The following is a 56,379-nucleotide window of genomic DNA, read 5'->3' on the forward strand; positions in this document are numbered from 1 at the left end:
CTGCGAATCGGTGCCAGACAAGGAATCACGGTCGATTCCCGCGATGCAATAGTTGGTGCGCTCCCTCAGCCCTCTCGGCTAAATGTGGGTAATTGAAAGCTTGACCGGACCCTGACGGCGTCCGGCGCCACACATGTGGCACCCAAGAGCTAGAACGGTGCGGGTCGTTTTCAAGGGCGCCATGCGCGCTCGAATTGTATTTTTGCCGTCCCGACCCCGGCTTCGGTAGATTGTGTGCTTCGCATCAACCGCCGCTGCGGACGGCCACCTTCGCCCTGCGCAATCAGCCCCATGCTCGGCCGGCCCACACCTTTTGAGCCGCCACGGGAGCTCCCTAAATCGAGGCCGTCAAGGCCATTGTCGGATTCACCGCCTGCACTTCGCTGCTCACATGGGCCCGGCCGCAGCTCTTATTTCTCGAAGGAACAATTCGGAAGATACGACATTTTGTGAGCGCCGCCGGCATGACGCGCTTGGGCGCCGCTTCTGGGCCCAGGCGCATGCTGGGGGAGCTCACCCACTTTGCTCTGAGGAGGAATTGGAAAATGAGCATCCTGTCCGTCCGATCGAATCTGCCCGCGACCTGTCGCCGGAGCAGGCCGAATATATCACCGACAAACTGAAAGTAGCCTCGCCTGAGGTCGTCGAGATGAACGGCTGGATACGGGGTGATACTTCGCTCAACCTGCCCACGAGGCGGGAGGACGGGGCCGAGGAAATCGAGGACCGGCTGATCGATCCGGCGCCCGACCCGGAGACGCTGCTGTCGGAGGCGGAGGATCGTAACCGGGTAAGAAGCGCAGTGGGGGACGCGCTCGCTCTCCTTGACCTCCGTGAGCGCCATATCGTCGGGGCGCGATTCCTGGCCGAACAGCCGAAGACCCTGGAGGAGCTTGCCGGCACTTCCGGCGTATCGCGCGAGCGCGCACTGCAAAAGATCCGGAGCGCGATGCGCTCCCGTTTGCATGGAGCTGCGCGCCGTCCCGATCGTCCCGATCGGGGCTGGCGCAGCGGTTAATCGCGGAGGGAAGAAGATGAAGATTGCGCAGATTGCCCCGCTGTTCGAGAGCGTCCCGCCCCGGCTTTATGGGGGAACGGAGCGGGTGGTTTCGTGGCTGACCGAGGAGCTGGTGCGACAGGGTCACCAAGTGACGCTGTTCGCCAGCCAGGACTCCATTACCTCGGCCGAGCTCGTTCCCTGCACCACTCGTGCGCTGCGCCTCGATCACGACGTGCAAGATGCTATTCCCCATCCGATGGTCATGCTCGACAAGGTGCGCGAGCGCGCGGATGAGTTCGACATCCTGCACTTCCACACCGACTATCTGCATTTTCCGCTGTTCCGGTCCGAGCGCGGCCGGACGCTGACAACGTTGCACGGCCGGCAGGATCTGCTGGACCATATGCCGTTCTACCGCCGATTTTCCGACATGCCGCTGGTTTCGATTTCGAACGCGCAACGGGCGCCGCTCTCAGGCGCGAACTTCGTGGCGACGGTGTACCACGGCCTTCCGCTCGATCTGCACACCCCAAGCTTCAGCCCGACAGGCGGCTATCTAGCGTTTCTCGGCCGCATCTCACCGGAGAAACGTCCCGACCGCGCTATTGCAATTGCGCGGGCGGCGGGGCTTCCGCTCAAGATAGCTGCCAAGGTCGACAAGGCCGATGAAGCCTATTTTCGCGGTGTTATCGCGCCGATGCTGAACGAGCCGGGAATCGAGTTCATCGGCGAGATCAATGAGAGCGCCAAAAGCGAATTTCTCGGCAATGCGGCAGCGCTGCTCTTCCCGATCGACTGGCCGGAGCCTTTCGGCCTGGTCATGATCGAAGCCATGGCCTGCGCCACGCCGGTGCTCGCCTTCCGTTGCGGATCGGTCCCGGAAATCGTCGACGACGGACTAACCGGCCGTATCGTGTCCGACGTCGATGAGGCGGCGCGGGCCATTCCCGGATTGCTGGCGCTCGACCGCAAAGCCATCCGCGCCCGGTTCGAGGGACGTTTCTCGTCCGCGCGCATGGCGACGGAGTATACCCGGATCTACCAGAGGATGCTTCGCAGCCTTACCGCCAGCTCCGGCTATCGGCACTCGCTGCGCGTCCGGCCGACCTCCACGGACACCGCTCCGGGAGCGCCGCCCACGGCCGCGTAAAAAGATATTTGAAGGGACGGACCTGCGGCACTGCGGAAAGCCGGCAAGGGCGCCGCTCCGTCCCGCCGTGTCACGACACGTCGTCGCGGAAACTTCTGCCGGCGGTGTCGAAAAATTTTTCATAGCCCCTCTTGACCTCATCTTTGCCGCGCCTAGGTCGATTTTGCCGGACGGCCGGTTGCGGCCCCGATTTTTATGACATCGCTGAATTGTAGGGGAGGATGTGCATGCATTTCCGTCCATTGCATGATCGCGTGCTGGTGCGACGCATCGATGCCGAGGAGAAGACTGCCGGCGGCATCATCATTCCGGACACGGCGAAGGAAAAGCCGCAGGAAGGCGAGGTGATCGCCGCCGGGCCGGGTGGCCGCAACGAACAGGGCCAGCTGGTGCCGCTCGACGTGAAGGTCGGCGACCGGGTGCTGTTCGGCAAATGGTCCGGCACGGAGGTGAAGATCGACGGCAAAGAGCTTCTCATCATGAAGGAGAGCGATCTGCTGGGCGTGGTCGAGAAGGCCGCCGCGACGAAGAAGGCCGCGTGAAGCGCTGACACTCATTGAACGGCAAAGGAGAGAACGTCATGGCTGCCAAGGACGTCAAATTCTCGACGGAAGCCCGCGACCGCATGCTGCGCGGCGTCGATACGCTGGCAAACGCCGTCAAGGTGACGCTCGGACCGAAAGGCCGCAACGTGGTGCTGGAGAAATCGTTCGGGGCGCCGCGCATCACCAAGGACGGTGTCACCGTGGCCAAGGAGATCGAGCTCGAAGACAAGTTCGAGAACATGGGCGCGCAGATGGTGCGCGAGGTGGCGTCGAAGACCAGCGATGTCGCTGGCGACGGAACGACGACTGCGACCGTGCTGGCGCAATCGATCGTCAAGGAAGGCGCTAAGTCGGTTGCAGCGGGCATGAACCCGATGGACCTCAAGCGCGGCATCGACCTCGCAGTCGAGGCGATCGTCAAGGACCTCAAATCGCACGCCAAGAAGGTCACGGCGAACGACGAGATCGCCCAGGTCGCGACGATCTCCGCGAATGGCGACACTGAGATCGGTCGCTTCCTCGCCGAGGCCATGAAGAAGGTCGGCAACGAAGGCGTCATCACCGTGGAGGAGGCTAAGAGCCTCAACACGGAGTTGGAGGTGGTAGAGGGCATGCAGTTCGATCGCGGCTATGTGTCGCCCTATTTCGTCACCAATGCCGAAAAGATGCGGGCGGAGCTCGAAGACCCGTACATCCTGATCCACGAGAAGAAGCTGTCCGCACTGCAATCGATGCTGCCGCTGCTCGAGTCGGTGGCGCAGTCGAGCAAGCCCCTGCTGATCATCGCCGAAGACATCGAAGGCGAAGCGCTGGCGACGCTGGTCGTCAACAGGCTGCGCGGCGGGCTGAAGATCGCAGCCGTCAAGGCGCCGGGCTTCGGCGATCGCCGCAAGGCGATGCTCGAGGACATCGCGATCCTCACCGGCGGCACGATGATCGCCGAAGATCTCGGCATCAAGCTCGAGAACGTCACGCTCAACATGCTCGGCCGGGCCAAGAAGGTGGTAATTGACAAGGAGAACACGACCATCGTCAATGGCGCCGGCGCCAAGAAGGACATTGAGGCGCGCGTGGCCCAGATCAAGCTGCAGATCGAGCAGACCACCTCGGACTACGATCGCGAGAAGTTGCAGGAGCGGCTTGCCAAGCTCGCGGGCGGCGTGGCCGTAATCCGGGTCGGCGGTGCCACTGAAGTCGAGGTCAAGGAGCGCAAGGATCGCGTCGACGACGCGATGCATGCGACCCGCGCCGCGGTGGAAGAAGGCATCCTGCCGGGCGGCGGAGTGGCGCTGTTGCGGGCGCTCAAGGCGCTTGAACGCATCAAGACCGCCAACGCCGACCAAAAGGCCGGCGTCGACATCGTGCGCCGGGCAATCCAGATGCCAGCCCGCCAGATTGTCGAGAATGCCGGCGAGGACGGTTCGCTGGTGGTCGGCAGGCTGATCGAGAACGGCGACTACAATTGGGGCTTCAACGCCGCGACTGGCGAGTACCAGGATCTGGTGCGGGCCGGCGTGATCGACCCGGCCAAGGTGGTTCGCACAGCCTTGCAGGATGCTGCGTCTATCGCCGCCCTTCTGATCACCACCGAAGCGCTCGTCGCCGAGAAACCGAAGAAGGCGGAAGCCCCAGCCGCGCCGCAGATGGACTTCTAACTTAGCAGTAACGGACCCACGTCTCGATCAGGAAAGGAGACATCGACGTACGAGGAGCGGTCAGATGAGCAGAGATCGTCAGCAAAGGCTGCGTAGAAACGGAGCGGCGGCCGTGCACTGGCTGATGTTCACCCTCAGCTGCGCCACGATCGCCTGGATCAGTCTTTTTCGAACGATAGGAGGATGACATGGTCAGCGATCACATCATTATATCTCCGCTCGGGCGGAGAAACCCCGGGTAGTGCTCGCGCAACCCCTAGCCCGCCGGATACTCGCGGCGTCGATCGCTGCGATCCTCCTGCTGCCGTCGCTGGCGGCTTGGGGAATGGATCGTATGCCGGGCAAACCCGTTCCAGCCGACGCGTTCGAAAAGAAGATCGCGCTCCCACCGATTCCTCATCTTGAGTCGATGCCATGGATGAAGTGGAACGCTGGCGTGAATACCAAGGTCGATAGCTTGATGCCGGCGGATACGCCTTCATCCTTCATGCTGGCGCCGCGCGAGCGCCCGGCGCCATCGTTCGGCTCTTGAACCCGAACATCCCCGGCGTCGGTGAACTCCGCGCCTGAGTTTGCTTGCAGCCTCGATGCTAAGATCACTGGCTGCAGCGGCCCTGAAATTCCCCCTGCGGGACGGGAGCCTCGTGCTTGCCTTCCCCCCGAGAATCCTCGGGGTATTGTCGCCTTATCCTCGAAGCCGGCCTTCTCGGGCTCGATTGGCTCATGCCGAGCGCAGAGGACGCGGCAGGCGTTGTTCACTAAGGCATTGAACCCTTGCCTCGCTTGGCGTGATGTTCCTGAAATGCTGTTCTGAGTTCCGCTAGTTCGTCGTTTGTTGCACCAAGCTCCGCTTCCGCACGACTTGCCAGCAAATCCAGGTAAACGATCGGCCGATCGAACTGGCTCGCCGTGAAGTCGTACCTCACGCCTTCGATCCGGTTGTAAAAATGGTCCGCGGCAGGCAGCGGTGTCTTCAGCAACTGGCCGCCGAACAGTTCATGAATGAGCAGCGCAGTGACATTGCATTGCCCGGCCGCCGGATTGTCCGCGCTCCATTGGCTGGCCGTCGACGACGACCATGCTTTTCGCAGTGCGTCTTGAATTTCATCGGGATCAAAGCTCATGGGTCATTTCCGCAGATCGGCGCGACCCCAAATTTCGGATTATACGATTGTCGCTTTTTGCCACTGTTTTGCCCGACGAGTCAAACGGGCTCCGTAATCCACAGAATCGGAACAGCGAAGCCGGATCCGTCGCTCGGCGTCCCTAACGCTAGTTTCGCTCCCAAAATCGCGGCGCGGACCCAGCTGCCCGCCGATCGTCTCATCCCGCTAATTAGCTCGACATATCAGCGTATTGGCAGCACCGACAGGCAATCCCGCTATCACCCCTCGTCTACTGTGCATGGGGTTGTTTTCGCTGTTTTTGTTTGGACGTGCTTCGGAACGCCGCAACGACAACGCCCCGGAGCCTTCGCTCCGAGGCGTTGCAGGCAACACGCAGCGTGATCAGCTCTGGGAGCGCCGGGCCATGAAGATGTCGTAGCCGACCTCGGCGACCTGGAACCAGGCGTAGCCGTCGCTTGTGAACTTGGCGAGGGAATCGTGGACCTTCTTGAAGTTGGCGTTGGTCGCGCCGACCTCGGCGTGCAGCTCCTTGGCCGCCTTGTAGCAGGCATCCATGATCGACGGCGAGAAGGCGTGCAGCTTGGTGCCGCCTGCGAGCAGCTTCTTCAGCGCCAGCGGATTGGCGTTGTCGTAGCGCGCCATCATGTAATTGTTGGCGTAGTGGCCGGCCTGCTCCAACACGCTCTGGTAATATTTCGGCAGCGCGTTCCACTTGTCGAGGTTGACGAAGGCCAGCAGCATCGGCCCGCCTTCCCACCAACCGGGATAGTAGTAGTGCGGCGCGATCTTGTAGAAGCCGAGCTTCTCGTCGTCATAGGGACCGACCCATTCGGCGGCGTCGATGGTGCCCTTCTCCAGCGCCGGATAGATGTCGCCGCCGGCGAGTTGCTGCGGCACGACGCCGAGCTTCTGGAGCACACGGCCGGCGAAGCCGCCAACGCGGAATTTCATGCCCTTGAGATCGTCGGGCGTGTTGACCTCTTTCCTGAACCAGCCGCCCATCTGGCAGCCGGTGTTGCCCGCGAGCAGCGAGACGACGTTGTAGCCCTTGTAGAACTCGTTGAGCACGTCGCGCCCGCCGCCCAGCATGTACCAGGCCTGGTTGATGCGCATGTTGGGACCGAACGGCACGGCTGAGCCGAAGGTGAAGGTCGGGTCCTTGCCGAAATAGTAGTAGGACGCGGTGTGGCCGATCTCGCAGGTGCCATTCTGCACGGCATCGAGCACCTGGAGACCCGGCACGATCTCGCCGGCGGCGAAGATCTGGATCTGGAATTTGTTGTCGGTCGCTTCAGCGACCATCTTGCACATCATCTCGGCGCCGCCAAACAGCGTGTCGAGCGATTTCGGCCAGCTCGTCGGCATGCGCCATTTGATTTCCGGCATGGACTGCGCGATCGCAGGCGCGGCGAGCGTGGCGGCACCGGCCGCACCAAGTCCCGTGACCTTGATGAAGTCTCTTCTCTTCATGATTTCCTACCCTGATGGATCTGATTGTGGGCCTTCTTGTCGAGGCTTGGGGACAGCATGGAACATCGCCGGGCCGAATGCCATCCCGATCGCACTGCGGCAAAGAAAAAGCCCGGCCTCGCGAGCGAGGCCGGGCGATCCGTCTTACGACTTAAGCCGTAGATCAGCCGCGGGTGCGGGAGCGGATCATGAAGCTGTCGTAGGTATATTCGGCGACCTGCCACCACAGATATTCGTCGGAGCGATAGGCCTGCATGGCGTCGATCGACTTCTTGAAGTCGGGGTTCTTGGCCGAGACTTCCGCCCAAAGCTCGTTGGTCGCCTTGAGGCAGGCTTCCAGCACCTCGTTGGTGAAGGGACGAAGCTGGGTGCCGCCGGCGACGAGACGCTTCAGCGCCGCCGGGTTCTGCATGTCGTAACGCGCGGCCATCCAGGTGTTGGCGTTGGCCGTCGCGTTGGTGAGGATCGCCTGATAGTTTTTCGGCAGCGCATTCCACTTTTCCAGATTGGCGAAGGCGTGGACGGTCGGACCGCCTTCCCAGAAGCCTGGATAATAGTAGTACTTGGCGACCTTGGCGAAGCCGAGCTTCTCGTCATCGTAGGGACCGACCCACTCGGCCGCGTCGATGGTGCCCTTCTCCAATGCCGGGTAGATGTCGCCGCCAGCGAGCTGCTGCGGCACCACGCCCACCTTCTGGAGCACCTGCCCGGCAATGCCGCCGATGCGCATCTTCAGGCCGGAGAGGTCGGCAACGGTCTTGATCTCCTTGCGGAACCAGCCGCCCATCTGGGTGCCGGTGTTGCCGCAGGGGAAGCCGACCACGTTCGACTTCTTGAAGAACTCGTTGGCGAGTTCGTTGCCGCCGCCCTGATAGAGCCACGAATTCTGCTGGCGCGCATTGAGGCCGAACGGCACCGAGGCGAAAATCGCGAAGGTCGGATCCTTGCCGACATAGTAGTAGGACACCGTATGGCACATCTCCACCGTGCCGCTGGAGGTCGCATCGAGCGCCTGCAGGCCGGGGACGAGTTCGCCGGCCGCAAACACCTGGATCTGGAATTTGTTGTCGGTCATCTCGGCGACATACTTGGCCACCTGCTCGGCGCCGCCATAGATGGTGTCGAGCGACTTCGGGAAGCTCGAAGTCAGGCGCCACTTCACCTCAGGCGAGGATTGCGCGATCGCCGGCGAGGCCACCGCGGTTGCCGCCGCGCCCGCTGCCGACACTTTAAGAAATTCACGACGCTTCATCTTCATCTCTCTCCTTGCTGGGGCGTTTCCCCTCAACTTCTCTTTTGCCGCCGCTCATTCCGGCGACGCGTGAAGGCCGCGTCGAACCGAAGGGGCTTGACTGCCGTGGGCGTTTAACACGGAAGCCCCGCTTGCGGAACGCGACAATGGCATGACGGGACTCTACGAAAGTCGCATGTCCCAGGAGCTTGCCGACGACCGGTTCAGGCCGCGGCGATGACACCCTTGAGCTGGTCCCGGACCTGGCCTGCAATGGCGCGGTAGATCGCCGCATGAGGTCCGTCCGGCTCGCTGTCGACGACAGGATTGCCGGCATCCGAGGTGGCGCGAATCGCCATGTGCAAGGGGATCTCGCCCAGGAACGGTACTCCGAGCTTCTCCGCCTCGTGCCGCGCCCCGCCATGGCCGAATATGTCCGACTTGGTGCCGCAATGCGGGCACTGGAAGTAGCTCATGTTCTCGACGATGCCGAGCACGGGCACGTTGACCTTCTTGAACATGGCAAGCCCCCGCCGTGCATCGATCAGAGACAGGTCCTGCGGGGTCGAGACGATCACGGCGCCCTTAAGCGGCACGTTCTGAGCCAGCGTGAGCTGGGCATCGCCGGTGCCAGGCGGCATGTCGACCACCAGCACGTCGAGCTTGCCCCATTCGACGTCGCGCAGCATCTGCGTCACCGCCGACATCACCATGGGGCCGCGCCAGATCATCGCGGTCTCCTCCTCCACCAAAAAGCCGATCGACATGATGGCGAGGCCGAAGCGCCGGAGCGGAATCATCTTGCGCTCGTCGTTCAGCTCCGGCTTGTCGCGCAGGCCGGTCAGCCGCGGCACCGAGGGGCCGTAGATGTCGGCGTCGAGCAGCCCGACCTTGAGGCCGAGGTCGCGCAGGCCGAGCGCCAGATTGAGCGCGGTGGTCGATTTTCCCACCCCGCCCTTGCCGGAGGCCACCGCGATCACGGCGGCAACGCCCGGGATCTCAGACTGCCGCGCCATCGGCGATTGGCCGGCCTGCGGCGGCTTATGGGCGTGGGCCGGCTGCACGCCGGGCGTGCCGCGGCTCGGCTGCGGTGGTGGCGGCGGCGCGGAGCCCGGCTTGCGCTCCGCGGTCAGCGCCACCATCACGGTGGTGACGCCGGGAATGGCGCGCACAGCGGCTTCCGCTTCGGCCCGGATGGACTCCCAGGCGCGCGCCTCGGCGGCATCGACATTGATCGAGAAGAACACCTTGCCGTCCGAGGCGCTGATTGCGCTCAGCACATTGGCGTTGGTGAGCGCGACCCCGCGCGGCGACTTGATCCGGCCAAGGCTGTCGAGAACCTGTTGCTGCGTCACGCTCAAAGCGCATCTCCTGATTTCAAGATGCCCCATTAGAGCGGAAACGCCCAAAAGGCTACTGCCTGCCGATATCGTCAGCCATCTCCGCGGGCGCGGCTCCCTGCTCCCGGGCCGCCTCGTAGTTCAGCTCGATCATGACCCCGTTGGGATCGTGGACGAAGATCTGCCAGAGGTCGCCGCCGGGCACCTGGCGGGACTCGAACTTCATCCCCTTGGATGCGAGCCGCTGCTTCATAGCGTCGAAGCCGCGGCTGACGAAGGCGACATGGTGGACAACGCCGGAATCCGGCTTTTGTGGCTCGGCGGTCGGAGAAATATCGACGAGGTGCACCACCGGCTTGCCCTCGCTGTACATCCAGGCGCCCGGAAAGGCGAAATTCGGCCGGGCACCATTTTCCAGGCCCAGCACGTCTTCGTAGAAGCGGACCGTCTCGGCCAGTTTCCGGGTTCGGATGTTGAAATGATCGAGCACGCCCACGCTCACGCCGCCCAAACCCATGTCCATGCCTTCGCTCCCTTTTTTGAAGTCCTTGAGGTCCGCCATCCTAGCACAGGGGACCGCCAAACGAAGCCGTTGCCCTCAGGCCTCAAGGGTTTATGGTGCGCCCCAATCCGCCCTCACGGCGGAACCAGGCTCCTGCTCGCCCGGCAAGAACCGTAAAACCCAAACTACGGACAAGGTCTCATACATGGCAAAAGTCGCTTTCCTCGGTCTTGGCGTCATGGGCTTCCCCATGGCCGGACACCTCGTGAAAAAAGGGGGCCATGAGGTCACCGTCTATAACCGCACCGCGGCCAAGGCGAAGGAGTGGGCGGACAAGTTCGGCGGCAAGACCGCAGCGAGTCCGAAGGCCGCCGCTGAAGGCCAGGATTTCGTGATGTGCTGCGTCGGCAACGACAACGATCTGCGCGCGGTCACAACCGGCCCCGACGGCGCGTTTGCCGGCATCAAGAAGGGTGCGACCTTCGTCGACCACACCACCGCCTCGGCGGAAGTCGCGCGCGAACTCGATGCGGCCGCGACCAAGGCCGGTTTCAGGTTCATCGATGCACCGGTCTCCGGCGGCCAGGCGGGCGCCGAGAATGGCGTGCTGACGGTGATGTGCGGCGGCGCTCAGGACGCCTATGCCGGCGCCGAGCCGATCATCACGGGGGCCTATGCGCGGATGTGCAAACTGCTCGGGCCCGCCGGTTCCGGCCAACTGACGAAGATGGTCAACCAGATCTGCATCGCCGGCCTCGTGCAGGGTCTCTCCGAGGGTATCCACTTCGCCAAGAAGAGTGGCCTCGACGTCGCCGCAGTGATCGAGACCATCTCGAAAGGGGCCGCGCAGTCCTGGCAGATGGAAAATCGCTACAAGACCATGAACGAGGGCAAGTACGATTTCGGGTTCGCGGTGGAATGGATGCGCAAGGACCTCTCGATCTCGCTGGCTGAAGCTCGCCGCAACGGCGCCAACCTGCCTGTCACGGCGCTGGTCGACCAATTCTACTCCGAGGTGGAGAAAATGGGCGGCAAGCGCTGGGACACGTCGAGCCTGCTCGCGCGTCTGCAACGCTGAGGATCATCTTGACGGCTTGCTGCCGGGCGGCACTGCGACCGTCCCAGACCTCGACGCCGCCGGCACTGCGACGAGGTCTGGCAAGCACATTGAGCTGAAGTACAAAGTTCGGGGGGACTGACTTGCTGAGCGTGATAGCCGCCGTTTTCATCGTTGCGTATGCTGCCATCGCGCTCGAACACCCGCTCGGCATCAACAAGAGCGCTTCGGCTCTCCTGGGAGCGGGCCTGCTCTGGACCATCTATGCGCTGTCCGTCGGCGATGCATCCCTTGTCAACCGCCAGCTCGACGAATCCGTCTCCGCGACCGCCCAAATCGTCTTCTTCCTGATCGGCGCCATGACGATCGTCGAGGTGATCGACGCCCACAACGGCTTCGAGGTCATCACGTCCGTGATCCGCACCACGAAGCAGACCACGTTGATGTGGATCATCGGCTTCGTGACGTTCTTCCTGAGCGCGATCCTCGACAATCTCACGACAACCATCGTGATGATCTCGCTGATCCAGAAGCTGATCGGCCACAAGAACGACCGCCTGCTCTTCGCCTCCCTCATCGTCATCGCCGCCAATGCGGGCGGCGCCTGGACCGTCATCGGCGACGTCACGACGACGATGCTCTGGATCGGAGGGCAGATCACCCCCGTCAGCATCATGCAATCGGTGTTCCTGCCGTCCCTGCTCAATCTGCTGGTCCCGCTGCTCATCGTTGGCTACTCCGTCAAGGGGAAGGACATCATCCCGCCGCCGCAGCGGGAAGCGCAGGCTCTCAAGGTCGAGGTGTTCGAGCGCAATCTGATGTTCTATCTCGGCCTCGGTACGCTGGTCGCCGTTCCTGTGTTCAAGGCCGTGACGCACCTCGCACCCTTCATGGGGATCCTGTTCGGGCTGGGCATTCTCTGGCTGGTGGGCGAGATCGTTCACCGCCACAAGGACGAGGATGCGCGTCGCCCCCTCACCCTCGTCCATGCGCTAACGCGCATCGACATGAGCTCCATCGTGTTCTTCGTCGGCATTCTCATAGCCGTCGCGTGCCTGGAGCACGCCCACGTCCTGGAGGTGCTGGCTAAATGGCTCGACACAACAGTCGGCCGTCTCGACATCATCGTCATCCTACTCGGCCTATTGAGCGCCATCATCGACAACGTGCCGCTCGTCGCGGCGACGATGGGCATGTACAATCTGGCGCAATATCCGCCCGACAGCTTCATCTGGGAATTCATCGCCTATTGCGCCGGCACCGGCGGCTCGATCCTGATCATCGGCTCGGCCGCAGGGGTCGCGGCGATGGGGCTCGAGAAGATCGAGTTCTTCTGGTACGCCCGCCGCATCGCGGGTCCCGCGCTCGTGGGCTACCTCGCGGGTGCACTGGTCTACATCGCGCAGCACTCGCTGCTGCATTGATCTGCCCGTCATGACGCCCGTCGCCAGCGCCGGTTCCCATCACGGAAGGCGTTTCTTAATCAGGCGTTAACGTAATTCTTTAGCTCCTTAAGGCACCTCTTAAGGATTTCTTGCCAGAGATAGACAATGCAGAAGGCCCGCGTCCGGCGTGGGCAGGAATCGTGTTGCTTGATGAGTAACCCCGCTGAAAAGCCCGAGGTTGTGCAGCTTCCGGCCGAGCCGGTGAGCGCTCCATCGGCGAGCAGCCGCAGGGCTGCGGCGCAGCGGGTACGCGAGGCACGCGACAAGTTAACGTCGACCAGCGGAACCCGGCCGGCGTTCGACGCCGAGATGTTGCGTCAATATGCCCAGACGCGGCTGTCGGCTTCCTATGTCGTGATGCTGCTGGTGGTCGCCACCGGCGTGCTGTTCGGGCTCTGGATGCAGCCGATCCCGGCGGCGGCCTGGACCGCGGGCATGCTCTGCATCCACAGTGCGATGATCCGCAGTTGCCGGCGGTTCCTGACAGAGGCCACCTCTCCGGCCGCGACGCGCGCATGGCGAACGCGTTTCGTCGTGCTCGACCTGCTCTATGGCCTGTGCTGGATGGCGATCCTGATCCACCCCGTGCTCGACATGGTCACGGAAACGCTGATGATGTTCCTGATGCTGCTGGTGATCGCAGTATCGAGCATGCTGGCCGCCAATCTGCCGATCGCTGCCCTTGCCGCCACCGCGCCGGTCGCGGTCGCAATGGCGCTGAGTTTCGTGATGACCGGCTCACTGGACAATTACGTCCTGGCGGCACTCGCGCTGGCGGCCGAAGGCTATTTCGTCCTGCTGGCTCACCGCCTGCACTCCTCGACCTTCGCCACGCTCGAGGCGCGCGCCGAGAAGGACGCGCTGATCGGCGAACTCGAACAGGCCAAGGCCATCTCGGACGAAGCGCGCCACCGCGCCGAATCCGCCAACGTCGCCAAGTCGCGCTTCCTTGCGCAGATGAGCCACGAACTGCGCACGCCCCTGAACGCCATCCTCGGCTTCTCCGAGGTGATGAAGAGTGAGATTTTTGGCGCACACGCGGTGCCCGTCTACAAGGAGTACTCGGCGGACATCCATAATTCCGGCGTGCACCTGCTCAACCTTATCAACGAGATCCTCGATCTATCGCGGATCGAAGCCGGCCGCTACGAGCTGAACGAGGAAGCAGTGTCGTTGGTCGGCATCGTCGCCGACTGCCATCATTTGATGAAGCTGCGCGCCTCGAGCCGTGGCATCACGATCCACGAAGTGTTCGAGCAGGCCATGCCGCGGCTCTGGGCCGACGAGCGCGCGATCCGCCAAGTCGTGCTCAACCTGCTCTCTAACTCGATCAAGTTTACGCCGCAGGGTGGCGAGATCTGGCTCAAGGCGGGATGGACCGCTTCGGGCGGACAATATCTCTCGGTGAGGGATTCCGGCTCCGGAATTCCCGAGGACGAGATCCCGGTCGTGCTCGCCTCGTTCGGCCAGGGCTCCAACTCGATCAAGTCGGCCGAACAGGGCGCAGGCCTCGGCCTGCCCATCGCCAAGAATCTGATTGACCTGCATGGCGGCACGTTCACTCTGAAATCGAAGCTGCGCATCGGCACCGAGGTGATCGTCACCTTCCCGCCGGAGCGCGTGATGAGCGCGCTGGCGCCGCTGTCGGATGATTCTCCGCCGCTTCAGCCCGAGAATTCGCTCGTTCCCGACGAGAAGCGCCGGCCGCGCCACAAGCCGATCATGAGCGCAGGCACGGGCTCTTAACGAGATGCTTGCAGAAATGCCCGACGATCCCTCACAATATCCGCATGAGCAAAGAAACGCCGTGCGTCGCCGTCTGCATGATCGATCCCAAGACCAAGCTTTGCTTCGGCTGCGGCCGGACCTTGCCGGAGATCGCGCGCTGGCACGCCATGCACAGCGCGGAACGGCTGGCGATCATGGCGCTGTTGCCCGCGCGCATGAATCAGGCAGGACTCGCGCCGATCGCAGCATTGCCGAAGCGTACCTGATCGGCACGAACGCCTCTGGAGGCGCGCCATGATCCGCTTCCTGCTCGTTCTCCTCATGCTCGCCGGCACCGCAGGCGCCGTCGTCGCCTATGGCGATCCCGATCAGATCGTGCGTGCCAGTCACAAGGTTTCCCACATCTTCCGGGCGCAGACCGCCGCCCCGGCCCCCGCCGTGCATATCCCGCGCGGCCAGGGTGGCGAATTTGCGCTGCGAGCGAAGATCAACGGCGTCACTGCGCCGATGGTAATCGATACAGGTGCAACCTCCGTGGTGCTGACCTGGGAAACCGCGAAAGCGATCGGACTGCCGCTCGAGATGCTCGAATACGACGTCGACCTGGAGACCGCGGGCGGCCACACCAAGGCGGCACGGCTCACGCTAGACCGTCTCGCCGTCGGCAAGCTGGTCGAGAAGTCGGTGCCGGCCCTGGTCGTGCAACGCGGCCAGATGAAGACCAATCTGCTCGGCATGAGCTTCCTCGACCGCCTGGAAAGCTGGGGCGTGCGCGCGGACACGCTGATGCTGACAGGTTTTCCGGAGCTCCAGAGCAGCCCCCGACGCTCCCGGATCGCGGCCGACTAGACAATTCTACGCCGCCTCCGCTGGCGCGCGTGCACCGACATGAGCGATCGCCTCGCGCAGCACGTCGAGACCGGCGCCCGGCTTCACCCCCTGCTCGGCAAGATGGCGGCGGAAGGCGCGCGCGCCGGGCACGGCGTGGAACGCGCCGACGAAATGCCGCGTAATTGCGTGCAGCCGGGTGCCGCGCGCGAGCTGCTCTTCGATATAGGGCATCATCGCCTCGAGCGCGTCCTGCATGGACGCGTGCGGCGCCGCCTCGCCGAAGATGTCGGTATCGACGCTGAGCAACCGCCACGGCTCCTGATAGGCGGCGCGGCCGAGCATCGCACCGTTGACGTGGGCAAGATGCGCCTTGGCCTCGTCGATCCCAGAGATGCCGCCATTGATGATGACGGGCACAGCAGGCATCGTGCGCTTGAGCCGATAGACGCGATCATAATCGAGCGGCGGGATGTCGCGGTTCTCCTTTGGCGACAGGCCAGTGAGCCAGGCTTTGCGGGCATGCACGATCAGCGCATCGCAGCCGGACGCCACCACCGCACGCGCGATCGTATCGAGCGCCACTTCAGGGTCCTGGTCGTCGATCCCGATACGGCACTTCACCGTGACGGGAACGGCGACCGCGCGCTTCATGGCCTGAACGCACCGGGCCACTAGTTCCGGCTCCGCCATGAGGCAGGCGCCGAACCGGCCGTCCTTGACGCGATCGGACGGGCAGCCGACATTGAGATTGATCTCGTCATAACCAAATCCTTCGCCGATCCGCGCGGCCAGCGCGAGGTCGTGCGGATCCGACCCGCCAAGCTGAAGCGCCACCGGATGCTCGCACGCGTCGTACCCAAGCAGCCGCTCCCGGTTGCCATGGATAATGGCGCCGGTGGTCAGCATCTCCGTATAAAGCAGCGCCCGCCGCGTCAGATGACGGTGGAACACCCGGCAATGCCGGTCAGTCCAATCCATCATGGGTGCCACGGAAAAGCGATAGTCTTGCGAATTCAAATGCTATTCTTTCATCGAACCGACAGCATGGAGGTGCCCTCGCACCCGAACCAGCATTTTGTGTGGCGTGGCGCGTATCCTTCGCCTGAATGGGCGTCTGATGCAACCGCAACAGTAACGTGGGGCCGACAAGAGAAGGCAACAATGATCCCGCATGGCATAGTCCGAGGCAGCCTCGTCCAATCTGAACACGGCTGGTCCAACACCTCAATTGTCGGTGAATAGCCGGCCCAAATTGGACAAGGGTGCCATCCAGGGCCGTATCGGAGTGATTATGATTGAGAATGCTCATTCGACAGGTCGACCGCTCGATCCCCGTTCCGCATGGTCCGGGCTGTCCCAGGCAGAACGCGACGCCGCCTACGACAACAACGCCGCCGTCAAGAACAGCACGGCCCTGATCGCCGAACGGAACGAAACCTCCAGCCGGCTGCGAAGCACGCTGAAATCCCATCTCGATCTGGCTTACGGTCAGCGGGCGAACAACAAGATCGATCTCTACCCGGCCGCCGGGCCTGAGGCGCCCTGCCTGGTGTTCCTGCATGGCGGCTATTGGCAGCGCAATTCGCGCGAATTGTTCGCCATGCTCGTCGAAGGCATCGCCGCCCATGGCTGGTCGGTCGCCATTCCCGGCTATTCGCTGGCGCCCGAGGTGTCCCTCACCGACATCGTCGCCGAGATCCCGCGGACGCTCGACTGGATCGCGGCGCACGGTGCCTCCTACGGCATTGCCGGACCGGTCGTGCTGTCGGGCTGGTCGGCAGGCGCGCAGCTCGTTGCGATGGCGCTGGATCATCCGCGCGTCCATGCAGGGCTGGCGCTATCGGGCGTCTACGATCTCGCGCCGATCCGCGACACCTGGCTCAACGACGCACTGAAGCTGACGGACGAGGAAATCGCCAGGCTCTCGCCGCTTCGCCTGCCCGTAACAAACAAGCGGCTCGATATCGCCTATGGCAGCAGCGAGCTACCGGCACTGGTGCTGGATTCGATCAACTTCCATGAGAAGCGCGCGGCCGCGAAAGCGCCGGGACAACTCATCCAGGTCGCAGGCGCCGATCACTTCACTATTCTGGAGGCGCTGCGGCGGCCTGACGGCATTCTGGTGGAGGCCGCGCAGGCGCTGCTGAACTAAAACTGCGAAAACAACCCCATGCACAGTAGAATGCCGTTGTTTTCTCAGGACTAATTTGCACCACCCATGGATTTGACACGTCGGGCAAAACACCGGCACAATGCCATCATCGCTCTGACTGTCGCATCCCCGTATCAACCCAGACCTGCTCACCCGTGATCCGCACCGGGTAGAGCCGCAATGGCGGGCTCGGCCAGCCCGCAGTGATGGCCCCATCACGCAAATCGAATGACGCGGCATGGCGCGGGCAGAACAGCCGCCCCGCCTCCACGCGCCCCCGACCAAGGTCTGCCTGTTCGTGCGGGCACACGCGGTCGCACGCGACGACATCGCCCTCGTTCCAGATCACAAGCATGTCCCGCCCGGCGACGCGGACGATGGTCACGGCCTTGAGCCGGTCGAGATCACACACCGCAATGCACCCCCGCTGATCCGGAGAGACAGCCGGATCATCCACCGAGATAGGCCTTCCGCACATGCTCGTTCGCGATCAGCTCGGAACCTGCGCCTGACAGCACGATGCGGCCATTCTCGAGCAGATAGGCGTGGTCGCACATCTCGAGCGCGGCGAACGCATTCTGCTCGACCAGCAGCACCGTGGTGCCGGCATCACGGATACCGCGGATGATTGCGAAGGTGCGCTCGACGATGTTCGGCGCGAGCCCGAGCGAGGGCTCGTCGAACATGATCAGCCGCGGCCGTGACATCAGCGCGCGCCCGATCGCCAGCATCTGCTGCTCGCCGCCCGACAGCGTGCCCGCCGCCTGCCGGCGCCGCTCGGCGAGCCGCGGAAATTCCGCGTAGATGCGGTCGCGGTCGGCCGCGATCTCGCCCGAACCACGACGGAGGTAAGCCCCCATGTCGAGATTTTCCTCGACACTCATGTGCGGAAATACGCGCCGGCCTTCCGGACAATGTGCGATCCCGCTGGCAAGAACGCGCGGCGGTCTCGCCCCGGTGATGTCGATGCCCTCGAACCGCATTTGCCCTGCGCGCGGCGGCACGAGGCCGGAAATCGCGCGCAGCGTCGTGCTCTTGCCGGCACCGTTGGCGCCGATCAGGGCGACGAGCTGGCCAGCCCTCACGTCGAGCGAGATGCCGCGCAGCGCAGTGACGCCGCCATAGCCGCACACCACGTCGCGGATCTCAAGCACGCCCCGCTCCATGTCCGAGATAGGCCTCGATCACGGCCGGATCGTTGCGAATCATATCCGGGGTTCCCTCGGCGATGATACGGCCATAGTTCAGCACCACGATGCGGTCCGAGACTGTCATCACCATCGGCATGTCGTGCTCGACCAGCAGGATGGTGATGCCACGGTCGCGGACGCTGCGGATCAGCTCGACGAAACGGTGGGTTTCCGAGGCGTTCATGCCCGAGACGGGCTCGTCGAGCAGCAGCATCGAGGGCTCCGCCGCCAACGCCAGCGCGACACCGACAAGGCGCTGCTCACCGTAGGACAGCGAGCCAGCCGCATCATGGGCGCGGCGTTCGAGGCCGACCCATTCGATCAACTCGCTCGCGCGCTGCCGCAGCCTGCGTTCCGAGGCGCGCGCGCCCGGCAGCCCGAGGATGGCATCGAGCAGCCGGACCCGGCCCTGACGATGCAGACCGATCAGGAGATTGTCGTAGACGGTGTCGTTGGGAAACACGCTGGTGCGCTGAAAGGTGCGTATCAGGCCGAGATCGGCGATCTCGTGCGGCTTCAACCCGGTCAGCGTCGCCCCCTGATAGGTAACCTGGCCTGCGCTCGGCCTCAGGAAACCAGTCATGACGTTGAAGGCGGTGGTCTTGCCGGCGCCATTCGGTCCAATCAGACTGACGATCTCGCCCTCACCGACCGTAAAACTCATGTCGGAGATCGCGACCAGCCCGCCGAAGCGGACGGCGACCTGCTCGATGGTCAAGGCAATGCTGCGCGCGGTCATCACGCCGGCTCCTTGGCACCGGTTTCGGTGAGCGCGACTGATGCCAGCGCCGGCGCGCCGCTGCGCCGTCGGATGAAGCGCTGTGCGAGCGAGGGCACGATGCCACGGGGCAACACGAACAGGATGGCGATCAGCACGCCGCCATAGGCGATCCACTGCGCCTCCGGCGCCATCACCGGCCGCAGTGCGACCGGCAGCAACCCGAAGATCAGACCACCGACGACGGGCCCGGCCAGCGAGCCCTTGCCGCCGCTGATGACCATGATCACCATGGTGACGGTGTTGATGAAGGCGAATACTTCAGGATCGATGATCCGGATGTAGTGCGCATAGAGGCTGCCGGCCGCGCCCGCGATTGCGGCCGAGATCACGGCTGCCAGGGTCAGCGTCCTGGTGACGTCGATGCCGACAGAGACCGCCAGCGTCTCGTTCTCCATCAGCCCCCGCATCGCACGGCCGAAATGGGAATGAACGAGGCGGGCGATCAGGAGATAGGCGACGAGGGCCACGACCAGCACAAGATAGTAGTTCTGCATCTTGGTGCGCAGCGTCAGCTCACCAATCCCGGGCAAGGACAGCGCGATGGATGGAATGTTGGTCAGCGCCAGCGGTCCCTGCGTCAGCTCGACCCAGTTCAGCGCGACCAGCCGGACGACCTCGGCAAAGGAGATGGTCACGATGACGAAATAGGCGCCGCGGACGCGGAAGGAGAGCAACCCGACGAAATAGCCGCACATTCCGGCGACCAGGATGGCCAGCAAGGAGCCTGCAATCGGCGGCCAGGGTGCGTGAACCAGGCGGACGTCTCCGGGCAGACCGACGTCGAAGCCGAGCGACGTCAGCGCGCTGACATAGGCACCGATGCCGAAGAAAGCGATGTGGCCGAGGCTGAGCTGGCCGGTGAAGCCTAGCAGCAGATTGAGGCTCATCGCGCCGATGACGAAGATTCCGGTCGTGATCAGCGCGTTCAGGAGATAGGGATCGCGCAGCCAGAGCGGCACCGAGGCCAGGGCCGCGACGGCGAGAATGGTGACGGCGGCTCTCATCCAACCCGCTCCGCGCGCGCAAACAGGCCGGTCGGCCGGAAGATCAGGACCGCGATGATGATCACGAAACCCATGGCGTCGCGGTAACCCGACGAGACGTAGCCTGCCCCCAATTCCTCGGCCAGCGCCAGGATGAAGCCACCGATCACCGCGCCCGTGATATTGCCGAGGCCGCCAAGGATGACGATGGCGAAGGCCTTGACGGCGGCCAAATCGCCCATTTGCGGGAAGATCACGTAGACAGGCCCGAGCAGAGCGCCGGCGGCGGCGGCAAGGCTGGAGCCGATCGCGAAGGTCGAGGTGTAGATCATGTCCACGTTGACACCCATCAGCGAGGCCGTGTCGTGGTCCTGGAACGTCGCCCGCATTGCACGTCCCAGGCTGGTCTTGTTGATCAGGAGGTACGTCACCAGGATCAACATTGCCGCCGCGGCGAGCACAAACAGGCGAAGCCAGGATACTGACACCGGTCCGAGCACCAGCGGCGCTTCGGGAAACGGCGTGGCCACCGATTTGGCGACACCGCCCCAGATCCACAGCGTGCCGGACTGCATCGCGATCCAGGCGCCGATCATGACCAGCATCGTGGTGTCGATGTCGGAGCCGCGCAGCGGTCGCAGCAATGTCAGCTCGATGGTTGCCCCGAGCAGCCACCCGGCAAGCACCGCGACCGGCAATGCCAGGAAGAAATTCAGCCCGAGCTGCTGCACCACGATGAACATGATGTAGGCCGAACGTGTAGAGCACGCCGTGCGTGAAGTTCACGACGTTCATGATGCCGAAAATCAAGGTTAGTCCGATGCCCAGCAGCGCATAGGTGCCGCCGAGCACGAGCATGTTGACCAGATGCTGAAGGAATTCGCTCAAAGCCGTTCCCGAATAAATCGCACATGACGGGGGCAGTGATGTACCGCCCTCGCCGTCGACGAAGCGCGTTATTGTTTGAGCATGATCTTGCCGGAAAATGGCTTCACACTTTTCCGGATCATGCTCTAGAGCGTCTTCAGCTCGACCTTGCCGTCGTTGATCTCGATGAGATAGACGTTCGGCTGGCTCTGCCCGCTCTCCTTGCCCTCCGGACCAGACTTGCGGAACACGATGTCGCCGTTCAGCCCCTTGATATTGATGTCCCAGAGCGCCGCCTTGATCGCAGCCGGCTCGGCCTTGCCGGCCTTCTCGACCGCCGCCGCCGCAGTGCGGATGCCGTCATAGCCGCGAAAACTCTCGGTGCAGCCGGCGAACTCGAAACCGCGCTTCTTCCATTCCGTGATGAAATAGTTGGTGGCTTCCGGATTCGGCGTCTTGTCCGGGAACCACGGCAGGAAGGTGGTCAGATGCATGGTGCCATTGGCGGCGGCACCGGCCTGGGCGATGATCTGGTCCGGGTTCTGCGAGCCGCCGGTGGTGATGATGCGCTTCTTCAGGCCGAGCGCGGCCGCTTGCTTGAAGATCAGGGTCAGCTGATCGACCGCCGTCGTGACGATCACCGTCTCGGAATCCGAGCTCTTGATCTTGGAGAGCTGCGCGCTCATGTCCTGCGCGCCCTGGTCCATGGTCTCGACGAGGCCGATGCTGATGCCCTTGTCCTTCATCATCTTGCTGAAATCCTCGGCAGTGCCCCGGCCCCAGTCGTTGTTGATGATGAGGAAATCGACCTTCTTGAGCGCGAGCTTGTCGACGATGCCCTTGAACGCGGCGGCCTCAACCGCCGAGGGCGGCGAGATCCGGAAGACGAAGGGATTGCCCGTCGTCGTGATCTTGCCGGAGGACGAGGTTTCCACCACCATCGGGGTCTCGTATTCCATCAGCTTGGGCATCACCGCGAGCGTCAGGCTCGAGCCCCAGGCGCCCATCAGCACCGGCACCTTGTCGCTGGTGATGAGTTTTTCGGCGACGGCGGCAGCTTCCGTCGGGTTGCTCTTGTTGTCCTCGATGACGAGCTCGATCTTCTTGCCCAGGATGCCGCCCTTGGCGTTGATCTCGTCGGCGGCGATCTTCGCGCCGTTGACGACGTAGGTCCCGGAGGCCGCGAACGCGCCGGTAAGCGGCTCATTGACGCCGATCTTGATGGTCTGCGCCCCTGCCGTGCCGCCGAACAAGGCCGTCGCAAGCGCGAAGACCGGAACCAGTCCGAGTGCTCGTGTCATGTTGTCTCTCCAAATCGCACGATGTTGATGTCCAGGGTCGTCCAAGACTTCGTCACTCCACAGCGCCGGCACGCCGATCATTCCGCGCCACCTTTTCCAGTGAAGGCGCGGCCAAACATGCGCGCCAGCCCGGCGCGCGAAACGTCCGAGACAATCGACCAGCCACTGAGCTCTGCCGCGGCCACCTGCCCCGACGGCGCGCCGGCCATGTGGCGGTCGAGATTGCCCGCGAACTCCGCAACGAGCCGCTTGGCGAGATCCCGCACCAAGCCGGATCGGCCGACCTGCGCCAGCATTCCCGTGAGCGTGTACCCGATCGAGAGCTCGACCGCGGTCGCCGCGCCGCCTTCGAGCGGAAGCAGGCGATAGCGGATCTCTCCTTGCGTCGCCGAACGGCTGCGCTGGTCGGTGCCTACGCCGACGATGCGTCCCGATAGTGTTGCGGGATCGCGTTCGACGCGCGCGACGCCCTCGAAGGACGCCGCGATCGGCCCGAGCTTGACGCTGATCATGCCCTCCACGCGCTCCGGCGTTGGCGGCGCCGTGAGCGAGACGCCAGGCAGGCAGGATGCAATATCGGCGATGTCATCGAACATCGCGAGCACCTTTGTGGGTGCGTGCGGCAGCGTGAAGCTCTGATCGAGAACGGTCGCCGGAACGAAATCGGAAATTCTGACCGGTGCGGCGCCGTCTGATGCCGGCACTGAGACCCGCGGCGCAGGCTCCGGCTCGTCGCCGCCGAACATGGCTCGTCCCGATCCGGCAGGGCCGAGACTGGTCCGGCCGCCATCGGCAAGCGGCGCGATGTTGCGTGCACGCCTCGCCTCGATGACGGACTGGACGGCCCGCACAATCCCGACGTAGCCGGTACAGCGGCAGAGATTGCCGCTGAGACCGACACGGATGCGCCGCTCATCGGCATCGGGCAGACGCAGCACCAGGTCGCGCGCCGAGACCAGCATCCCAGGGGTGCAATAGCCGCACTGGAGGGCATGCTCGCGGGTGAAGGCTGCGCGCAACTCGGTCGTGACCTCGTCCTCATCGAGCCCTTCGATGGTGGTGATGTCGGCGCCCGCGCAGGTCACCGCATAGGTGATACAGGAGCGCGCCGGCACGCCGTCGAGCAACACGGTACAGGCGCCGCAGACGCCGTGCTCACAACCGAGATGGGTGCCGGTCAAGTCCAGCTTATCGCGGACGAAATCGGCCAAGCTGGTCCGCGGCTCAGCCGAGACTTCGACCGCACGGCGATTGACCTGAAGCGCGACCGTCGTCATGCCGTCGCCTCCAGGACGGCGCGCTTCAACACTCTGACATGGATGTGACGCTGCGCGGCGTCGTCGATGCCGGCTTTGGTCAGAAGGTCATCCGCGACGCGAGCGTCGAAGCGCTGCTTGTAGTCGGCCACGATCCGTCCGCCGAACAGCTCGGCGGCATCGGTGACGACGATCGGCGTCGTATCAATCGCACCGATCACGACGCGCGCCGAGGCAGCAACTGGATCGATCAGTACCGCGCCGATGGCGTGGGCGAACTCGCCGGTCTTGCGGCAGCTCTTAGCATAGCCCCAATGGGCCGAAGCCGCGCGTGACGGGACGTGAATCGCCTCGACGATTTCCCCCGCATGCAGCGCCGATTCCAGGGCGCCGACGACGAAGGCCTCGATCGCCATCGTGCGAGCGCCGGCAAGGCTGCGCAGCGTCACACGCGCACCCAGGGCCGCGAGCGACGAGATCCAGTCGGCGGCGGGATCGGCATGACTGAGCGAGCCGCCGATCGTGCCGCGGTTGCGTACCGCGCGGTATGCGATGTTGGCGGCGACGCCGCGCATGGCGCCGCGGGTCACGTCGGCCGTGCGCCCGTCCTCGATGTCGGCATGGGTGATCAAGGCGCCGAGCACGAGTTCGCCGCGAGAAACCTCGGCCCGCTTGAGCTCAGCCAGGCCGGAAATGTCCACGATCAGCTCCGGCTGCACCAGCCGCAGATTGAGCATCGGTCCGAGCGACTGGCCGCCGGCGATGATCTTTGCCGAACCGCGGCTTGCGGCCAGCATCGACAGCGCGGCGTCGAGATCGCGCGGACGCTCATAACTGAAGGGTGCCGGTTTCATGCCGCGCTCCTTTCGGCCGCGCGTGCAGCCAGCACGGCTTCGACAAGGCGATGCGGCGTGATCGGCGACTGCATCAGCTCGACGCCGAGCGGACGCAGCGCGTCGTTGACCGCGTTGGCGATGGCGGCCGGCGGCGCAATCGCGCCGCCCTCGCCGATGCCCTTCACGCCGAACTGCGTGTAAGGCGACGGCGTCTCCATGTGGTCCAGGCGCGCCGCCGGAACCTCGGTCGGGCCCGGCAGCAGATAGTCGGCGAGCGTCGTCGCCAGCGGCTGGCCGGAGGCATCAAATGGCATCTCCTCGTAGAGCGCGGTGCCGATGCCCTGCGCCAGACCGCCATAGATCTGGCCGTCAACGACGAGCGGATTGACCAGCACGCCGCCGTCTTCGACGATCACATAATCCAGAATTTCGACTACGCCGAGATCAGGATCGACTGCGACGACGGCCGCATGCGCGGCATAGCTGAAGGTGCCGCTGTCGCGCACCGGCTTGTAGCCTTGCGTCACCTCCAGCCCGCCGGCATCGACGTCGGCCGGCAAGTCTTGCGGACGGCGATACCAGGCGTGGGCGATCGCCCTCAGGCTGACACTGCCGTTGACGCCACGTACCTCGCCGTTCTGCAACACCACCGAGGCGGGGTCATGCTGCAACAGCTTGGCGCCGATGCGCCTTGCGCGTTCGCCGAGCTCGCGGCAAGCCGTCGCCACCGCGCCGCCGGCCATCACCATAGAGCGTGAGCCCCAGGTTCCGGTCGAATAGGGCGTCATCGCGGTGTCGCCGAGGACGATGCGGATCTTTGCAACGTCGACGCCGAGGATCTCGTGCGCGACCTGGGCAAGCGTCGTTTCCATGCCCTGCCCATGCGAATGCACACCGACGCGCAATTCGAGGCCGCCGTCCGGCGTCAAGCGTGCCGAGGCCTGCTCGTGACCTGGCACCATAGGGATGCCCCAGCCGGAATAGACCGACGTGCCGTGCGCCGCCTGCTCGCAATAGATGGAGACGCCGACGCCGATGCGGCGTCCGTCAACCTCGCCCAGCCTCTGTTCGGCACGAATGGAGTCGATGTCGATGGCGGCGAGCGCGCGCCGCATCGCTTCGGGGTAATCGCCGCTGTCAAAGTGCTTCCTGGTGATGTTGTCGAACGGCATCTGTTCCGGCAGCACCAGGTTGCGCAGCCGCACCTCGCCTGGCTCGAGCCCGGCTTCGGCCGCCACGAGATCAAGCATCAGCTCCAGCGCGAAGCAGACGCCGGTGCGCGCGACGCCGCGATACGGCAGGATCGGGCATTTGTTGGTAGCAACCGAGAAGGTGCGGCAGCGATAGGCCGGCATCTTGTAAGGGCCGGGCAAAATGCTCGCGACCTGCGCGGCCTCGAGACAGGCCGAGAACGGATAGGACGAGTAGGCCCCGGAATCCACGGTCGCCTCGCAATCGATGCCGCGCAGCGTGCCGTCACGGTCCGCATAGACCGTGATCCTGTAATGATGCTCGCGGCAATTGGAGCTGGCGACGAGATGCTCGCGGCGATCTTCCAGCCAGCGCACGGGATGGCCGTTACGCATGGTCAGCCAGGACAGGCAGACCTCTTCCGGCAGCAGAATGCCCTTGTGGCCAAAGCCGCCACCAACATCGGGCGAGATGACGCGGATCTGGCCCTCCTCCATGCCGAGGGATTCGGCAAGGCCGCTGCGGGTGATGTGTGGCATCTGTGCCGCGGAATGCAGCGTGAGCTGATCGAGCCGTCGGTCGAAGGTCGCAACCACGCCGCGGCCCTCCAGTGGCGACATGCATTGCCGCGCCGTCGAGATCTCGCGTGTCACCTTGATCGGCGCATCGAGCGCGGCGGAGATGTCGACCTCGTAATTAGTCTCGAGGAAGACGTTGTCGCCCCAATGCTCATGCACCAGCGCCGAGCCGGGCTCGCGCGCCTTCAGCATGTCGGTGACCGCGGACAGCTCCTCCAGATCGAGCGTCACGGAGGCCGCGATATCCTCGGCCTCGGCGCGCGTTGGCGCAAGGCACATCGCAACGAGCTCGCCGACCTGGCGCACCTTGCCGGTGGCGAGCACCGGTTGTTCGGATATCTTGAAGCCCGGCAGCCCCGATACCGCGCGGATCGGCTTGATCCCGACGAGATCGGCCGCCGTGAACACGCTGCCGCGATAACGCTCGGGCACGTGGATGCCGCAGATGCGCGCATGCGCCATCGGGCTGCGCACGAAGGCGACGTCCTGAAGGCCCGCGAGCCTGATGTCGGCGACGTATTGGCCGCGGCCGCGCATCAGGCGGTCATCCTCCTTCCGCGGCAACCGTGCGCCAACGCCCTGCCCGGACTTGCAAGGAAACTCTCGCTCGTTGCGCACGCCGGCGTTCTCCCTCACCAACGGCCTTATGCCGCGACGGCCTGCGGCAGGATCGGTGCGACCGCGTCGAAGCGCGTGCCGGCGCGCAGGCAGAAGGCCGGCTGCAGCAGGCGGTCGGCGATGATCTCGTTCTTCTCGTTGTCCTTCAGGACGAACCGGCCGTTCTTCTCCGTGAGCACGGAGATGTCGGCACCCATGCCGACCTTGAGCGCGCCGATCTCCTCGCTGCGGCCAAGCATCTTTGCGGGATTGGAGGTGACCATTGGCACTACCTGCTCCAGCGACAGACCGAGCGCCATCATCGAGCTCATTGCCTGCACCAGACTGAACTTGGCCTGTCCTGCGAACGGATGGTTCTCCTCGTCCTCGTGCTGGTCGGGCGTTCCGGCCGGCGCGGGCACATGCGTGTTGTAGCCGTGAATATCGGCGCCGAGCGTGGTCGGAATGATGCCGGCGGCAATCGCCTTCTTGGCGAGCCGGTAAGAGAAGTGGCTACCGTGACCGACATCGACCTTCAGGCCGCGGTCGAGCGCGGCCTGAATCACCGGATGCACCTCACCCTCGCGGTTGACGAAGCCGCCGGGATGACGCGTGAACGGATGAGCGAGAACATCGCCTTCACGCAAGAGCGGGATCACGCGCGCAAGAATCGTGTCGGCATCCTCGCCATTGGCGCCGCTTTCGGGCAGGCCCCAGAGCTGGCCGAAATGCACGTAGACCGGAAGATCCGCGCGCCTGCCGATCTCCGCCGCCATCTCGATGACGCGAATGCCCCAGCGCGCGAAACCGCCGATCTCGGCATGCGCCTTAATGCCGCGTACAATGTCGAGATTGGCCGTCGCCGCCTTGACCGCGGCGTCAATGTCGACGCCATCGGGACTGTAGAGCTGCGGATAGAAGTGCCCTTCGAGGCCGCCGACGAGGTAGGCGGACAGAAAGGCATAAACTCGTGAGGCCGCGGGCTCCGCGATGAAGTGACGAAAACCGGGCAGCGTCATGCAGGACGGGCCGCCCTGGTCGACCAGCGTCGTCACGCCCGACTGCACGCCGACCATGTCGGGATTCATGCCGAAGCGGCCGGAGACATATTGATAGACATGGGCGTGGGTGTCGATCAGCCCGGGTAGCACCAGCTTGCCGCCGACGTCGACGACCTCCTTGGCGCTGGTCGGCAGAATGTCGGACGCGACGGCTGCAATCCTGCCGTTGCGGATAGCGAGGTCCTTGATGCCATCAACGCCGGAAGCCGGACAGATCACGCGACCGCCTCGCAGCAGAAGGTCGAAGCTGGCAGTAACGGACATGGGCGCTCTCCTCTCCTTGAACGAGCGACAGCATCGCCCAATTACGAAGCATGCTTCGCATTTTGGATGAAGCAAACTCCGTGCCATGATCCGGAGGTGGCGAGCGGGTTCGAATCGAGCTAAGCGCGGCAGGGATTTGGATTGGGAGAGCGTGCATTGCGGCAGGCGAAGACACGTCGCGGCGGGAGCAGGCACCGCCCTTGGCCCTTGTCGCAACGACCCGGATATCTGATCCGCCGGCTGCACCAGATTCACGTAGCACTGTTTCAGGAGGCCTGCGGCGCGTTCGAGGTCACGCCGCTGCAATACAGCCTTCTCACGGCATTGGCGGTGCGTGAAATCGCCGATCAGACCACTTTGGCGGCCGATATAGCCCTCGACCGCACCACCACGACCGGCGCATTGAAACGTCTCGCGGCACGAAACCTGATCGAGCGCGCGGTCAACAAGGACGATCGACGGGCGCGCCTGTGCCGATTGACGCCGGCCGGCGCAGCCTTACTGGTCAAGATCGAGGGCGCGGCGCGACGAGCGCATCGGGCAACGCTGGGGGATCTCAGCGATCGGGAACAGGCGCAGTTCATCGAAATGATGCAGCGCATCGTGGCCGGCCACCCCAGTCGCGACAGTGCCACTGCCTTATTCGATTAGACGCAGTTGCTGCGCTTTTGAGTTGGGCTGCTCAATTTATCATCGTACCCGCTGCTCAGCCATGCAACGTCCCTTGCCTCTCGCCCACTGGCTCGCGCAGAGGATCGCCACCTCGTAGTTCCGGCGGCCAACTTACACGTGAGGTCGAGGCGCGCTTGAGAATCCAACAGCAATCCGACGCAAGCGAGGCTCCATCCGGCATCGATGCAGGCCCTGCTCCGGCCGGCCACAACCGATGGCACGATTTATGCTGCGAGGATGCGAAGCGTGCTTCGTATTGGGGGATGTCATGACGGATTCCGAACTTCGCGCTGATCTTCACAGCATCGAGCCAATTCCCGATGCGGACCGGGACTCAACCGGGCCGCAGCAGATGTGGATCTGGGCCGGCGCCAACATCGCGCCGGTGAACTGGGCGCTCGGCGCGCTCGGCATCATCCTCAAGCTTGGCCTGATGGAGACGATCGCGGTCATCGTGCTCGGCAACATCGTCGGCTGCGCGATCTTCGCGACCTTCACGGTGATGGGGCACAAGACCGGCGTCAATCAGATGGTGCTGAGCCGGTCCGCGTTCGGGGTCCGCGCCGCCTATCTGCCGAGCATCCTGATGTTCCTGATGACGCTGGGCTGGATCGGGGTAAACACCTATTTCCCGGTGAAGGTGTCGATGGGCATCCTCGGGCAGTTCGGCATTCCCGACACCTGGGCGGTCGAGATCGTCGTCATCACGCTGGTCATGGCCGCGCAGGTCCTGATCGGAATCTACGGCTTCTACGCGATACGCACCTTCGAAAAGTACACGGTACCGCCGACCATCGCCATCATGGTGCTGATGAGCGTGTTGGCATGGACGCGCCCGGGTGTCGTCAACTGGAACTTGACGACCTCGCTGCCTCCGGGTGCACATCTGGCGATGCTGACGCTGCTGACGACCGCGATCGGGGTCGGCTGGGGCATTTCCTGGGTGACCTGGGCCTCCGACTATTCGCGCTTCGTGCCGCGCAGCACGTCGTCGAAGGCCGTGTTCTGGTACAGCTATGTCGGCATGTTCGTGCCGACGGTCTGGCTCGGCATCCTCGGCGCGACCATCGCCTCGACGACGCTGGACACCGATCCTGCAAAAATGGTCAGCGCGGTGTTCGGCGGGCCCGTCAGCATCCTCGTCCTGCTGATGGTGCTGCACGGCCCGATCGCCACCAATATCCTCAACGTCTATTCGGCGACATTGGCAGCGCTGAGCGCGGGGCTGAAGTTCTCGCGCTTCTGGCTTACCGTCATCGTCGGCATCGCCGGCTATCTGGTTACGCTGTATTTCATCTTCGCGCCGTCTTTCGCAAAAGCGTTCGACAACTGGATGATCAGCCTGCTCTTATGGATGAGCCCGTGGGCCGGGGTGGTGCTGGCCGACTTCTTCATCAAGCGGAAGGGCAAGATCGACATCGCCGAGCTCTATCGCTCGCCGGAGACCAGCGCCTATGGCGACATCAACTGGGCCGGCATGATCGCCTTCCTTGCGGGCCTCGTTGCCGGATGGCTGGTTGAAGACGGCCTCGTCGGCGCGCTGCAGGGGCCAATCTCGATCAACCTGCTCGGCGGTGCCGACCTGAGCTGGCTATTCGGCATCGGGGTCTCGGGCTTCGTCTATCTCGGGCTCGGCAAGCTCTCGACCTCACCCTCCTCCATCGTTGCGAGCGGCGCAGGCAGATAGCAGCGGCAGTGACGGTCGATTCATGGACTACGTTCTGCGATCCATTCCCGGAAACATCCAGTGGGGGCTCTGGGACGGACGACCGCGCGCGTAACCCTGGGGAGAGGAGCTGCCGCTATCCACGGCAATTTCGGCGTCGCCTCGCCGCCGGGCTGAGGCCGGATGTCCTCGAAGGAGCCGCGGGCATTCGGCGGCAACATGGACAACAAGGAGCTCGGCGCTGGCAGCACGCTTTACTTTCCCGTCTTCGTGCTGGGCGCGCTGTTCTCCGCCAGCGACGGCCATGCGCTCCAGGGCGATTGCGAGGTCTGCCTGACGGCGATCAAGGCCGCGCTCACCGGCACCGTCGAATTCCACGTCCGGCGCGATCTTCGCCTCGCCTCCCCGCGCGCGGAAACCGCAGTCGACTGGATCGCGATGGGGTTCAATGAAGACCTCGAGGATGCGGCCAAGGCGGCGCTGCGCGACATGATCGCGCTGATCCGCGAGAGGAGCGGCCTCAGCGCGCAGGACGCCTATACGCTGTGTTCGATCGCCGCCGATCTCAGAGTTACGCAGATGGTCGACGGCAACAAGGGCGGCCACTGCGTCCTGGCAAAATCCCGCATGCCCTGACCGCGTCCTTCGCTCGACCAGGCGCCGCGAGAGCGCGCCTGGTCAGATCAGGCTCGACTTGCCGCGGCTCAGCACCTCACCCGAGCCTTTGTCGCCGACGATCTCGCCCTGGTCGTACACGATCCGGCCGCGGGCAATGGTGGTGACGGGCCAACCGGTGACATCAAAGCCTTCCCAGGGCGTATAGTCCGAGCCGTGGTGAAGATCGGCCTGCTGAATCTTCTTCTTGAGCTTGGGGTCCCACAGCACGATATCGGCATCGAAGCCGACGCCGATCGAGCCTTTGCGCGGATAGAGGCCGTAGATGCGGGCGTGGTTGGTTGCGGTCAGCTCGACGAATTTTTGCAAGGTGATGCGGCCCTTCGAAACACCTTCCGAGAACAGGATCGGCAGCCGGGTCTCGACGCCGGGAATGCCGTTCGGGACCCAGCGGAACGAGGTACGAGCGTTCGGCGTCAGCTTGCCCTTGGGATCGTCGTAGCGGAACGGGCAATGATCGGACGAGAAGGTCTGGAACACGCCTGATGTGATGCCCTCCCAGATCGCCTGCTGGCTTTCGACATCGCGTGGCGGCGGCGAGCAGACATATTTCGCGCCCGTAATGTCCATGTTGAGGCCCTTCATGTCATCAGCCGTCAGCGTGATGTATTGCGGGCAGGTCTCCGCATGCACCGGCAATCCGCGCTGCTGTGCCCAGCGCACCTGCTCCATCGCCTCGCGGCCGGAGACGTGCACGATCATGATGGGAACGCCGATCACCTCGGCATGGCTGATGGCGCGATGCGTCGCCTCGCGCTCGACGGCCTGAGGCCGCGAGGCGCCGTGATAGTAAGGGGCAATGTGGCCCTCGCGCTCGAGCTTATTGGTGAGGAAACGGATGGCGTCATAGCCCTCGCAATGGACCATCACTAGCGCCTGCTCGCGGCGGGCGACCTCGAAGACCTCGAGCAGCTGCTTGTCGCTGAGTACGAGGTCGTCATAGGTCATGAACACCTTGAAGGAGGTGTAGCCGTCCTTGACCAGGGCCGGCAGCTCCTGCCCGAGCACCACCGCGGTCGGATCGGAGATGATGAGATGGAACGCGGTGTCGATATAGCATTCGCCTTCGGCGAGCTTGCGGTAGTTCTCGACGCAGGTGCGCAGCGAGGTGCCCTTCTCCTGTAGCGCGAAGGGCAGCACCATGGTGTTGCCGCCGGCAGCCGCCGCGCGCGTCGCTGAGGCGAAGTCGTCGGCCATCACCACGTCCGGGCCAGAGGCTTGCGAGATGTGGACGTGGCTGTCGATGCCGCCCGGCAGTGCCAACAGGCCCGTCGCGTCGATCTCGCGCGCGGCACCCTCGATGCGATCGGCAATGCTGACGATGCGGCCGTCGCGAATGCCGATATCGGCGCGAAACTCGTCGCTGGCGGTCACGATGGTGCCGCCGCGAATGGCGAGATCGAACTGCATCACTTGCGCCTCCGTCACTTGATGACCGCTGATGTCTGGAATATGCGGCCCCACCCCGCAAGGGCCCTGATGTCGCCGCCGGCGAGGCCGAGAGTCCGCCACAACGTGACCGCGACCGAGTCGAGAACAGCGACATCCAATTCCCGTTCGAGCGAGGCCGCAAGCGCCGCACCATCGAGATTGGTGCAGAGGATGACGATCGCATCTGCCCCCTCCGCCGCCACGGCGCGAATCACGTCCGCAATGGTCGCCGGCGCGACCTCGCCAAAGGAGAAATTGTCGCGCAGGCCGAGGTGCCGCTCGGCGTGCGGGATGATCCCCTCCTCGGCCCAGACGTCGGCGATGCGCCGCTGCACATCGTCCGTATATGGCGAGACCAGGCCGACGCGCTTGGCGCCGAGCGCGCGGGCGGCATCGATGCAGGCGAGCGTCGACGTCGTCGCCGGCTTGCCTGTGCGAGCCGTAATCGCCTCGCACAGGCTCCGGTCGCGGCCGACGCCGAGCCAGCTTGCGGAAGTGCCATTCCAGGCAATCGCGTCGACCTTGGCATCGGCCAGCAGGTCCGCGGCCGGCAGCATCACCGAGGCATCGAACTGGCTCAGCGCAGCGGCGTCGAGCGCAATCTCGGTGACGCGAAAGCGCGAGAAATGTGCGGTGACATCAGCCACGCCATGCAGCATGGCGCTGGTGACGGGCTCGAGCACCGAGTTGGAGGACGGCGTGATCATGCCGAGACGCTTGCGCATGGCGATACCTTACGACGCCTGCGCAAGCCGCGTCGACTCCTCCCGGATCAAAGCCAGGATGTGGCGCTTGGCGTCGTTGAATTCGGGGCTGGTGATGTCACGCGGTCGCGGCAGATCGAAATTGACGGCCTCGCGGATCCGGCCCGGCCGCCTGGTCATCACCACGATCTTGTTGCCGAGCACCAGGGCCTCGTCGACGCTGTGGGTGACGAACACGATGGTGCAGCGGCGCTTCTGCCAGATCGCGACCAGCTCCTCCTGCATTTCGAGCTTGGTCTGGGCATCCAGCGCAGCGAACGGCTCGTCCATCAGGATCACGCTCGGGTTCATCAGCAGCGCGCGGGCGATGCCGACCCGCTGGTTCATGCCGCCCGACATTTCGGAGGGATGATGATGCTCGAAGCCGCGCAGGCCGACGAGATCGATGAACTCCATGGCGTGGTCGTGGCGCTCGGTCTTGGCGACGCCCTTCAGCTTGAGGTGGAAGGCGACGTTGTCGATCGCCGTCAGCCACGGCATCAGCGTCGGCTGCTGGAACACGACACCGCGGTCCGAGCCCGGGCGCTCCACCTGCTTGCCGTCGACCAGCGTGCGGCCGGAGGTCGCCTGCTCGAATCCGGCGATGATGTTGAGGAGGGTCGACTTGCCGCAGCCGGAAGGGCCGAGCAAGCAGACGAAGTCGTTGGCCCCGATGTCGAGATTGATGTTGTCCAGCGTCAGCAGGTCGCGACCGCGCCGCTTGTCCGAGAACACCTTGACGATGTTGCGAAGCTCGATTGCCGCCATCAGCGCGCCCTGCCCTGCACGGTGGTCGTCTGCTGCCAGCGCAGCGTGCGCGCCATGATCGCCTTGAGCCCGAGGTCGGAGAGATAGCCGAGCAGCCCGATCGAGATCATCGCAGCCAGCACGATGTCGTAGCGCAGGAAGTAGTAGGAATCCCAGAGCACGTAGCCGAGGCCGCTCTTGACCGCGACCATCTCGGCCGTGACCGTCAGCATCCAGGCCGAGCCGACCGCGATACGTAGCCCTGCGAAGATCGAGGGCAGCGCCGCCGGCAGCACGATGTCGGTCAGCATCTGCCGGCCATTGGCGCCCATCATCGCACCGGCGCGGACCAGATTGTGATCCACGGTCTTCACGCCATGGATGCTGTTCATCAGCACCGGGAAGAAGGCGCCGAGGAAGACCAGGAAGATCGCGGGCTTGTCGGCGATGCCGAACCAGATGATGGCCAGCGGGATCCAGGACACCGGCGGGATCGGGCGGAGCATCTGCAGCGTCGGCTCCAGCGTCTTCTCGAACAAGCGCGACCAGCCGATCGCGACGCCCGCGAGGATGCCGAGGAGGCTCGCCAGCGCAAAGCCGCCGAACACGCGAAGCGCGCTGGCAAGCGCGTCGCGCAGCCAGTGCCCGGAATAGGTCTGCGTGGTCTCGTCGAAGCCGAACACCCAATCGCCGAGCGCATGCAGCACCGCGCTGGGCGCCGGCAGCAGCGCGGGCGGAAGCATGCCGCTGCGGGCAAAGGCCTCCCAGCCCGCGATCAGCAGCGCAGGCACAACGAGGCGTTCGAGCCCCTGGAATGCCCGCGTCAGCCGAAACGCCGGCCTGACCGGCGAGACGTCAGTAACCGAGGTCATTCTTGGCTTTTCCGGTGGCCTGCTCCAGGAACGAATAGTCCATGTTCTTCTCCGCGTCCGCGGAAACGTCCTTCGAAATGTATTTGAGGTCACGCATCATCGCGGCAATCGCCAGCGTTTGCGAGCGATGGATCGCGGGATCGGGCGAGGCATTCTTCAGCGCCTCAGTCGCGACAGTCTTGTCGAGGCCGGTGAGCTTGTTGATGGCCTCGACCCATGGCGCCTTGTCGGCGATCAGCTTGTTGTCGAGCTCGACCACGGCGCCGACGACGCCCTGGACGCCGGCGCGCTGACTCGCGATCACATCCGAACGCGTGACGATCAGATTCGTGAGATTTCCCGCAGCCTGCTCATACGGCAGCACAAAATGCTTGCCGGCGCCGGCGAGCCGGATCTGTGAGGCGAACGGCTCGACCGAGCAGATCATGTCGACCTCGCCGCGCTGGAGCGCGGCGAGATGATCTGACGGATTGGGGATGTTGATGAACTGGATGTCCTTGTTGGGATCGACGCCCTGCTTGAGGAATGCGCCGCGCATGTGGATGTCCTGGGCATTACCGCGGGACGCCGCGATCTTGAGCGGCTGACCGTCGCCCTTCGCCTTCGCAACGGTCGTCTTGAACGTCGCCCAGTCCTCAGGGGGAAGGTTCAGTTTCACGGAGGAGAGGCATTCCGAGCCGCCATTGATCTGGCCTGAGACGGCGACGACGTCGAAACCTTTGTCGAGCGCTGTGATGTAATGGAGATAGGTCACCTGCGCGACGTCGATGCTCTTCGAGACCAGGGCGGTGAGCACGTCATTGCCGGAGTTGAAGCCGGTGGCCTCGACCTCGACGCCCTTCGCCATCCCCGGGATCAGCGACATCGGCAGGCAGTGCGCGCATTTGGCGTAGCCGAGCTTGATCTTCGCGGCTTGCGCGGAGGCGAGATCGCTTCCGCCAAGCATTGCCGCCATCACCACGAGGCCCAGTCGCAAACTCGTCCGCATCACCTGCTCCGTTTCGAATGCGCGGGATCTCGCGCGTCAGAAACGATCATCCGCCGCCCTTAGCCACAATGCAATCCAGTTTCTGCATGCTGCATACAATTTGCGCGCTATGCCATTGTTTTCAGCGAGATGCGTCGATATTTTGAGCAGGCCAAAGGGCCGGAAACGGCTAAGATCAACGTGAGAAGTGAGGCACGCGTGCAGCCAAAATCGGAAGCGCCAAAGGGACGAAAGTCGCCCAAACTCAAGCGGACGGGCCTGCACGAGCGTGCCGCGGCGCGGATGCGGGCGATGATCATTCGCGGCGAGCTGCCACCGGGTTCGCAAACCCAGGAGACGAAGCTGTCGAAGGAGCTCGGCGTGTCGCGCACCCCCTTGCGCGAGGCGATGAAGGTGCTGGCGGCTGAAGGCTTGATCGAGCTTCGTCCCAATCGCAGCCCGCGCATTGCCGATATCGCGGTGGACGGCATCTCGGAATTGTTCGAGGCCCTCGCCGGCATCGAGCGGCTCGCCGCCGAGCTCGCCGCGGAGCGCGCCACCGAGCGCGACCTCGCCCGCCTGCGCACGCTTCAGACCCGCATGGAGGGTCATCACCGCAACGGCAAGCTCGACGATTATTTCACCATCAACGGCGAGATTCACAACACCATCGTCCGCATGGCCCGCAACACACCGCTGCGCGAAGCCCACGAGACGCTGATCTCCCGCGCCGAGCGCGCGCGCTATCTCGCGCTCGGCGCGAACAGGCGCTGGAGCAATTCGGTCGACGAGCACGCGGACATCCTGGCCGCGCTGGAGGCACGCGACAGCGAAGCGGCCGGCCGCCTGCTCGGCGCCCACGTCGCGCGCACCGGCACGGCGCTGCTCGAAGTCCTCGCCGCCTCTCAGGCCAAACGGACGGCGGCATAATCATGAAGCTGCTGCTGCTCAACCCGAACACCAGCACCGAGGTCACTCAGTTGATGTTGGGAGTCGGGCAGCGCGCCGCTTCCTCCGGCACCGAGCTGATCCCCTGCACCGCGACCCGCGGGGTGCCCTATATCGCCACGCGTACCGAAGCGCAGATCGGCGGCGCCATTGCGCTGGAGATGCTGGCAGAGCAGCACATGAAGGTGGATGCCGCAATCATCGCGGCATTCGGCGATCCCGGCCTGTTCGCGGCGCGCGAGACCTTCGACATCCCCGTGATCGGCATGGCGGAAGCCGCCATGCTGACCGCCTGTATGGCCGGACGCCGCTTTGCCATCGTCACCTTCGCCCAGGCCCTGGGCCCTTGGTACGAGGAATGCGTCCGCGCCCACGGGCTGTGGCAGCGGTGCGCCGGCATCCGCATGCTCGATGCGCCGTTTCAGGCGATCTGCGAGGTCGGCACCGAGAAGGAAGACGTGCTGGTCGAGCTCGCCCAGCGCGCCATCATCGAGGACGAGGCCGATGTGCTGATCTTCGCCGGCGCCCCGCTCTCGGGCCTTGCCGAGCGCGTCGCCGAGCGGATTCCGGTCCCGGTGGTCGATCAGGTCATCGCCTCCGTGAAACAAGCCGAGGCGCTGCATGCGCTGCGCCTGCGCAAGGCAACGGCGGGAACGTATCGCCGCCCCGCCGCCAAGCCGACCATCGGCCTTGCCGACGCGCTCGCCGCCCGGCTCGAGCATCGCGACCGCTAGGGGAGCTTCGGCCGGCGATACGAAAACCCCAATTCGTTCTCGAGGATACGGCCGAAGGCAAACAAGCGGGATTCGCAGCCCGGCGGCGCGATGTTCAATCCTTCCTTGCCGAGCAGCGGAATCCAGGAAATCATCCTGATGATGTTCGAGGTCCAGAACGGCACGGTGCAGAGCAGGAACAGGCCTAATGGCTCAGCTCTCTGCACTTCATGGCGGCACGCGGCTCAGGAAGGCGGCAGGACTTATGAACCGATCGCAATGAAGAGAAGATTCTCCGGACTTTCGTTTTTGCGAATTATTCTAGTCTGAGCCCGCCTTTCGAAAAAGTTCCTCGCTCCTACACCATCAAGCATCCGCTGCCTGGCTCTTGTCGGGCGATATAGCCATGAATTGGAAGTGGAAATCAGGCGGGCAGAAGCGAAGCAGGCGACCCAATGTGTGGGATAGCTTCGACCAGCTCGCGCGTGTAATCCGTCTGCGGATTGGCAAACAGAGCGAGGCTCTCGCCCTGCTCGACGATGCCACCGGCGCGCAGCACGATGGTCCGGCTGCACATCATGCGTACCACGTTGAGGTCGTGACTGACGAACAGGAAGGCGAGATTGTCCTCGCGCCGAAGCCGGTCGAGCAGCTGCAGCACTACGGCCTGCACCGAGACATCGAGCGCCGCAGTGGGCTCGTCGAGCACCAGCAAACGCGGCCGACACGCAATGGCGCGGGCGATGCCGATGCGCGCCTTCTGGCCACCCGACAATTGATGCGGGAAGCGGGACAACAACTCACGCGGCAGGCCGACGCGGTCGGCGCACTCCTCGACCCGGGACCGCAGCGCGTCGCCGGGGCGCAGGCCGGTGAGCCTCAGCAGCGGATGAGCAATGCAGTCGAACGCGGTAAAGCGCGGATTGAGGCTCTCGTGCGGATCCTGAAAGACGATCTGGATTTCCTTGCGTAGCGGCGAGCGATGAAAATCACGCGCCGGCAGCTTTGCGATCGAATAGCCGTCGAACAGGATATCGCCTGCGCTCGGATCGATCAGCCGGCAGATCATGCGGGCGGTGGTGCTCTTGCCGGAGCCGGACTCCCCGACCAGGCCGACGCTCTCGCCCGCCGCCACGGTCATCGAGAAATCCGCTACCGCAGCGGCGCCATCGTCAAAACGCTTGACGACGTGCTGGACGTCGAGCAGCGGCGGCGTGCCCGGCGCGGGCGTCGGCCGGTCCTTCACCTCGACAACCGGCAGAGCTTCGTCGGCCGGCACGAGGTCGCCGACACGCGATGTCGCGGTCGGCGACGATGCCACCAGTCGCTTGGTATAGGCGTGCTGCGGCGCCCGAAACAATGTCTGCGGCGCGCCTTCTTCCACGAGCCGCCCCTGCTCCATCACCACCACGCGCCGACAATAATGTGCCGCAAGACCAAGGTCGTGGGTGATGAGGATTGTCGTCATGCCCCGTTCGGCGACGATGCGCGCCAGGAGGTCCATCACCACCTTTTGTGTCGTCACATCGAGGCCGGTGGTCGGCTCGTCGGCAATCAGAAGTGATGGGTTGCAGGAGATCGCGATCGCGATCATCACGCGCTGGCACATACCGCCGGAGAGCTCGTGCGGATAGGCATCCAGCCGCCGGTCGGGATCGCGGATCTGCACCGCGCGCAGCAACTTCAGCGCCTCGGCCCGCGCCTCCTGCTTCGAGAGCCGCCGATGCGAAAGGACGGCGTCGGCGATCTGGGCACCGACGGTGCGGATCGGATTGAGCGCGGCGCGCGGATTCTGGAAGATCATCGCCATGTTGGCGCCGTGCAGGTTGCGCAGCTCCGCCCCCGATGCGCGCGTAATGTCCTGGCCCCTGAACTTGACACGACCGGCGGTGATGCGACCCGCTTTGTCGAGCAGGCCCGTGACCGCGAAGCCGGTGACTGATTTGCCGGACCCGCTCTCGCCGACGAGGCCCAGCATTTCACCCGGCTGGAGCGACAGCGAGACTCCCCGCAGCGCCTCGACGAGCCCGCGCCGCGTCGAGAACGTCACGCCGAGATTGTCGATTTCGAGCAGTGGCGACATCATGTGCGCATGCGCGGATCGAGGATATCGCGCAACCCGTCGCCGAGCAGGTTGAAGCAGAGCACGGCCAGCATCAGGGCCAGCCCCGGAAACGACACCAACCACCACCTGCCCGTCGAGATGAAGCGCGCGCCCTCGGCGACCATGATGCCCCATTCCGGCGTCGGCGGCTTGACGCCCAGGCCGATGAAGGAGAGGCCCGCGGCATTCAGGATCGCCCAGCCGAGATTGAGCGACATCTGCACCGCCATCGCCGGCAGCACGTTGGGTAGCAGGAAGCGCAGCACGACGGAGACATGCCCATCGCCGCAGGCGCGCGCCGCCTCCACCCAACCGAGATTGCGGCGGATGTTGACCTCCGCGCGCGCGAAGCGGATGTAGAACGGCAGATTGATGATCGCGGTCGCGTTGACGATATTCTCGACCCGGTTGCCGAGCGCTGCGACCATGGCCATGGCGAGCACGAAGAGCGGAAAGGCCATCAGCACGTCGACGAACCGGCCGACCGCGCGATCGAGCTTGCCGCCGACATAGCCGCAGAGCGAGCCGATCACCGTGCCGATCACGAAGGACACGCTGACGGCCGTCACGGCGATGGCGAGATCGAGCCGCGTGGCGACGATCAATCGGCTGAAGACATCGCGGCCGAGCTGGTCGGTGCCGGCCCAGTGGAGTGCGCTCGGCGGCTGCAGCGCACGCGGCACGTCCGAAGCGACGGGATCATAAGGCACCAGCATGGGGCCGAAGATTGCGACCAGCGCCAGCAATATCGCCGCCGCGGCGGCAATCGCGGTAACGAGGTTACCGCGCAGCACCCACACGGTGTGACGCAGCCCCGACCATGTTGCTGTCAGGCTCATACGACCGTCGCCCTGGGATCGGCGATGCCGTAGAGCACATCGACCAGGAGATTGACCGCGACGAAGATGCTGGCCATCAGCAGCACGAAGCCCTGCACCGGCGCATAGTCGGAGACCAGCAGCGCATCGAGCGCGTAGGACGCAACGCCCGGCCAGGAGAACACTTTCTCGACCAGCACGTTGGCACCGAGCATGGTCGAGAACACGATGCCGGCGATGGTGATCACGGGCAGGATTGCATTCCGCAGCGCATAGGTCACCACGATCTGCCAGCGCGACAGGCCGATCGAGCGCGCGGTACGCACGAAATCGCTTCCGAGCGACACCAGCATCGAGGCACGGGTGATGCGGGCGAGCGGCGCGATCACGAACAGCGCCATCGTGAAGGCAGGCAGCATCAACTGACGCGCCGCGGCCCACCACCCCTCGACGTCACCCGCGAGCAGGAAATCCACCATCAGGAAGCCGGTGCGCGCCGGCGGCACCGAGGCGAAGACGTCGATCCGTCCGGTCGGATCGGGGGCAAGACCCAGCAGATAGTAGAACACGTAGATCAGCAGCAGTCCGGAGACGAAGGTCGGCACGCAGACGCCGAGCGAGCAGAACAGCCGTACGCCGTGATCGATCAGCGAGTTCGGCCGCAGCGCGGCCAGCACGCCGAGCGGCACCGCCGCGATCAGCGCGATCACGAGCGCGGTTAGCGTCAGCTCGAGCGAGGCCGGCAGCCGCTGCCGCAGGTCCTTGGCAACCGGCTGCCCCGTCATCATGGAACGGCCAAGATTGCCGCGGCCGACATCGTAGAGATAGATGCCGAGTTGCTCCGGCAGCGACCTGTCGAGCCCGAGCTGCCTGCGGACGACTTCGATCTCCTCGTTGCCGGCACTGGGACCGGAGGCAAAGAACACGGCGGGATCGCCTGGCAGCACCCGCATCAAGAGGAAAGTGAAGACCAGCACGCCGAACAGCGCCGGCAGCGACGAGAGAAACCGCCGCCCGGTCCGGATCAAAGTCGCACCGATGGTGCCCATGCTCTTCGCCGCGCTCCCGGCTCCGCTGCTATTTGCGGCTCAGGTTACGATAATCCACCTGGCGGGTGAATTGATAGACATAGCCGTCGAGATTGGCGGCCATGACCGCGTCCTGCGCCGGTTGCCAGAGCGGGACCTGGAACATCTGCTCGAAATGGATGGCGTTGAGCTCCTTGCCCTCCGCCTCGTACTTCGCCTTGTCCGGCTCGAAGCGCGCTGCCTGCGCGATCTCCTCCAACTCGGCATTGTCAGTGGACGAATAGTTCCAGCGCTGATTGCCGGTGTAGAAGTTGCGGTAGAAATAATCGGTCGACGGCAGCCAGGCGACGATGCCCTCGGTGAAGAAGGGCAGCTTCTTCTCGTTGATCGAGGTCGACATCTGCGCATCCGGCAGCTTCTGGATGTCGACCTTGATGCCGATCTTCTCCAGCGATTCCTTGACCAGGGCGGCCATCGGTTCGGCAGTCGCGGCCTGACCGACGTTGAAGCTGAAGGTCGTGGCGAAACCTTCGGGCACGCCAGCCTCCTTCAGATAGGCCCGCGCCTTCTCCAGATCGAGCTTGACCGGTTGCGGGATCGGATAGCCGCCGCTCGGCGGCCTCCCGTCGGCCCAGCTGGCACCGAACAGCGGCGCGCCGCGGCCGAACAGCGCCGCCTTGAACATGTCATCATAGGGTAGCGCCGCGGCGACAGCCCGGCGGACGTTGACGTTGTCGAACGGCGGGATCTTGTTGTTCATCGAGATGAAGGTCACCGCATTGTATTGCGGCGTCGAAATCACCTTCAGCTTGCCTTTGGCCTCCAGCGCCTGGACGTCGCTGGCCTGCAGATCGATCACGAGGTCCGCGTCGCCGCGCTCGACCAGATTGGCGCGCGTCGCCGGCTCCGGTACCGACTGGATGATCAGCCGCTTGAAGAACGCCGGCTTGTCCGGCGAGCCGCGATTCCAGGCCTCGTTGCGCTTGGCGATCGCCTGCTCGCCCGGCTTGAAGGTTTCGACGATATAGGCGCCGCTGCCCGCCTCGTTCTCCTTCAGCCAGCTCAGCGCCCAAGGATCCTCAGGCGTCGCATGCGATTTGGCAAGCTTGGAATTGATGATGATGGGATAGACGGTCGCAAGGTTCGGCAGCGCCAGCTTGTCGGGCCGCGGCAATGTCACTTCAAGGGTCAGTGGATCGATCACCTTGAACTGGTCGGCGCTGGTCAACGATCCTGTCAGCAATTGCGCCTTGCCGAGTACCGGCGCGGTGACGCAGCGGTCGAGCGACCACTTCACGTCTTCTGCAGTAACCGGCGAGCCATCGTGGAACTTGGCGTCGGGACGAAGCTTGAAGGTGAGCTTCAGGCCATCGGGGCTGACGCTGAAGGACTCCGCGAGCTCGCCATTGATGGTATCGAGATCGAACACCCATTTGCCGTTGAGCTGTTTGCGGCCGAACGACACCAGCCGGTCATAGCTGCTCATGCTGAGCGCGAAGGCTTCGCGGGTCGAGCCGGGAATGTTGGGATCGAGCGTGTTGACCGTTGCCGCCGTCACGTAGCGCAAGGTCTCAGCGCGGCTCTGCGCACGGGCCGCGGGCGCAATCAATGTCGCCGAAAGAAGAACGGCGGACGCCGAAATCAGATGCCTGGAAATCACGGGGTACATCGCCTCTGTCCTTTGTTAGGCCGCGCACGCCCGAAATGGCAGCAAATCATGTGCCAGAAACCGGCAGTTCGGCATGCTTCTTCGTCGCAGTGGAATGCATACACGCTCGCCGGCATCACGCGCTCCCCTCCGCCGCCGCGGGGGTGCGCCGGATCATAGCTTGAGGGACATCATAGGCCTGGAATGCCGCCCAGTGCTTGTCGATATCGGCGCGGAACAGGTCGCGCGTGAGGCCGTGGACCAGCTTCGGCACCGCCGTCGTCATCGCATTGATCGAAGAGCCGGACGGACCAAAGCTCATGGTCGAGGCGATGGCGAACAGGTGAATGCCGGAGATCCACGGTGTTCGTCCAACCGCGCGCTCGCAGAAGGCATAGTCGTCCGACAAATAAGGAAAGGCGCCAAGGCGCGGGCTCTGTTCCTGCGCCGGCGGCGTGTAGCAGTCGGCCCAGCGCGCGATGTTATCGGCGCATCGCTTCAGCTCGGGGCGACCGGCAAAGTCCATCATGACGCCGGTGGCGCAGATGATGAAATCGACCGCGATCTCGCCACGTGGCGTGCGCAGCAGCACGCTGTCAACAGTCTCCCGCGCTCCCTCGACAGGTGCGCCCTCGTGCAGATGGAACGTCGCGTGCCGGGCGCAGCGATCATAGGTGGCTTGCGGAAATCCCTCGCGCAGCTCGAGCACCGCGCGCATGAAGCGCCAGCGCCAGGAATCGTCGAGCTCGGAGAAATGCCTGAGGAAGCCGCGGAAGGTCAGCCATCGATAGGGCTGCACCAGCTGGATCGCAGCGCGCCGGCACAGCAAATGCACGGCGCCCGCACCTGCCTCCAGTGCCATCGCTGCGTTATCGAAGGCCGAGGCGCCCGCGCCAATCACCGCGACGCGCTTGTCGCGTAGCGCGGTAAAATCTGTCGGCGCCGCGCAAGTAACGCATCGCGACGCCGGCAGATGGCGCAATGGTTCGGGAATGCTCCAATCGCCCATACCTTCCTGTCCCGTCGCGAGCACGATCTTGCGGGCGTAAAGCACCTCCTCGCTATGAGCAGTCCTCACTGTTACCCTCAGTAGGCCGTTAGCATCGGGTGCGATATCGGTCACCTCGCAGCCATTGTGCACCGGTAAACCGAGCACCTTCCGATACCACGACAGATAGGCCGCCCAATATTCGCGCGGGATCAGACCAAGATCGCGCCAGCTCTCCATTCCGAATTTGGCCTCGTGCCAGGCCTGATAGGTCAGGCTCGGCAGGTCGAGATCAGGGCCGGTGTAGTCCTTCGGACTGCGCAGGGTCGGCATCCGCGCATAGGTCAGCCATGGGCCTTCGCAACCCTCATCCGCCTTGTCGAGCACGAGGATGTTGGTGACCTGCGAGCGCTGCAGGCCGAAAGCCGTCGCAAGTCCGGATTGACCAGCCCCAACAATGAGCACGTCCAGAGCGCGGCTGCCATCGGGAGCCGTCATCGGCGTCAGCCAGGGCATGCCCGGATGCGCCGTCTTGGCAAGATCGGCGCGGACCTGAACTGCAAGTGCTGCAAGGCCATCACTCATGCCGCAAGCCACCCGCCATCGACTGGAAGCACCGTGCCGGTGACGAAGGAGGAATCGTCACTGGCGAGATAGAGCGCCGCCGCCGCCACCTCCTCGGCGCGGCCGAATCGCTTCATGGCATGACGCTGCCGCGAGGCCTCGCGCACCGACTCGGGATCGACATGGCGCGCAAAACTGCGGCGCAGCAGCGGCGTGTCGATCGCACCGGGCGCCAACGCGTTGACACGGATGCCATCGGTCGCGAAATCGATGGCCATGGTGCGGGTCAGGCTGACGATGGCGCCCTTGGCCGCAATATAGGCGCTGTTGCCCTTGCCGCCAGCGATTGCCAGCTGCGACGCCAGCGTGATGATGGCGCCCTTGCCTTGCCGCTGCATGATCGGCACCACCGCGCGCGCCCACAACCAGGTGCCGCCGACATTGGCACGGAATACCGCGTCCCAATCCGCCGGTGCGGTCGTGATCACGGTACCACCGCAGGAGAAGCCGGCAGACGTCATCAGCACGTCCAGCCTGCCGCCGCCTGTTGCGACACTTTCGACGGTGGCCCTTGCAAAATCGGCGTCGCCGACATCGCCAACATGGACGCTGCCGCTGCCACCCTGTTCGCGAAGCATCGCCAGTGTTTCGGCTGCGCTGTCAGCATCGCGATCGACCAGCGCGACGAAGGCGCCTTCGCGGGCGAACAGAACGGCGCTGGCCCGGCCGATCCCGGAGCCGCCGCCTGTGATGATCGCCATCCTGCCCGCCAGCTTCATCTCAGGCGCCGCCTCGATCATGATCATGCAACCAGCGCCGCATATGCTCCGCTGACTCCTCACAGCCAAATTTGGCGCGCCATCCGAATTCGTCGGCCATGCGCTGTACCGACAGCGGCGCCCGGGTCGGGCCGTGCACCGTCACGGTTGGTGTCTCGCCGGAGACAGCCACGCGGCAAACGAAACCGCTGTCCGGGTCGGCAAGAGCTTTATCAGCAAAAGCCTTGCCCCAGGCCTCGGCGGTGAACGTCACACCGCTCGAGATATTGTAAAGCATGTGGCGGGGCCGGGCGGCATCGAGCAGCACGGCGACAGCGGCGGCGACGTCGGCGGCATAGACCCAGTCCCGTGCACCGGGTTCGCTGAGCAACGCCGGCGCGCCCCGCCGCACGCAATCCACAATCAGCGCCTGCGGCGACGGCGTGTCGCGGACACCGCCTGCACGCTCGTACGGGCCAAAAACGCCCGAGAGCCGGACGCTGATCACATCGGCCTGCCAGAGGTCGGAGAGCCGCGCCACCACACGCTCAGAGCCGAATTTCGTGATCGCATACAGCGATTGCGGATCGCAGGGCGTCGTCTCTTCGAGCAGGGGATAATGCCGGCCGCTCGCGCCATAGCTTGCAGCGGACGACAGGTTGATCACACGCTGCACCTTTGCCTTGCGCGCAGCGGTCAGGATCGACACCTGCGCCAGCAGATTGACCGCCAGGATGCGCTCCGGCTCGGCGGCATCGCGCGCCGCGCCTGCCGTGATCGCGGCGCCAAGCACCACGGCATTGCATCCCGGTCCGACTGCGGCCTCAACCGCGCTGCGTTCGGTCACGTCCCCTCGCAGCACCCGCAAGCGTTCACCGTAGGGCGCAAAGGCGCAGCGCGCCTCCACCGGCAACTCGGCCTGATCGAACAGTGTGACCGCATGGCCGCGGGCAAGCAGCAGCTCCGCGATATTGAGCCCGACAAAGCCTGCGCCACCGAAGATCACGACGCTCATCTCGCGGTCCGCTCACAATAGCTTGGCGCCAAAATTCTGCTCCGGGTTCATGTCCGAGACCAATCGACCAGTCGGTTTCGCGGCCTCGCCGCCGCTGCGGGCCAGGAAGCGGCCGGAGCCCGGCGAGGCGTTCAGCCTTCCGCTTTCGACAATGACGCGGCCGCGGGAGAGCACCGTCACCGGCCAGCCCTGCAGCGAACGGCCGGCGAACGGGGTGTAGCCGGCCAGATCGTGCATCATCGTGTCGGTGACGGTCACGCGGCGATCGGGATCCCAGATCGCGATATCGGCGTCAGCGCCGACGGCGATCGAGCCCTTGCGCGGATGCAGATTGTAGATCTTGGCCGGCGCGGTCGCAGTCAGCTCGACGAATTTCTCGAGGCCAAGCCGTCCCTTGGAGACCATCGCATCGAACAGCAGCGGCAGCCGCATCTCGAGGCCCGGCAGGCCGTTGGCCACCTGCTTGAAGTTCGGGTTCGGCCCGGCGCGAAGCTTGCCGGTCTCGTCGAACCGATACGGCGCATGATCGGAGGAGATGGTCTGCAGATCGCCGAGCGATAACGCCTTCCACAGCGCCTCCTGGTCGTCCTTGCGGCGCGGTGGCGGGCTGCACATCCATTTGGCGCCTTCCGCGCCCGGCTTGTCGAGATCGTCGGCGGTGAGGAACAGATATTGCGGGCAGGTCTCGGCAAACACTTTCAACCCCTGTCCGCGGGCATCGCGGATCGTCTGCGCGCCCTCGGCGGTCGAGACGTGGAAGATCATGATCGGCTGGTCGACCAGGGCCGCCATGCCGATCAGGCGGTTGAACGCCTCTGCTTCCGAAAAGCGCGCATGGCTGATCGCGTGATATTTCGGATGAGTGTAGCCGCGCGCGAGCAGCCGCTTCACCATCCAGGAGATGATGCCGTGATTTTCCGCGTGCGCACACAGCATCGCGCCGCCCTCGCGCGCTGCAACGAGAATGTCGAGCAGCGGCTCGTCGTCGATCTTCAGCCGGTCATAGGTCATGAAAATCTTGATCGAGCCGTGACCCTGACGAATCAGCGTCGGCAGATCGCGCTCCAGCGTCTCTTTCGTCGGGTCGGCGATAATCATATGGAAGGCGTAGTCGATTACCGCGCCCTTGCGCGCCAGCGCATGATAATCCTCCAGCACCTGCGGCAGCTGCATGCCGACATGCTGCGCGGCAAAGGAAATGACCGAGGTGGTGCCGCCGAAGGCCGCCGACGTCGTGGCACTCTCGAAGGTGTCGGCATTCATGATGCCGGCGGCAGACAATTGCTCGATGTGACAATGGCTGTCGACACCGCCCGGCAGCACCAGCCTGCCGCGCGCGTCGATCTCGCGCTTGGCCGGGCCGAGCCCGCGCCCGATCGCAGCAATGGCTTCACCTGTGATTGCCACGTCGGCCTCGAACACGTCGGTGGTCGTGGCGACGCGCCCGCCGCGGATGATCAGGTCATAGGCGGGTTCGGTCATAACGGTGTCTCCTTGCGTAACTCTCGAAGTCCATTGGCGTTGCGCAGCTTTGCGGCGCGCCCTTGCGCCCTGCGCATGACCGCTTCATGCTGTCCATGGCATAGTGATTGCCTTTGTTTCGCATCGTCAAGCTTCGCACCGTCAACACTGCCCAAGCAGGAACCTCCCATGCCCCGACCGCGCATCATGGTCATCAACCCGAATTCCAACCGCGTGGTCACGGCCGGCCTTGCCGAAGCGCTGAAGCCGCTGGCCTTTGCCGACGGTCCGGAGATCGTGTGCGAGACCTTGGTCGAAGGACCCTACGGCATCGAGAGCCAGGCCGACGCCGAAAGCGTGGTGATGCCGCTGCGGCGGACCCTCGCCGGCGACAAGGAGTCGGCGGCCTTCGTGATCGCCTGCTACAGCGACCCCGGCCTGCATGTCTGCCGCGAGGCCACCACGCGGCCGGTGCTGGGCATTGCCGAATGCGGCGTGCTGACCGCGCTGACCCGCGCCGAGACCTTTGGCGTGATCGCGATCGCGCAGCGCTCGATCCGCCGGCATATGCGTTATCTGCGTCAGATGGGCCTGTTGGAGCGGCTGGCCGGCGAGCGCCCGCTCGACATGAGCGTGGCGGAAACCGCATCGGGCGAAGGCACGCTCGCCAAGATGATCGCGGTCGGCCGCGCCCTGAAAGAGGAGGACGGCGCCGGCGCCATCGTGATGGGCTGTGCCGGCATGGCGCGCCACCGGAAGCCGCTTGAGGAGGCGCTCGGCATTCCCGTGATCGATCCGACCCAGGCCGCCGTCACCATGGCGCTCGGCGCCGTGCAATTCGGCGCGCACTGAGGCACTGATTGACGGGCTAGCGTGCCTCACGCGCCCGCCTCGCCTGCCAATCGTCATAGCTCTCGCGGTCCATCGCGAACATGTCGCGCTGGGTCGAATAGAGATTGCCGAACAGGCGGCCGATCGGCTGATAGGTTGCCATGTCGACATACATCCGCGCCGGATCGAGCAGCCCTTCGCGCGCATGCAGATGCAAGACCTCGCCAACCAGCAGCTCGCGCCCCGGGCCAAACGCGAGCGAGACCTGCCGCCGGCATTCCAGCGCGAAGGGCGCCGCAGCCAGCCGCGGGACCTTGACCTCGGCACTCGCCTCCGTCGCCAGGCCCACGGCGGCGACCTCGCTCTCGCCGGAGGGAAAATCCACCGCGCAGTCGTTCATCGCTTTCGCCAGCGTCTCGTCCACCATATGCACGACGAATTCGCCGGTACGGTGGATGTTGCGGGTGGTGTCCTTGAACCGGCCATCGGGATGATGCTGCAGGCCGAGCACGATCAGCGGCGGGTTCTCGGAGAACACGTTGAAGAAGCTGAACGGCGCCGCATTCAGCGCGCCGTTGTCGTCTACCGTGGTGACAAAAGCGATCGGACGCGGCACCACCACACCGCACAAGAGCTTGTAGCGGTCGCGGGGCGCAAGGTCGCGAAACGACAGGCCGATCATCGGGCGCGTCCTCCGCAGTTCATGGCGGCGGCACCGCGCCGGTGCGGCCAGTGATCAGGCCGTAATGCTCGGTGCGGCGGTGCGCGGCGAAATTGAAGATCGTTTGCTTGCCGAATGCGGTGGCATCGAGATCGCAGGGATGAATCAGAAGCTCGTCGTCCTCCGTCCCGGCCTCGGCGACAATCTCGCCGTCGGGATTAACGATGATGCTGCCGCCGATCAGGGGATGGCCGTCCTCATTGCCGGCCTTGGCGACCGCGATCACCCAGCAGGAGTTCTGATAGGCGCCGGCCTGCACCGACAGGCGGTTATGGAACAACCGCTTCTCTGGCCCTTCGTCGCCCTTCTGCGCGTTGACCGACGGCGTGTTGTACCCGATCAGCACCATCTCGACGCCCTGCAAGCCCATCACGCGATAGGTTTCCGGCCAACGGCGGTCGTTACAGACCGCCATGCCCATGATGCCGCCGAGATTGCGCCAGACCGGGAAGCCGAGATCGCCCGGCTCGAAATAGCGCTTCTCAAGATGCTGATGCGTGCGCTCCGGATCGAACTCGGCATGCCCGGGCAAATGGATCTTGCGGTATTTTCCGACGATGTTGCCGCTGCGGTCGGTCAGGATGGCAGTGTTGAAGTGATGTCCGTCAGGCGTCAGCTCGGCATAGCCAAAGCTCATCGCCATCTCGTGGCGAGCCGCGCGCTCGAACAGCGGCCGCACAGCGTCATTGGGCATCTCTTGCTCGAACCAACCATTGGCATCGGCGCGGTTTTCCAGGTACCAGCGCGGGAAGAACGTGGTCAGCGCGAGTTCGGGATAGACGATCAGATCAGCACCCTTTGACTTGGCCTCATCCATCAGCGCGATCATTCGCTTGACGACGACATCGCGCCCGTCAGCGCGCTGGATCGGACCCATCTGAGCTGCGGCGACGTTGATCATGCGCATGGTTGTTGTTCTCCTTGCAAACTCAGCCGGCGAACGCGGCCTGCGCTTCCGGCAAATCCCAGATCTTGCCAATTGCAACAGCCCCTGCCGCGGTGATTGCAGCCTCGTCGCCGTGAACATAGCGGCCGGCGTCAATCAGCACACGGCCATCGACGATGACCTGATCGATATTGGCGCGGTTACCGAGCGCGATCAGCGCACGACGCGGATCGAACAGCGGCTGCAGATGCGGATGGGTCATGTCGATCACGGTCAGGTCGGCCGTCGCGCCGGGCGCGATCGTGCCGAGATCAGGGCGCTTCACCAGCGCAGCTGCGGTCACCGTCACCGATTCGATCAGGTCGGGCGCGCTCGCGACCTCGGCGCGCTGCAGCGCGAGCTTCGAGATCATCGACGCCGCATTCAGCTCGCCGAGCAGGTCCATGTTGTAGCCGTCGGTGCCGACTACCGTCCGCACGCCATGCTCGGCAAACCGGCCGAATGCGGCGGTCACGCCGGATCGGGCGAACACCCGCGGGCAGTTCAGCACCGCCGCGCCGCGCGCCGCCATCAGCTTCAGATCCCTGTCGGAGCTTGCGATGCAGTGCGCTGCGAGCAGATCGGGCGCCAGCAGGCCGAGCCAGTCGAGATATTCGGCCGGCGTGCGGCCGTCGTAGCGCTTGCCGATGGTTTCGACCTCGGCCCGGCTTTGCGCCAGATGGGTCGTGATGGGCACACCGAGCTCGCGGGCGCGCTCCGCGCACACCTTGAGCAGATCCGGGCCGCAGGTATCGGTCGCATGCGGACTCATCGCGAGGCCAATCCGGCCCCCGCCACAACCGTTCCAACGCTGATAGAGCGCGTTCCAAGTGGCGAGATCGGCCGCACCATCGTCGCCGGCGTACCTGACAACACCGTCCGGGCCAGCCTTGGCGTCTGACGTCGAGAACAGATAGGGCGCGCCGTAGAAGCGGATGCCCATCTCCTCGGCGGCGTCGAACATCTCGGGAATCGTGTTGCGGAACGGCTCCATCACCGTGGTCGCGCCGCCCTTCAGCAGTTGCAGGATGCCGAGCCGGGCCACCGCAAGGCGCTCTTCAGGCGAGAGCAGGTCGGCTCCGCGCTTGGTCAGCGGCAGCAGCACCGTATAGACGATGCTCTGATTGTTGCGCCGGCCGTTGCCGTCCTCGGTGTGGCTGCGCGCTACCGCCTCGCTGAAGCAATGATTATGCAGGTTCATCAAGCCCGGCAGGATGAAACGTCCAGGACGGTCACGGACCTCGGCGGCGGATGGCCGGTCCTTGCTGATCGCGGCGATCGTCTTGCCTTCGATCAGCACCCAGTGATCGCGCAGCACATCCTGCGCGCCGTCGCGGCGAGAGAGAACGTAGCTGCCGAAGATCGCGATGCTGCTCATGATGGACGCACGTTCCAGAAGACCGCAGTGCCGTCGAGGATGCCGGTGATGCTCTTGCGGTAGGCGGTCGGTTGCTTGTACAGGCCGATCGGAAGTACGGGATCTCCTCGAACGCCAGCGCCTGGATATCGTGGCAGATCCGCTGCTGCTCCTCCAGCGAGGACGCGGCCAACCACTGGCTGCGCAGGCCGCCCATCTCCTCGCTGCTATACCATCCGGCGACCTTGCCTTCGCCGCGCAGATTGGTGTTGCCGGCCGGATTGAGCCAGTCTATCCCCTGCCAGTTGCCGACCGCAGCACTCCAGCCGCCCTTGTCGATCGGGTCCTTTTTCAACTGGCGCTGCAGCACGACGGCAAAGTCGAGCGCGTGGTGTTCGACGTTCATCCCGGCTCTCCGCAGCATGTCGGCGGCGACCTGGCCAAGCGGCTTTTGCGCGGCCGAATTGCTCGGCGACAGCAGCACAACCTTTTCGCCATTGTAGCCGGCGGCAGCCAGTTCGGCCTTCACCTTAGCCATGTCGCGCGGACCGCGGAAGACGTCGAGGCCGACGTCATTGGCCATCGGCGTTCCCGGGGCGAAATAGCCAATCGGCGAAAGCTGGTAGGCCGGATCGACGCCTGCGACGGCGGTCATGAAGTCGGCCTGGTCGATCGCGCCCAGCAGCGCACGGCGGATCGCCGGATTGTCGAACGGCGGCTGCAGATGATTGACGCGAAGCATGCAGGCATAGCCGCGGGGATCGAGCACACGCGTCTCGACCTCGTCGGACTGCTTCAGCACCGGCAGCAGATCGTGCGGCGTGGTTTCCTGCCAATCCTGCTCGCCGGTCTGCAGTGCTGCGACGGCAGTCCCCGGATCCGGCGTCGTCGTCCACACCACGCGATCGTAATGCACGATCTTGGGACCGGCGGTCCAGTCGGGCTTGCCGTCCTGGCGCGGTTGATAGCGCTCGAATCTTGCATAGGCATTGCGCACGCCCGGCACGCGCTCATCCGCGATGAAACGAAACGGTCCGCTGCCGATCACTTCGGTGATCGGCTTGAGCGGATCCTGGTTCGCAAACCGCTCGGGCATCATGAACGCGGCATGCACCGCGGCCTTGCCGAGTGCCTGTGGCAGCAGCGGAAACGGCCGACGCAAACGAAAACGGATGGTGCGGTCATCGGGCGCGGACAGTTCCTCTGTCGCCGCCATCACTTCGCCGCCGAACCCGTCGCGCGAGGCCCAGCGGCGAATGCTGGCGACGCAGTCACGCGCCAGCACCCGCTCGCCGTCATGCCAGAAAAGCCCGTCGCGCAGCGTCAGGTCCCACTGCTTGGCGTCACTGGAGACGACATGGCCCGACACCATCTGCGGCGAGACTTCCAGCGCCGCATTCATGCCATAGAGCGTGTCGTAGACCATGAAGCCGTGGTTGCGCGACACCTGCGCGGTGGAATAGATCGGATCGAGGAAAGCCAGATCGATCACCGGGATGAAGCGCAGCGTGGTTTGCGATTGCGCGCGCACGATGCCCGGCAAGGAAAAGGCAGGCGCCATCGCGGCCGCGCGAAGCAGCGAGCGGCGGGAGAACTGCATCGAAGACGCGCCCATGCTCATCAGCGCGACTGACCCGCGGCTTCATGCTTCTGGAAGTTGCCTGCGATCGCCTCCCCGGTCGTGATCCACACGTCCGCGCAGGATTTGGCGTAGGTGAGAAACTCGCGCAGCAGGCGCAGCCGCATCGGACGGCCGCTGCACTGCGGATGCAGCACGGTCGTCACCATCGCGCCCCAATCGCGGACCTCGTCGAGTTCGTCCTTCCAGATCGAGAGCACATGCTCCTTCGGAAAGATCGAGCGCGGGCTGAAGCGTGCCGAGAGGCCGTGCATCCAGTCATCATAGCTCGCCGTGACCGGAAGCTCGATCGTGCCCGGGTTGCCGTCGGCGAGGCGGTGGCGATAGGGCCGGACGTCATCGCGGAACGAGGACGTATAGACGATGCCATGGCGTACCAGCGCCGTGCGCAGCTCCTCGGTGAACTCACCATAGGGCGCGCGGTAGCCGATCGGCTTGACGCCGAGCCGCCGCTTCAGCGCTTCAAAGCCCCGCTCCAGCTCGTCCTCGATCCAGGGATCTCCGGGGTCGGGCAGCAGATGGTGATAGCCGTGGTGGCCGATCTCATGACCGGCCTTGAGGATGGATTCGGCCATTGCCGGATGCGCATCGACCGACCAGCCGGTGACGAAGAACGTCGCCTTCAGGTCGAGTTGATCGAGCAGCTCCAGCAACTTCGGTGTGCCGACCCGCGCCTCATAGCCGCCATAGCTCATGGTGATCAGGCGCTGGGCGTGCACGGCGTCCTTGCTGGTCCAGGCGCTCTCAGCGTCGACATCGAACGACAGGAACATCGCCGACCCCCAAGGCTTCGGCCAGGGATAATTCGGTGCCGGGTCCGCGGTGTTCGCCGGGACGAGCGGGATGCTCTGGAGTGCCTTACTGTCCAGCATTGATGGTCGCCTTCTCTACGCCGTTGTCGTTCAGTTTCCACTTCACAAGCAGGCTGCGGTAGGTGCCGTCGGCGATCAGCGCGTCCAGCGCTTCCACAAAGGCCTGCTGCAACGCCTTCTCCTTGACCGGCAAGGCGATCCCGGTGAACTGCGCCGCGATCGCCTGCCCGACGGGCGCATAGGCGCCGGGCTCCTGGTCCATGATGTAGAGCAGCGTCTCGCTGCCCTGGACGGCCGCGTCGATCCGACCCTGCTTCAACTGCGTGCGCGCGTCAGCGGAGCCTTCGGTGCCGACGACCACGATCGCATTGCCGCCGCAATGCGCCGTGCTCCACGCCGCGATCTGGTCCGGGAACATGGTGCGGCGGCTGGCGCCGACCTTCTTGCCACACAGCGCCGCCATGTCCTTGAACTCGGCTGCACGGGATTGCTGCACAAAGAACTGCGGGCCGCTGCGCAGATAATCGACGAAGCTTGCCGCCTCATGACGCGTGGCATAATCGGTGAAGCCGGACAGGATCGCGTCCACCCGCCCCGACGAGATCGACGGCATGAACTGCGCAAAACTGGTCTCCTCCCACTCCAGCTTGATGCCGAGCTTGCGGCCAAGCGCCTCGCCCAGGTCGATGTCGAACCCGGCCAGCGCGTTGGTGACGGGATCGCGGAACTCCATCGGCGGATAGTTCGGCACGATTGCGACCTTGATAGTGCCCCGTTTCGTGATCTCCGCAGGCAGCTCGATCGCAAAGACCGGTCCGGCCATGATCAATCCAACTAAGCCCGCAACAACCAGCCTGATCATCAAAAGTGCCCCCATCAAATCACTGCCGCCAGAAATGCCCGCGTACGTGCCTCGCGCGGCGCCCCGAGAACGTCGGCGGCGCGCCCGGATTCCACAATCGCGCCATGATCCATGTAGACGACGCGATCAGCGACCTCGCGGGCAAAGCCAAGCTCGTGCGTCACCACCATCATGGTCATGCCGCTCTGCGCGAGCTCCTTCATGACAGCCAGCACCTCGCCCACAAGCTCGGGATCGAGCGCGCTGGTCGGCTCGTCGAACAGCATTAGCATCGGCTTCATCGCCAGCGCCCGGGCGATCGCCACGCGCTGCTGCTGGCCGCCCGAAAGCTGCGACGGATAGGAGTCCGCTTTCGTCGCAAGCCCGACGCGCCGCAGGAGCTCGATTGCCTCGGCGCGCACCTCGCCCGGGTTGCGGCCCTGCACCTGCACCGGTCCTTCCGTGATGTTCTCCAGCGCAGTCTTGTGCGGAAACAGGTTGAAGCGCTGGAACACCATGCCGGTTTTCAGCCGCTGCCGCGCGATCTGCCGGTCGGTGAGGCGGCGCAGCTTGCCGCCCTCCTCGCGGACGCCCAGCATCTCGCCATCCAGCCAGATACCACCGCTGTCGATCACGGTAAGCTGGTTGATGCAGCGAAGCAGCGTTGTCTTGCCAGAACCTGACGCACCGATCAGACACAGAACCTCGCCGGGCCACACGTCGAGCGAGACATTCCTGAGAGCCTGGAACTCTCCAAAGGCCTTGCTGACGGAGCGGATCGCGACGAGCGGTTTCGTCATCGGTTGATCCGTGCCGTTCCACGCGCAAAATGGCGCTCGAGCAGCATCTGCAGAGGCGTCAGGATCGATACCACCAGCAGATACCAGCAGCCGGCGACGATCAGAAGCTCGATGACGCGCGAATTCGCATAGTAGATATTCTCGGCGTTGTGCAGCACCTCGGGATACTGGATCACGCTGGCGAGCGAGGTCGCCTTCACCATGCCGATGAACTCGTTGCCGAGCGGTGGAATCACCACCCGCATCGCCTGAGGCAGGATAATCCGCCGCAGCGCCCGCAGCCGCCCCAGGCCGATCGCCTGCGCCGCCTCATACTGCCCGGCGTCGACCGACAGCATGCCGGCGCGCATCACTTCCGACGTATAGGCACCCTGGTTGATGCCGAGCCCGAGCAGCGCTGCGAGGAACGGCGTCATGACGTCAACGGCCCGCGCCGTCCACAGGCCGGGAATACCGATGGTCGGAAACACCAGCGCGAGGTTGAACCACAGGAGGAG

Annotated in this window: 52 protein-coding genes and 3 pseudogenes (1 of these 55 only partly in view); 17 read left to right on the forward strand and 38 right to left on the reverse strand. The window is 64.5% G+C overall.

Going from position 1 to position 56,379, the window contains the following annotated elements:
- The first annotated feature begins 538 nt into the window (after nt 1-538).
- The 5 genes from IVA78_RS00355 (at nt 539) to IVA78_RS00375 (ending at nt 4,882) form a co-directional block, all read left to right on the forward strand.
- The gene (locus IVA78_RS00355) at nt 539-1,018 is read left to right on the forward strand and encodes a sigma factor-like helix-turn-helix DNA-binding protein (protein WP_247281416.1); all 480 of its coding nucleotides are present in this window, start codon (nt 539-541) and stop codon (nt 1,016-1,018) included.
- A gap of 16 nt (nt 1,019-1,034) precedes the next feature.
- A complete protein-coding gene (locus tag IVA78_RS00360; RefSeq protein WP_247281415.1) occupies nt 1,035-2,150 on the forward strand; it encodes a glycosyltransferase family 4 protein in 1,116 nt (371 codons plus the stop codon).
- Nucleotides 2,151-2,377: 227 nt separating this feature from the next.
- A complete protein-coding gene (groES, locus tag IVA78_RS00365) occupies nt 2,378-2,692 on the forward strand; it encodes a co-chaperone GroES (protein WP_247463664.1) in 315 nt (104 codons plus the stop codon).
- A gap of 38 nt (nt 2,693-2,730) precedes the next feature.
- Nucleotides 2,731-4,350, forward strand: a complete 1,620-nt coding sequence (gene groL, locus IVA78_RS00370; protein WP_247281413.1) for a chaperonin GroEL — start codon at nt 2,731-2,733, stop codon at nt 4,348-4,350.
- A gap of 241 nt (nt 4,351-4,591) precedes the next feature.
- Nucleotides 4,592-4,882, forward strand: a complete 291-nt coding sequence (locus IVA78_RS00375) for a hypothetical protein (RefSeq protein ID WP_247281412.1) — start codon at nt 4,592-4,594, stop codon at nt 4,880-4,882.
- A 226-nt stretch (nt 4,883-5,108) separates the two neighbouring features.
- Here IVA78_RS00375 and IVA78_RS00380 read toward each other — a convergent pair whose 3' ends face one another.
- The 5 genes from IVA78_RS00380 to IVA78_RS00400 form a co-directional block, all read right to left on the reverse strand.
- Nucleotides 5,109-5,474: a hypothetical protein gene (locus IVA78_RS00380; RefSeq protein ID WP_247281411.1), complete on the reverse strand. Its 366-nt coding sequence runs from the start codon at nt 5,472-5,474 to the stop codon at nt 5,109-5,111.
- 384 nt (nt 5,475-5,858) lie between these two features.
- A complete protein-coding gene (locus IVA78_RS00385; RefSeq protein ID WP_247281410.1) occupies nt 5,859-6,947 on the reverse strand; it encodes a TRAP transporter substrate-binding protein in 1,089 nt (362 codons plus the stop codon).
- A gap of 163 nt (nt 6,948-7,110) precedes the next feature.
- On the reverse strand, nt 7,111-8,199 hold the full coding sequence (locus IVA78_RS00390; protein ID WP_247281430.1) for a TRAP transporter substrate-binding protein: 1,089 nt from the start codon (nt 8,197-8,199) through the stop codon (nt 7,111-7,113).
- 203 nt (nt 8,200-8,402) lie between these two features.
- Complete coding sequence (locus IVA78_RS00395) at nt 8,403-9,539, reverse strand: Mrp/NBP35 family ATP-binding protein (protein ID WP_247281409.1); 1,137 nt, start codon at nt 9,537-9,539, stop codon at nt 8,403-8,405.
- Nucleotides 9,540-9,591: 52 nt separating this feature from the next.
- Nucleotides 9,592-10,029, reverse strand: coding sequence for a VOC family protein (locus IVA78_RS00400; RefSeq protein WP_247281429.1), 438 nt, complete (start codon nt 10,027-10,029; stop codon nt 9,592-9,594).
- Nucleotides 10,030-10,225: 196 nt separating this feature from the next.
- On the opposite strand from IVA78_RS00400, the gene IVA78_RS00405 reads away from it, so the two are divergent.
- From IVA78_RS00405 to IVA78_RS00425, 5 genes are all read left to right on the forward strand, one after another.
- Complete coding sequence (locus IVA78_RS00405; protein WP_247281408.1) at nt 10,226-11,098, forward strand: NAD(P)-dependent oxidoreductase; 873 nt, start codon at nt 10,226-10,228, stop codon at nt 11,096-11,098.
- A gap of 122 nt (nt 11,099-11,220) precedes the next feature.
- Complete coding sequence (gene nhaD, locus IVA78_RS00410; protein WP_247281407.1) at nt 11,221-12,501, forward strand: sodium:proton antiporter NhaD; 1,281 nt, start codon at nt 11,221-11,223, stop codon at nt 12,499-12,501.
- 171 nt (nt 12,502-12,672) lie between these two features.
- Nucleotides 12,673-14,268: a HAMP domain-containing sensor histidine kinase gene (locus IVA78_RS00415; RefSeq protein ID WP_247281406.1), complete on the forward strand. Its 1,596-nt coding sequence runs from the start codon at nt 12,673-12,675 to the stop codon at nt 14,266-14,268.
- A 44-nt stretch (nt 14,269-14,312) separates the two neighbouring features.
- The gene (locus IVA78_RS00420) at nt 14,313-14,516 is read left to right on the forward strand and encodes a DUF1289 domain-containing protein (RefSeq protein WP_247281405.1); all 204 of its coding nucleotides are present in this window, start codon (nt 14,313-14,315) and stop codon (nt 14,514-14,516) included.
- A gap of 28 nt (nt 14,517-14,544) precedes the next feature.
- Nucleotides 14,545-15,099 (forward strand): TIGR02281 family clan AA aspartic protease, encoded by a 555-nt coding sequence (locus tag IVA78_RS00425; RefSeq protein ID WP_247281404.1) that lies wholly within the window; start codon nt 14,545-14,547, stop codon nt 15,097-15,099.
- Between the two features lie 6 nt (nt 15,100-15,105).
- Here the strand turns inward: IVA78_RS00425 and dusA are convergent, their stop codons facing one another.
- Nucleotides 15,106-16,098, reverse strand: coding sequence for a tRNA dihydrouridine(20/20a) synthase DusA (gene dusA, locus IVA78_RS00430; RefSeq protein ID WP_256464562.1), 993 nt, complete (start codon nt 16,096-16,098; stop codon nt 15,106-15,108).
- A gap of 274 nt (nt 16,099-16,372) precedes the next feature.
- Here dusA and IVA78_RS00435 point away from each other — a divergent pair, with 274 nt between their 5' ends.
- Nucleotides 16,373-17,233: an alpha/beta hydrolase gene (locus tag IVA78_RS00435; protein WP_247281402.1), complete on the forward strand. Its 861-nt coding sequence runs from the start codon at nt 16,373-16,375 to the stop codon at nt 17,231-17,233.
- Nucleotides 17,234-17,339: 106 nt separating this feature from the next.
- On the opposite strand, the gene IVA78_RS00440 is transcribed toward IVA78_RS00435, so the two are convergent.
- From IVA78_RS00440 to IVA78_RS00485, 10 genes and pseudogenes are all read right to left on the reverse strand, one after another.
- The gene (locus tag IVA78_RS00440; protein ID WP_247281401.1) at nt 17,340-17,645 is read right to left on the reverse strand and encodes a Rieske (2Fe-2S) protein; all 306 of its coding nucleotides are present in this window, start codon (nt 17,643-17,645) and stop codon (nt 17,340-17,342) included.
- Between the two features lie 37 nt (nt 17,646-17,682).
- A complete protein-coding gene (locus IVA78_RS00445; RefSeq protein ID WP_247281400.1) occupies nt 17,683-18,387 on the reverse strand; it encodes an ABC transporter ATP-binding protein in 705 nt (234 codons plus the stop codon).
- Entirely contained in the window at nt 18,380-19,162 is a 783-nt protein-coding gene (locus IVA78_RS00450) for an ABC transporter ATP-binding protein (protein ID WP_247281399.1), read from the reverse strand. Before IVA78_RS00450 ends, IVA78_RS00445 begins: the two co-directional genes overlap by 8 nt.
- The gene (locus IVA78_RS00455) at nt 19,162-20,208 is read right to left on the reverse strand and encodes a branched-chain amino acid ABC transporter permease (protein WP_247281398.1); all 1,047 of its coding nucleotides are present in this window, start codon (nt 20,206-20,208) and stop codon (nt 19,162-19,164) included. Before IVA78_RS00455 ends, IVA78_RS00450 begins: the two co-directional genes overlap by 1 nt.
- Nucleotides 20,205-21,075: pseudogene (locus tag IVA78_RS00460) on the reverse strand (branched-chain amino acid ABC transporter permease). Before IVA78_RS00460 ends, IVA78_RS00455 begins: the two are co-directional and overlap by 4 nt.
- A 125-nt stretch (nt 21,076-21,200) precedes the next feature.
- On the reverse strand, nt 21,201-22,355 hold the full coding sequence (locus IVA78_RS00465) for an ABC transporter substrate-binding protein (protein ID WP_247281396.1): 1,155 nt from the start codon (nt 22,353-22,355) through the stop codon (nt 21,201-21,203).
- 77 nt (nt 22,356-22,432) lie between these two features.
- Nucleotides 22,433-23,632, reverse strand: a complete 1,200-nt coding sequence (locus tag IVA78_RS00470; RefSeq protein WP_247281395.1) for a 2Fe-2S iron-sulfur cluster-binding protein — start codon at nt 23,630-23,632, stop codon at nt 22,433-22,435.
- On the reverse strand, nt 23,629-24,465 hold the full coding sequence (locus tag IVA78_RS00475) for an FAD binding domain-containing protein (RefSeq protein ID WP_247281394.1): 837 nt from the start codon (nt 24,463-24,465) through the stop codon (nt 23,629-23,631). The genes IVA78_RS00470 and IVA78_RS00475 overlap by 4 nt, the downstream gene beginning before the upstream one ends.
- Nucleotides 24,462-26,852 (reverse strand): xanthine dehydrogenase family protein molybdopterin-binding subunit, encoded by a 2,391-nt coding sequence (locus IVA78_RS00480; RefSeq protein WP_247463667.1) that lies wholly within the window; start codon nt 26,850-26,852, stop codon nt 24,462-24,464. Before IVA78_RS00480 ends, IVA78_RS00475 begins: the two co-directional genes overlap by 4 nt.
- Nucleotides 26,853-26,860: 8 nt before the next feature.
- Nucleotides 26,861-28,138 carry an amidohydrolase/deacetylase family metallohydrolase gene (locus IVA78_RS00485; protein ID WP_247463670.1) on the reverse strand — a complete coding sequence of 426 codons (1,278 nt, stop codon included), beginning with the start codon at nt 28,136-28,138 and terminating at the stop codon, nt 26,861-26,863.
- Between the two features lie 156 nt (nt 28,139-28,294).
- On the opposite strand from IVA78_RS00485, the gene IVA78_RS00490 reads away from it, so the two are divergent.
- The 3 genes from IVA78_RS00490 (at nt 28,295) to IVA78_RS00500 (ending at nt 31,112) form a co-directional block, all read left to right on the forward strand.
- Complete coding sequence (locus tag IVA78_RS00490; RefSeq protein WP_247281391.1) at nt 28,295-28,789, forward strand: MarR family transcriptional regulator; 495 nt, start codon at nt 28,295-28,297, stop codon at nt 28,787-28,789.
- A gap of 289 nt (nt 28,790-29,078) precedes the next feature.
- Nucleotides 29,079-30,497 (forward strand): cytosine permease, encoded by a 1,419-nt coding sequence (locus tag IVA78_RS00495; RefSeq protein WP_247281390.1) that lies wholly within the window; start codon nt 29,079-29,081, stop codon nt 30,495-30,497.
- A 162-nt stretch (nt 30,498-30,659) separates the two neighbouring features.
- Nucleotides 30,660-31,112 (forward strand): acetamidase/formamidase family protein, encoded by a 453-nt coding sequence (locus IVA78_RS00500; protein ID WP_247281389.1) that lies wholly within the window; start codon nt 30,660-30,662, stop codon nt 31,110-31,112.
- Nucleotides 31,113-31,154: 42 nt separating this feature from the next.
- On the opposite strand, the gene hydA (IVA78_RS00505) is transcribed toward IVA78_RS00500, so the two are convergent.
- Genes hydA (IVA78_RS00505) through IVA78_RS00525 form a run of 5 tightly spaced genes read right to left on the reverse strand, consistent with a single transcriptional unit; the run spans nt 31,155 to nt 35,932 of the window.
- Nucleotides 31,155-32,564: a dihydropyrimidinase gene (hydA, locus tag IVA78_RS00505; RefSeq protein ID WP_247281388.1), complete on the reverse strand. Its 1,410-nt coding sequence runs from the start codon at nt 32,562-32,564 to the stop codon at nt 31,155-31,157.
- Between the two features lie 11 nt (nt 32,565-32,575).
- Entirely contained in the window at nt 32,576-33,307 is a 732-nt protein-coding gene (locus IVA78_RS00510) for an aspartate/glutamate racemase family protein (protein WP_247281387.1), read from the reverse strand.
- A gap of 9 nt (nt 33,308-33,316) precedes the next feature.
- A complete protein-coding gene (locus IVA78_RS00515; RefSeq protein ID WP_247463672.1) occupies nt 33,317-34,093 on the reverse strand; it encodes an ABC transporter ATP-binding protein in 777 nt (258 codons plus the stop codon).
- A complete protein-coding gene (locus IVA78_RS00520; protein WP_247281385.1) occupies nt 34,093-34,944 on the reverse strand; it encodes an ABC transporter permease in 852 nt (283 codons plus the stop codon). Before IVA78_RS00520 ends, IVA78_RS00515 begins: the two co-directional genes overlap by 1 nt.
- Nucleotides 34,928-35,932, reverse strand: a complete 1,005-nt coding sequence (locus IVA78_RS00525) for an ABC transporter substrate-binding protein (RefSeq protein ID WP_247415283.1) — start codon at nt 35,930-35,932, stop codon at nt 34,928-34,930. The genes IVA78_RS00520 and IVA78_RS00525 overlap by 17 nt, the downstream gene beginning before the upstream one ends.
- A 198-nt stretch (nt 35,933-36,130) precedes the next feature.
- Between IVA78_RS00525 and IVA78_RS00530 the strand changes: the two genes are divergently transcribed.
- A complete protein-coding gene (locus IVA78_RS00530; RefSeq protein WP_247281383.1) occupies nt 36,131-36,841 on the forward strand; it encodes a GntR family transcriptional regulator in 711 nt (236 codons plus the stop codon).
- 2 nt (nt 36,842-36,843) lie between these two features.
- On the forward strand, nt 36,844-37,593 hold the full coding sequence (locus IVA78_RS00535; protein WP_247281382.1) for an aspartate/glutamate racemase family protein: 750 nt from the start codon (nt 36,844-36,846) through the stop codon (nt 37,591-37,593).
- 95 nt (nt 37,594-37,688) lie between these two features.
- Here the strand turns inward: IVA78_RS00535 and IVA78_RS00540 are convergent.
- The 9 genes and pseudogenes from IVA78_RS00540 to hydA (IVA78_RS00580) all read right to left on the reverse strand — a co-directional run.
- A pseudogene (locus IVA78_RS00540) lies at nt 37,689-37,781 on the reverse strand (ABC transporter permease); the annotation flags it as partial.
- Between the two features lie 215 nt (nt 37,782-37,996).
- Nucleotides 37,997-39,658 carry an ABC transporter ATP-binding protein gene (locus tag IVA78_RS00545; RefSeq protein WP_247281381.1) on the reverse strand — a complete coding sequence of 554 codons (1,662 nt, stop codon included), beginning with the start codon at nt 39,656-39,658 and terminating at the stop codon, nt 37,997-37,999.
- On the reverse strand, nt 39,655-40,515 hold the full coding sequence (locus IVA78_RS00550; protein WP_247463675.1) for an ABC transporter permease: 861 nt from the start codon (nt 40,513-40,515) through the stop codon (nt 39,655-39,657). Before IVA78_RS00550 ends, IVA78_RS00545 begins: the two co-directional genes overlap by 4 nt.
- On the reverse strand, nt 40,512-41,543 hold the full coding sequence (locus IVA78_RS00555; protein ID WP_247281379.1) for an ABC transporter permease: 1,032 nt from the start codon (nt 41,541-41,543) through the stop codon (nt 40,512-40,514). Before IVA78_RS00555 ends, IVA78_RS00550 begins: the two co-directional genes overlap by 4 nt.
- Nucleotides 41,544-41,571: 28 nt before the next feature.
- Complete coding sequence (locus tag IVA78_RS00560; protein ID WP_247281378.1) at nt 41,572-43,191, reverse strand: ABC transporter substrate-binding protein; 1,620 nt, start codon at nt 43,189-43,191, stop codon at nt 41,572-41,574.
- Nucleotides 43,192-43,306: 115 nt separating this feature from the next.
- The gene (locus IVA78_RS00565) at nt 43,307-44,743 is read right to left on the reverse strand and encodes an NAD(P)/FAD-dependent oxidoreductase (RefSeq protein WP_247281377.1); all 1,437 of its coding nucleotides are present in this window, start codon (nt 44,741-44,743) and stop codon (nt 43,307-43,309) included.
- A complete protein-coding gene (locus tag IVA78_RS00570) occupies nt 44,740-45,501 on the reverse strand; it encodes an SDR family oxidoreductase (RefSeq protein ID WP_346015532.1) in 762 nt (253 codons plus the stop codon). Before IVA78_RS00570 ends, IVA78_RS00565 begins: the two co-directional genes overlap by 4 nt.
- A 1-nt stretch (nt 45,502) precedes the next feature.
- The gene (locus tag IVA78_RS00575; protein WP_247281375.1) at nt 45,503-46,495 is read right to left on the reverse strand and encodes an NAD(P)-dependent oxidoreductase; all 993 of its coding nucleotides are present in this window, start codon (nt 46,493-46,495) and stop codon (nt 45,503-45,505) included.
- Nucleotides 46,496-46,507: 12 nt separating this feature from the next.
- The gene (gene hydA / locus IVA78_RS00580) at nt 46,508-47,977 is read right to left on the reverse strand and encodes a dihydropyrimidinase (RefSeq protein ID WP_247415289.1); all 1,470 of its coding nucleotides are present in this window, start codon (nt 47,975-47,977) and stop codon (nt 46,508-46,510) included.
- A 168-nt stretch (nt 47,978-48,145) separates the two neighbouring features.
- On the opposite strand from hydA (IVA78_RS00580), the gene IVA78_RS00585 reads away from it, so the two are divergent.
- Nucleotides 48,146-48,808: an aspartate/glutamate racemase family protein gene (locus IVA78_RS00585; RefSeq protein WP_247281373.1), complete on the forward strand. Its 663-nt coding sequence runs from the start codon at nt 48,146-48,148 to the stop codon at nt 48,806-48,808.
- 16 nt (nt 48,809-48,824) lie between these two features.
- Here the strand turns inward: IVA78_RS00585 and IVA78_RS00590 are convergent, their stop codons facing one another.
- From IVA78_RS00590 to IVA78_RS00625, 8 genes and pseudogenes are all read right to left on the reverse strand, one after another.
- Nucleotides 48,825-49,469, reverse strand: a complete 645-nt coding sequence (locus tag IVA78_RS00590) for a flavin reductase family protein (protein WP_247281372.1) — start codon at nt 49,467-49,469, stop codon at nt 48,825-48,827.
- Nucleotides 49,470-49,488: 19 nt separating this feature from the next.
- A complete protein-coding gene (locus IVA78_RS00595) occupies nt 49,489-50,415 on the reverse strand; it encodes an N-carbamoyl-D-amino-acid hydrolase (RefSeq protein WP_247281371.1) in 927 nt (308 codons plus the stop codon).
- Nucleotides 50,416-50,437: 22 nt separating this feature from the next.
- Nucleotides 50,438-51,811: an amidohydrolase family protein gene (locus IVA78_RS00600; protein WP_247281370.1), complete on the reverse strand. Its 1,374-nt coding sequence runs from the start codon at nt 51,809-51,811 to the stop codon at nt 50,438-50,440.
- Nucleotides 51,808-53,390: pseudogene (locus tag IVA78_RS34185) on the reverse strand (ABC transporter substrate-binding protein). Before IVA78_RS34185 ends, IVA78_RS00600 begins: the two are co-directional and overlap by 4 nt.
- A 20-nt stretch (nt 53,391-53,410) precedes the next feature.
- Entirely contained in the window at nt 53,411-54,301 is an 891-nt protein-coding gene (locus IVA78_RS00610; RefSeq protein WP_247281368.1) for a polysaccharide deacetylase, read from the reverse strand.
- Nucleotides 54,288-55,103: an ABC transporter substrate-binding protein gene (locus tag IVA78_RS00615; protein ID WP_247281367.1), complete on the reverse strand. Its 816-nt coding sequence runs from the start codon at nt 55,101-55,103 to the stop codon at nt 54,288-54,290. Before IVA78_RS00615 ends, IVA78_RS00610 begins: the two co-directional genes overlap by 14 nt.
- Nucleotides 55,104-55,117: 14 nt before the next feature.
- Nucleotides 55,118-55,882: an amino acid ABC transporter ATP-binding protein gene (locus IVA78_RS00620; RefSeq protein WP_247281366.1), complete on the reverse strand. Its 765-nt coding sequence runs from the start codon at nt 55,880-55,882 to the stop codon at nt 55,118-55,120.
- Nucleotides 55,879-56,379, reverse strand: partial view of an amino acid ABC transporter permease gene (locus IVA78_RS00625; RefSeq protein WP_247281365.1) — the 3' portion only. The gene runs 357 nt beyond the window's last position; the window shows 501 of its 858 coding nt (coding positions 358-858); the start codon falls outside the window, past its right edge — the gene reads right to left on this strand; the stop codon is at nt 55,879-55,881. The genes IVA78_RS00620 and IVA78_RS00625 overlap by 4 nt, the downstream gene beginning before the upstream one ends.

Source organism: Bradyrhizobium sp. 137 (assembly GCF_023074095.1).
Lineage (GTDB): Bacteria > Pseudomonadota > Alphaproteobacteria > Rhizobiales > Xanthobacteraceae > Bradyrhizobium.

What these genes read in the sequence shown, in the direction of transcription:
- IVA78_RS00360 (WP_247281415.1), top strand. Translation starts at nt 1,035, where the DNA reads ATGAAGATTGCGCAGATTGCCCCGCTGTTCGAGAGCGTCCCGCCCCGG.
- groES (WP_247463664.1), top strand. Translation starts at nt 2,378, where the DNA reads ATGCATTTCCGTCCATTGCATGATCGCGTGCTGGTGCGACGCATCGAT.
- groL (WP_247281413.1), top strand. Translation starts at nt 2,731, where the DNA reads ATGGCTGCCAAGGACGTCAAATTCTCGACGGAAGCCCGCGACCGCATG.
- IVA78_RS00380 (WP_247281411.1), bottom strand. Translation starts at nt 5,474, where the DNA reads ATGAGCTTTGATCCCGATGAAATTCAAGACGCACTGCGAAAAGCATGG.
- IVA78_RS00385 (WP_247281410.1), bottom strand. Translation starts at nt 6,947, where the DNA reads ATGAAGAGAAGAGACTTCATCAAGGTCACGGGACTTGGTGCGGCCGGT.
- IVA78_RS00390 (WP_247281430.1), bottom strand. Translation starts at nt 8,199, where the DNA reads ATGAAGCGTCGTGAATTTCTTAAAGTGTCGGCAGCGGGCGCGGCGGCA.
- IVA78_RS00405 (WP_247281408.1), top strand. Translation starts at nt 10,226, where the DNA reads ATGGCAAAAGTCGCTTTCCTCGGTCTTGGCGTCATGGGCTTCCCCATG.
- IVA78_RS00415 (WP_247281406.1), top strand. Translation starts at nt 12,673, where the DNA reads ATGAGTAACCCCGCTGAAAAGCCCGAGGTTGTGCAGCTTCCGGCCGAG.
- IVA78_RS00420 (WP_247281405.1), top strand. Translation starts at nt 14,313, where the DNA reads ATGAGCAAAGAAACGCCGTGCGTCGCCGTCTGCATGATCGATCCCAAG.
- IVA78_RS00425 (WP_247281404.1), top strand. Translation starts at nt 14,545, where the DNA reads ATGATCCGCTTCCTGCTCGTTCTCCTCATGCTCGCCGGCACCGCAGGC.
- IVA78_RS00435 (WP_247281402.1), top strand. Translation starts at nt 16,373, where the DNA reads ATGATTGAGAATGCTCATTCGACAGGTCGACCGCTCGATCCCCGTTCC.
- IVA78_RS00450 (WP_247281399.1), bottom strand. Translation starts at nt 19,162, where the DNA reads ATGACCGCGCGCAGCATTGCCTTGACCATCGAGCAGGTCGCCGTCCGC.
- IVA78_RS00455 (WP_247281398.1), bottom strand. Translation starts at nt 20,208, where the DNA reads ATGAGAGCCGCCGTCACCATTCTCGCCGTCGCGGCCCTGGCCTCGGTG.
- IVA78_RS00465 (WP_247281396.1), bottom strand. Translation starts at nt 22,355, where the DNA reads ATGACACGAGCACTCGGACTGGTTCCGGTCTTCGCGCTTGCGACGGCC.
- IVA78_RS00470 (WP_247281395.1), bottom strand. Translation starts at nt 23,632, where the DNA reads ATGACGACGGTCGCGCTTCAGGTCAATCGCCGTGCGGTCGAAGTCTCG.
- IVA78_RS00475 (WP_247281394.1), bottom strand. Translation starts at nt 24,465, where the DNA reads ATGAAACCGGCACCCTTCAGTTATGAGCGTCCGCGCGATCTCGACGCC.
- IVA78_RS00485 (WP_247463670.1), bottom strand. Translation starts at nt 28,138, where the DNA reads ATGTCCGTTACTGCCAGCTTCGACCTTCTGCTGCGAGGCGGTCGCGTG.
- IVA78_RS00495 (WP_247281390.1), top strand. Translation starts at nt 29,079, where the DNA reads ATGACGGATTCCGAACTTCGCGCTGATCTTCACAGCATCGAGCCAATT.
- IVA78_RS00500 (WP_247281389.1), top strand. Translation starts at nt 30,660, where the DNA reads ATGTCCTCGAAGGAGCCGCGGGCATTCGGCGGCAACATGGACAACAAG.
- IVA78_RS00510 (WP_247281387.1), bottom strand. Translation starts at nt 33,307, where the DNA reads ATGCGCAAGCGTCTCGGCATGATCACGCCGTCCTCCAACTCGGTGCTC.
- IVA78_RS00515 (WP_247463672.1), bottom strand. Translation starts at nt 34,093, where the DNA reads ATGGCGGCAATCGAGCTTCGCAACATCGTCAAGGTGTTCTCGGACAAG.
- IVA78_RS00520 (WP_247281385.1), bottom strand. Translation starts at nt 34,944, where the DNA reads ATGACCTCGGTTACTGACGTCTCGCCGGTCAGGCCGGCGTTTCGGCTG.
- IVA78_RS00525 (WP_247415283.1), bottom strand. Translation starts at nt 35,932, where the DNA reads ATGCGGACGAGTTTGCGACTGGGCCTCGTGGTGATGGCGGCAATGCTT.
- IVA78_RS00535 (WP_247281382.1), top strand. Translation starts at nt 36,844, where the DNA reads ATGAAGCTGCTGCTGCTCAACCCGAACACCAGCACCGAGGTCACTCAG.
- IVA78_RS00545 (WP_247281381.1), bottom strand. Translation starts at nt 39,658, where the DNA reads ATGATGTCGCCACTGCTCGAAATCGACAATCTCGGCGTGACGTTCTCG.
- IVA78_RS00550 (WP_247463675.1), bottom strand. Translation starts at nt 40,515, where the DNA reads ATGAGCCTGACAGCAACATGGTCGGGGCTGCGTCACACCGTGTGGGTG.
- IVA78_RS00555 (WP_247281379.1), bottom strand. Translation starts at nt 41,543, where the DNA reads ATGGGCACCATCGGTGCGACTTTGATCCGGACCGGGCGGCGGTTTCTC.
- IVA78_RS00560 (WP_247281378.1), bottom strand. Translation starts at nt 43,191, where the DNA reads ATGTACCCCGTGATTTCCAGGCATCTGATTTCGGCGTCCGCCGTTCTT.
- IVA78_RS00565 (WP_247281377.1), bottom strand. Translation starts at nt 44,743, where the DNA reads ATGAGTGATGGCCTTGCAGCACTTGCAGTTCAGGTCCGCGCCGATCTT.
- IVA78_RS00570 (WP_346015532.1), bottom strand. Translation starts at nt 45,501, where the DNA reads ATGAAGCTGGCGGGCAGGATGGCGATCATCACAGGCGGCGGCTCCGGG.
- IVA78_RS00575 (WP_247281375.1), bottom strand. Translation starts at nt 46,495, where the DNA reads ATGAGCGTCGTGATCTTCGGTGGCGCAGGCTTTGTCGGGCTCAATATC.
- hydA (WP_247415289.1), bottom strand. Translation starts at nt 47,977, where the DNA reads ATGACCGAACCCGCCTATGACCTGATCATCCGCGGCGGGCGCGTCGCC.
- IVA78_RS00585 (WP_247281373.1), top strand. Translation starts at nt 48,146, where the DNA reads ATGCCCCGACCGCGCATCATGGTCATCAACCCGAATTCCAACCGCGTG.
- IVA78_RS00590 (WP_247281372.1), bottom strand. Translation starts at nt 49,469, where the DNA reads ATGATCGGCCTGTCGTTTCGCGACCTTGCGCCCCGCGACCGCTACAAG.
- IVA78_RS00595 (WP_247281371.1), bottom strand. Translation starts at nt 50,415, where the DNA reads ATGCGCATGATCAACGTCGCCGCAGCTCAGATGGGTCCGATCCAGCGC.
- IVA78_RS00600 (WP_247281370.1), bottom strand. Translation starts at nt 51,811, where the DNA reads ATGAGCAGCATCGCGATCTTCGGCAGCTACGTTCTCTCTCGCCGCGAC.
- IVA78_RS00610 (WP_247281368.1), bottom strand. Translation starts at nt 54,301, where the DNA reads ATGCTGGACAGTAAGGCACTCCAGAGCATCCCGCTCGTCCCGGCGAAC.
- IVA78_RS00615 (WP_247281367.1), bottom strand. Translation starts at nt 55,103, where the DNA reads ATGATCAGGCTGGTTGTTGCGGGCTTAGTTGGATTGATCATGGCCGGA.
- IVA78_RS00620 (WP_247281366.1), bottom strand. Translation starts at nt 55,882, where the DNA reads ATGACGAAACCGCTCGTCGCGATCCGCTCCGTCAGCAAGGCCTTTGGA.